At 65.4% G+C, this 55,772-nt stretch carries 55 protein-coding genes and 2 pseudogenes (1 of these 57 running past the window's edge); 33 read left to right on the forward strand and 24 right to left on the reverse strand.

Translation table 11 applies throughout. The features are described from left to right. Positions 1-121: 121 nt before the first annotated feature. Both JN302_RS02080 and paaZ read right to left on the reverse strand, forming a co-directional pair. The gene (locus tag JN302_RS02080) at positions 122-814 is read right to left on the reverse strand and encodes an LssY C-terminal domain-containing protein (RefSeq protein ID WP_202331447.1); all 693 of its coding nucleotides are present in this window, start codon (positions 812-814) and stop codon (positions 122-124) included. A 431-nt stretch (positions 815-1,245) separates the two neighbouring features. Further along, on the reverse strand, positions 1,246-3,267 hold the full coding sequence (gene paaZ, locus JN302_RS02085) for a phenylacetic acid degradation bifunctional protein PaaZ (RefSeq protein ID WP_202331448.1): 2,022 nt from the start codon (positions 3,265-3,267) through the stop codon (positions 1,246-1,248). A 136-nt stretch (positions 3,268-3,403) separates the two neighbouring features. Between paaZ and paaG the strand changes: the two genes are divergently transcribed. From paaG to paaK, 3 genes are read left to right on the forward strand one after another with little or no spacing between them, the layout of a single operon-like run. Continuing rightward, complete coding sequence (paaG, locus tag JN302_RS02090) at positions 3,404-4,192, forward strand: 2-(1,2-epoxy-1,2-dihydrophenyl)acetyl-CoA isomerase PaaG (RefSeq protein WP_202331449.1); 789 nt, start codon at positions 3,404-3,406, stop codon at positions 4,190-4,192. Beyond that, entirely contained in the window at positions 4,189-4,635 is a 447-nt protein-coding gene (gene paaI / locus JN302_RS02095; RefSeq protein ID WP_244846166.1) for a hydroxyphenylacetyl-CoA thioesterase PaaI, read from the forward strand. Before paaG ends, paaI begins: the two co-directional genes overlap by 4 nt. 37 nt (positions 4,636-4,672) lie before the next feature. Then, complete coding sequence (gene paaK / locus JN302_RS02100; protein WP_202331450.1) at positions 4,673-6,001, forward strand: phenylacetate--CoA ligase PaaK; 1,329 nt, start codon at positions 4,673-4,675, stop codon at positions 5,999-6,001. A gap of 108 nt (positions 6,002-6,109) precedes the next feature. Here paaK and paaE read toward each other — a convergent pair whose 3' ends face one another. The 7 genes from paaE to JN302_RS02135 all read right to left on the reverse strand — a co-directional run bounded on the left by paaE (position 6,110) and on the right by JN302_RS02135 (position 11,572). Further along, positions 6,110-7,231: a 1,2-phenylacetyl-CoA epoxidase subunit PaaE gene (gene paaE, locus JN302_RS02105; RefSeq protein WP_202331451.1), complete on the reverse strand. Its 1,122-nt coding sequence runs from the start codon at positions 7,229-7,231 to the stop codon at positions 6,110-6,112. 12 nt (positions 7,232-7,243) lie between these two features. Continuing rightward, positions 7,244-7,774: a 1,2-phenylacetyl-CoA epoxidase subunit PaaD gene (gene paaD / locus JN302_RS02110; RefSeq protein ID WP_202334153.1), complete on the reverse strand. Its 531-nt coding sequence runs from the start codon at positions 7,772-7,774 to the stop codon at positions 7,244-7,246. After that, the gene (gene paaC / locus JN302_RS02115) at positions 7,774-8,550 is read right to left on the reverse strand and encodes a 1,2-phenylacetyl-CoA epoxidase subunit PaaC (protein ID WP_202331453.1); all 777 of its coding nucleotides are present in this window, start codon (positions 8,548-8,550) and stop codon (positions 7,774-7,776) included. Before paaC ends, paaD begins: the two co-directional genes overlap by 1 nt. Before the next feature lie 56 nt (positions 8,551-8,606). After that, positions 8,607-8,894 (reverse strand): 1,2-phenylacetyl-CoA epoxidase subunit PaaB, encoded by a 288-nt coding sequence (paaB, locus tag JN302_RS02120; RefSeq protein WP_202331455.1) that lies wholly within the window; start codon positions 8,892-8,894, stop codon positions 8,607-8,609. Between the two features lie 19 nt (positions 8,895-8,913). Continuing rightward, complete coding sequence (paaA, locus tag JN302_RS02125) at positions 8,914-9,903, reverse strand: 1,2-phenylacetyl-CoA epoxidase subunit PaaA (protein WP_202331457.1); 990 nt, start codon at positions 9,901-9,903, stop codon at positions 8,914-8,916. Positions 9,904-10,013: 110 nt separating this feature from the next. Then, entirely contained in the window at positions 10,014-10,928 is a 915-nt protein-coding gene (gene paaX, locus JN302_RS02130; RefSeq protein ID WP_202331459.1) for a phenylacetic acid degradation operon negative regulatory protein PaaX, read from the reverse strand. Positions 10,929-10,930: 2 nt separating this feature from the next. Next, positions 10,931-11,572 carry a TetR/AcrR family transcriptional regulator gene (locus tag JN302_RS02135; RefSeq protein ID WP_202331461.1) on the reverse strand — a complete coding sequence of 214 codons (642 nt, stop codon included), beginning with the start codon at positions 11,570-11,572 and terminating at the stop codon, positions 10,931-10,933. 394 nt (positions 11,573-11,966) lie between these two features. Here JN302_RS02135 and JN302_RS02140 point away from each other — a divergent pair, with 394 nt between their 5' ends. After that, positions 11,967-12,854 (forward strand): alpha/beta hydrolase, encoded by an 888-nt coding sequence (locus JN302_RS02140; protein WP_202331463.1) that lies wholly within the window; start codon positions 11,967-11,969, stop codon positions 12,852-12,854. A gap of 4 nt (positions 12,855-12,858) precedes the next feature. On the opposite strand, the gene JN302_RS02145 is transcribed toward JN302_RS02140, so the two are convergent. After that, positions 12,859-14,739 carry an adenine deaminase gene (locus JN302_RS02145; protein WP_244846168.1) on the reverse strand — a complete coding sequence of 627 codons (1,881 nt, stop codon included), beginning with the start codon at positions 14,737-14,739 and terminating at the stop codon, positions 12,859-12,861. Between the two features lie 142 nt (positions 14,740-14,881). Further along, positions 14,882-15,553 carry a TetR/AcrR family transcriptional regulator gene (locus JN302_RS02150; protein ID WP_202331465.1) on the reverse strand — a complete coding sequence of 224 codons (672 nt, stop codon included), beginning with the start codon at positions 15,551-15,553 and terminating at the stop codon, positions 14,882-14,884. 155 nt (positions 15,554-15,708) lie between these two features. Between JN302_RS02150 and JN302_RS02155 the strand changes: the two genes are divergently transcribed. Both JN302_RS02155 and JN302_RS02160 read left to right on the forward strand, forming a co-directional pair. Next, a complete protein-coding gene (locus JN302_RS02155; protein ID WP_202331467.1) occupies positions 15,709-16,194 on the forward strand; it encodes a hypothetical protein in 486 nt (161 codons plus the stop codon). A 202-nt stretch (positions 16,195-16,396) separates the two neighbouring features. Beyond that, entirely contained in the window at positions 16,397-16,828 is a 432-nt protein-coding gene (locus tag JN302_RS02160) for a winged helix-turn-helix transcriptional regulator (RefSeq protein ID WP_202331469.1), read from the forward strand. A gap of 100 nt (positions 16,829-16,928) precedes the next feature. Here the strand turns inward: JN302_RS02160 and JN302_RS02165 are convergent, their stop codons facing one another. Beyond that, positions 16,929-17,849, reverse strand: coding sequence for an oxygenase MpaB family protein (locus JN302_RS02165; RefSeq protein WP_202331471.1), 921 nt, complete (start codon positions 17,847-17,849; stop codon positions 16,929-16,931). A gap of 126 nt (positions 17,850-17,975) precedes the next feature. Next, positions 17,976-18,632, reverse strand: coding sequence for a pentapeptide repeat-containing protein (locus JN302_RS02170; protein WP_446720737.1), 657 nt, complete (start codon positions 18,630-18,632; stop codon positions 17,976-17,978). Between the two features lie 332 nt (positions 18,633-18,964). Between JN302_RS02170 and JN302_RS02175 the strand changes: the two genes are divergently transcribed. The 3 genes from JN302_RS02175 to JN302_RS02185 are packed head-to-tail and all read left to right on the forward strand — an operon-like array spanning position 18,965 to position 21,658. Further along, positions 18,965-19,459, forward strand: a complete 495-nt coding sequence (locus JN302_RS02175; protein ID WP_202314465.1) for a winged helix-turn-helix transcriptional regulator — start codon at positions 18,965-18,967, stop codon at positions 19,457-19,459. A gap of 36 nt (positions 19,460-19,495) precedes the next feature. Continuing rightward, entirely contained in the window at positions 19,496-20,761 is a 1,266-nt protein-coding gene (gene fabF / locus JN302_RS02180) for a beta-ketoacyl-ACP synthase II (RefSeq protein WP_202331472.1), read from the forward strand. A 27-nt stretch (positions 20,762-20,788) separates the two neighbouring features. After that, a complete protein-coding gene (locus JN302_RS02185) occupies positions 20,789-21,658 on the forward strand; it encodes a phosphotransferase family protein (protein WP_202309891.1) in 870 nt (289 codons plus the stop codon). A gap of 17 nt (positions 21,659-21,675) precedes the next feature. On the opposite strand, the gene JN302_RS02190 is transcribed toward JN302_RS02185, so the two are convergent. Continuing rightward, complete coding sequence (locus JN302_RS02190; RefSeq protein ID WP_202331474.1) at positions 21,676-23,568, reverse strand: bifunctional sugar phosphate isomerase/epimerase/4-hydroxyphenylpyruvate dioxygenase family protein; 1,893 nt, start codon at positions 23,566-23,568, stop codon at positions 21,676-21,678. A 432-nt stretch (positions 23,569-24,000) separates the two neighbouring features. Beyond that, positions 24,001-25,440: pseudogene (locus tag JN302_RS02195) on the reverse strand (FAD-binding oxidoreductase). Between the two features lie 183 nt (positions 25,441-25,623). Here JN302_RS02195 and JN302_RS02200 point away from each other — a divergent pair. The 9 genes from JN302_RS02200 to JN302_RS02240 all read left to right on the forward strand — a co-directional run bounded on the left by JN302_RS02200 (position 25,624) and on the right by JN302_RS02240 (position 32,974). Continuing rightward, positions 25,624-25,917: a hypothetical protein gene (locus tag JN302_RS02200; protein WP_210382581.1), complete on the forward strand. Its 294-nt coding sequence runs from the start codon at positions 25,624-25,626 to the stop codon at positions 25,915-25,917. 173 nt (positions 25,918-26,090) lie between these two features. Further along, on the forward strand, positions 26,091-26,777 hold the full coding sequence (locus tag JN302_RS02205) for a TetR/AcrR family transcriptional regulator (RefSeq protein WP_202309895.1): 687 nt from the start codon (positions 26,091-26,093) through the stop codon (positions 26,775-26,777). Further along, positions 26,774-27,544, forward strand: coding sequence for an ABC transporter ATP-binding protein (locus JN302_RS02210; protein WP_202331476.1), 771 nt, complete (start codon positions 26,774-26,776; stop codon positions 27,542-27,544). Before JN302_RS02205 ends, JN302_RS02210 begins: the two co-directional genes overlap by 4 nt. Continuing rightward, positions 27,537-28,238, forward strand: coding sequence for an ABC transporter ATP-binding protein (locus JN302_RS02215; protein ID WP_202309897.1), 702 nt, complete (start codon positions 27,537-27,539; stop codon positions 28,236-28,238). Before JN302_RS02210 ends, JN302_RS02215 begins: the two co-directional genes overlap by 8 nt. A 20-nt stretch (positions 28,239-28,258) precedes the next feature. Continuing rightward, a complete protein-coding gene (locus JN302_RS02220; protein ID WP_244846169.1) occupies positions 28,259-29,458 on the forward strand; it encodes an ABC transporter substrate-binding protein in 1,200 nt (399 codons plus the stop codon). Positions 29,459-29,467: 9 nt separating this feature from the next. Then, complete coding sequence (locus JN302_RS02225; RefSeq protein WP_202331478.1) at positions 29,468-30,328, forward strand: branched-chain amino acid ABC transporter permease; 861 nt, start codon at positions 29,468-29,470, stop codon at positions 30,326-30,328. Between the two features lies 1 nt (position 30,329). After that, positions 30,330-31,253: a branched-chain amino acid ABC transporter permease gene (locus tag JN302_RS02230; protein ID WP_202331480.1), complete on the forward strand. Its 924-nt coding sequence runs from the start codon at positions 30,330-30,332 to the stop codon at positions 31,251-31,253. Next, positions 31,250-31,729, forward strand: a complete 480-nt coding sequence (locus tag JN302_RS02235) for a GAF domain-containing protein (RefSeq protein ID WP_202309900.1) — start codon at positions 31,250-31,252, stop codon at positions 31,727-31,729. The genes JN302_RS02230 and JN302_RS02235 overlap by 4 nt, the downstream gene beginning before the upstream one ends. Before the next feature lie 9 nt (positions 31,730-31,738). Further along, complete coding sequence (locus JN302_RS02240; RefSeq protein WP_202331482.1) at positions 31,739-32,974, forward strand: metal-dependent hydrolase family protein; 1,236 nt, start codon at positions 31,739-31,741, stop codon at positions 32,972-32,974. 17 nt (positions 32,975-32,991) lie between these two features. Here the strand turns inward: JN302_RS02240 and JN302_RS02245 are convergent. The 3 genes and pseudogenes from JN302_RS02245 to JN302_RS02255 all read right to left on the reverse strand — a co-directional run. After that, positions 32,992-33,135: pseudogene (locus JN302_RS02245) on the reverse strand (DUF3604 domain-containing protein); the annotation flags it as partial. A gap of 154 nt (positions 33,136-33,289) precedes the next feature. After that, the gene (locus JN302_RS02250) at positions 33,290-34,165 is read right to left on the reverse strand and encodes a LysR family transcriptional regulator (RefSeq protein ID WP_202309903.1); all 876 of its coding nucleotides are present in this window, start codon (positions 34,163-34,165) and stop codon (positions 33,290-33,292) included. Between the two features lie 130 nt (positions 34,166-34,295). Further along, complete coding sequence (locus JN302_RS02255; protein WP_202331484.1) at positions 34,296-34,652, reverse strand: nuclear transport factor 2 family protein; 357 nt, start codon at positions 34,650-34,652, stop codon at positions 34,296-34,298. Positions 34,653-34,898: 246 nt separating this feature from the next. Between JN302_RS02255 and JN302_RS02260 the strand changes: the two genes are divergently transcribed. Further along, on the forward strand, positions 34,899-35,189 hold the full coding sequence (locus JN302_RS02260; RefSeq protein ID WP_202309905.1) for a hypothetical protein: 291 nt from the start codon (positions 34,899-34,901) through the stop codon (positions 35,187-35,189). Between the two features lie 8 nt (positions 35,190-35,197). Here JN302_RS02260 and JN302_RS02265 read toward each other — a convergent pair whose 3' ends face one another. Beyond that, a complete protein-coding gene (locus JN302_RS02265; protein ID WP_202331486.1) occupies positions 35,198-36,685 on the reverse strand; it encodes an aldehyde dehydrogenase in 1,488 nt (495 codons plus the stop codon). A gap of 39 nt (positions 36,686-36,724) precedes the next feature. Further along, positions 36,725-38,173 (reverse strand): APC family permease, encoded by a 1,449-nt coding sequence (locus JN302_RS02270; protein ID WP_202331488.1) that lies wholly within the window; start codon positions 38,171-38,173, stop codon positions 36,725-36,727. A 260-nt stretch (positions 38,174-38,433) separates the two neighbouring features. Between JN302_RS02270 and JN302_RS02275 the strand changes: the two genes are divergently transcribed. The 5 genes from JN302_RS02275 to JN302_RS02295 all read left to right on the forward strand — a co-directional run bounded on the left by JN302_RS02275 (position 38,434) and on the right by JN302_RS02295 (position 43,336). Next, positions 38,434-39,204 carry an IclR family transcriptional regulator gene (locus JN302_RS02275; RefSeq protein WP_202309908.1) on the forward strand — a complete coding sequence of 257 codons (771 nt, stop codon included), beginning with the start codon at positions 38,434-38,436 and terminating at the stop codon, positions 39,202-39,204. Further along, the gene (locus JN302_RS02280) at positions 39,201-40,475 is read left to right on the forward strand and encodes a Tm-1-like ATP-binding domain-containing protein (RefSeq protein WP_202331490.1); all 1,275 of its coding nucleotides are present in this window, start codon (positions 39,201-39,203) and stop codon (positions 40,473-40,475) included. The genes JN302_RS02275 and JN302_RS02280 overlap by 4 nt, the downstream gene beginning before the upstream one ends. Beyond that, positions 40,472-41,161, forward strand: a complete 690-nt coding sequence (locus JN302_RS02285) for an HAD family hydrolase (RefSeq protein ID WP_202331492.1) — start codon at positions 40,472-40,474, stop codon at positions 41,159-41,161. The genes JN302_RS02280 and JN302_RS02285 overlap by 4 nt, the downstream gene beginning before the upstream one ends. Continuing rightward, the gene (locus JN302_RS02290) at positions 41,154-42,503 is read left to right on the forward strand and encodes an aspartate aminotransferase family protein (protein ID WP_202334157.1); all 1,350 of its coding nucleotides are present in this window, start codon (positions 41,154-41,156) and stop codon (positions 42,501-42,503) included. Before JN302_RS02285 ends, JN302_RS02290 begins: the two co-directional genes overlap by 8 nt. Positions 42,504-42,622: 119 nt before the next feature. Further along, positions 42,623-43,336, forward strand: coding sequence for a hypothetical protein (locus JN302_RS02295; RefSeq protein WP_202309911.1), 714 nt, complete (start codon positions 42,623-42,625; stop codon positions 43,334-43,336). A gap of 27 nt (positions 43,337-43,363) precedes the next feature. Here JN302_RS02295 and JN302_RS02300 read toward each other — a convergent pair whose 3' ends face one another. Continuing rightward, positions 43,364-44,392, reverse strand: coding sequence for a LysR substrate-binding domain-containing protein (locus JN302_RS02300; RefSeq protein WP_202309912.1), 1,029 nt, complete (start codon positions 44,390-44,392; stop codon positions 43,364-43,366). A gap of 220 nt (positions 44,393-44,612) precedes the next feature. On the opposite strand from JN302_RS02300, the gene chvE reads away from it, so the two are divergent. From chvE to JN302_RS02340, 8 genes are all read left to right on the forward strand, one after another. Further along, a complete protein-coding gene (gene chvE, locus JN302_RS02305; protein WP_202309913.1) occupies positions 44,613-45,680 on the forward strand; it encodes a multiple monosaccharide ABC transporter substrate-binding protein in 1,068 nt (355 codons plus the stop codon). Between the two features lie 95 nt (positions 45,681-45,775). Further along, positions 45,776-47,311 carry a multiple monosaccharide ABC transporter ATP-binding protein gene (gene mmsA, locus JN302_RS02310; protein WP_202331494.1) on the forward strand — a complete coding sequence of 512 codons (1,536 nt, stop codon included), beginning with the start codon at positions 45,776-45,778 and terminating at the stop codon, positions 47,309-47,311. Further along, on the forward strand, positions 47,308-48,522 hold the full coding sequence (gene mmsB, locus JN302_RS02315; RefSeq protein ID WP_202331496.1) for a multiple monosaccharide ABC transporter permease: 1,215 nt from the start codon (positions 47,308-47,310) through the stop codon (positions 48,520-48,522). The genes mmsA and mmsB overlap by 4 nt, the downstream gene beginning before the upstream one ends. A 49-nt stretch (positions 48,523-48,571) precedes the next feature. Continuing rightward, entirely contained in the window at positions 48,572-49,558 is a 987-nt protein-coding gene (gene araD1 / locus JN302_RS02320; RefSeq protein ID WP_202331498.1) for an AraD1 family protein, read from the forward strand. 11 nt (positions 49,559-49,569) lie between these two features. Beyond that, on the forward strand, positions 49,570-51,312 hold the full coding sequence (locus JN302_RS02325) for an IlvD/Edd family dehydratase (protein ID WP_202309917.1): 1,743 nt from the start codon (positions 49,570-49,572) through the stop codon (positions 51,310-51,312). Between the two features lie 529 nt (positions 51,313-51,841). Then, positions 51,842-52,156, forward strand: coding sequence for an ArsR/SmtB family transcription factor (locus tag JN302_RS02330; protein WP_202309919.1), 315 nt, complete (start codon positions 51,842-51,844; stop codon positions 52,154-52,156). A 2-nt stretch (positions 52,157-52,158) separates the two neighbouring features. Next, positions 52,159-52,623, forward strand: a complete 465-nt coding sequence (locus JN302_RS02335; RefSeq protein WP_202331500.1) for an SRPBCC family protein — start codon at positions 52,159-52,161, stop codon at positions 52,621-52,623. A 36-nt stretch (positions 52,624-52,659) separates the two neighbouring features. Next, positions 52,660-53,076 carry a GFA family protein gene (locus JN302_RS02340; RefSeq protein WP_202334158.1) on the forward strand — a complete coding sequence of 139 codons (417 nt, stop codon included), beginning with the start codon at positions 52,660-52,662 and terminating at the stop codon, positions 53,074-53,076. Between the two features lie 70 nt (positions 53,077-53,146). Here JN302_RS02340 and JN302_RS02345 read toward each other — a convergent pair whose 3' ends face one another. From JN302_RS02345 to JN302_RS02355, 3 genes are all read right to left on the reverse strand, one after another. Further along, positions 53,147-53,746 carry a VIT1/CCC1 transporter family protein gene (locus tag JN302_RS02345; RefSeq protein ID WP_202331502.1) on the reverse strand — a complete coding sequence of 200 codons (600 nt, stop codon included), beginning with the start codon at positions 53,744-53,746 and terminating at the stop codon, positions 53,147-53,149. Positions 53,747-53,908: 162 nt separating this feature from the next. After that, positions 53,909-54,346 (reverse strand): hypothetical protein, encoded by a 438-nt coding sequence (locus tag JN302_RS02350; protein WP_202309922.1) that lies wholly within the window; start codon positions 54,344-54,346, stop codon positions 53,909-53,911. 99 nt (positions 54,347-54,445) lie between these two features. Next, a complete protein-coding gene (locus JN302_RS02355) occupies positions 54,446-54,649 on the reverse strand; it encodes a hypothetical protein (RefSeq protein WP_202309923.1) in 204 nt (67 codons plus the stop codon). 320 nt (positions 54,650-54,969) lie between these two features. On the opposite strand from JN302_RS02355, the gene galE reads away from it, so the two are divergent. Continuing rightward, on the forward strand, positions 54,970-55,772 hold the 5' portion of the coding sequence (galE, locus tag JN302_RS02360) for a UDP-glucose 4-epimerase GalE (RefSeq protein ID WP_202309924.1). It continues 208 nt past the right edge of the window; 803 of the gene's 1,011 nt are visible here — the first part of the coding sequence; the start codon lies at positions 54,970-54,972; the stop codon falls past the right edge of the window.

The following is a 55,772-nucleotide window of genomic DNA, read 5'->3' on the forward strand; positions in this document are numbered from 1 at the left end:
GGTGAACCCCGGTAAATCTGGAGAATACCCCGCTTTCGATCTGTTGCGCGAGATGATCGGGCAGATAGGGGGCTGAACGAATTGGAACGCACGAAGCGCTTGTCGACCCAAAGGGCCGATGTTATTTCAACACCCCGACAAGAGCCTTGCCGTCCGTATAATACGGATCGCCACCGCCGTTGCGGCCGTCTCTGGTGGCGCCTATTCCGGGGATCTCGTAGCTGGAGGAAAGCTGTCCTGCCTTCATGAGGTCGCCGATGACGAGGTCTCGTTCAGCGTCCACATCGGGGCCGATGTGATGGGTGATTTGGCCGGTGTCATGGCTGAGCCCGACGCCACGGTCGAAGCTGGCCGAACCGAGCCAAATCGGACGACCGTCGCTACCGAGGTTCTTGGTTAGCCAGAAGCGGACATGATTGCGCTGGTCGGCGCTGTGTCCGACAGGCTTTTCGAAAGCAAGATCCTGCTTCCTCCCCTCGTAAAGCAGAGGGCTGACAGGCGCGTCCAGGTCGGGTCGATCGAGTACGACGCTGAGACCGATGTCGATGGAAGAGCGCAGCGTGATCTTGTCGGCCGGATCCCAGTCGGCTGCGGCGAATGCGCGAATGACCTGTTCCTTTGTCCCGACCAGCCCGACATTGATGGGATCGCCAGGGATGTCCTGCTCCGTATGCGTGACCATGTCGCCGAAGTCCGACACGCGCGATGCATCTCGAAACACCCAGATTTCCGGCACGATGAAATACGCGACGAGCAGATATGCAATCGCCAAACCAAGCACGATCCGCAGTCCGTTCCTGGTTCGACGCTTCATCCTATCCTCCGGGCCCCTGAACCGGGCTTCAATCTTGTCAACGCAGTGTCGTCTTCAGCGCGGGCGTCGTGCAAACGGTTTTCGAAATTCGACCAGCGCGCCGCCCCTCATCCGGCTGCCGCCACCTTCTCCCCGCAAGCGGGGAGAAGACCGATGTCTCCAACCGTTTCGCCAACCGTCGAGTATGCCGAACGCGTGCCGCGATCGCGGCAGGCAGTCTTCTCCCGTTCACGGGGAGAAGGTGGCGGCAGCCGGATGAGGGGCAGCGCGACGATCAGAGAGTGTCCCCCTGCATTAGAGTACTGCCAACAGCCGCCATCGCAGCTTCACAAGCTTCTACCGTGACTATGCTCCAATTCTACGCATCGGCCCGAAAATCATACGAGATTTTCGGGCCGATGCGTAGATTCAAATATCGGCCGCCCGGCAGTCTAAGCAGCCCGGCGCGCGCTCATGGTGAGCAGGTCGTAGCGGGCGACCGTCTCGTCGTTCTGGTTGAACACCTCGATGTCCCAGCGTACCTCACCATATTCGGGTGCGCGGGCGGCACGCTTCTCCTTGACGGTCAGCCGCACGCGGATCGCATCGCCGGGCGAGACAGGCTTCAGGAAGCGCAGATTGTCGAGCCCGTAATTGGCGAGCAGCGGTCCGGGCGCCGGATCGACGAAAAGGCCGGCGGCGAAGGAGAGGATGAGATAACCATGGGCCACGCGGCCGGGGAAGAACGGATTGGCGCGGGCCGCCGCCTCGTCCATATGGGCGTAGAACTTGTCGCCGGTGAAATCGGCGAAATGCTCGATGTCGGCCAGGGTGATCTCCCTCGCCGGCGTCTCGACCGTATCGCCGATGGCGAGCCCTTCAAAATTGCGCTTGAACGGATGTTCGGCCGTAGTGGGTGCGGCGGCGCCCTTGGTCCAGCGGCCGGTGAGTGTCGCCAGCCGCTGCGGCGAACCCTGCAGCGCGGTGCGCTGCATATAATGGAAGACAGAGCGCAGCCCGCCCAACTCCTCGCCGCCACCGGCCCGGCCCGGCCCGCCATGGACCAGCGCGGGAAGCGGCGAGCCGTGTCCCGTCGATTCCTTGGCGCAATCGCGGTCCACGATCAGCAGGCGCCCATGCCAGGGGGCGATGCCGAATATCAGTCGGTCGGCCACGGCGGGATCATAGGTGAAGACCGAAGCGACGAGGCTGCCCTCGCCCTTGGCGACCAGCGCGACCGCGTCGTCGAGTGTATCGTAGGGCATGACCGTCGCCACAGGACCGAAGGCCTCGACATGGTGGATCTTGTCGCCATCGAGCGGATTGGCCGCGACAAGCAGCACCGGCGCCAGGAAGGCGCCCGCGCCGTCGGGCGCATCGGCGCTGCCCAAAACGATCTCGGCCTCGGTCGCGAGTTCCCGCACCGCGTCGCAGACGGCAGCGCGTTGCGAGGTCGACGCAAGCGCACCCAGGCGGGTAGCCTCGTCGCGCGGATCGCCGGGGACGGCCGCGGCGAGCGCCGCCTTCAGACCGTCGACGACGGCGGCTTGCTGCTGGCGCGGAACGATGACGCGACGAATGGCCGTGCATTTCTGCCCGGCCTTGACGGTCATTTCGCGGGTCACTTCCTTGAGGAAAAGGTCGAATTCGGGCGTGCCGGGCACGGCATCCGGCCCAAGCACGGCTGCATTGAGCGAATCGCGCTCGGCGACGAAGCGCACCGCCTTCTCAGAGATCACCTTGTGGCTGCGCAGCCGGTCGGACGTCTCAGCCGAGCCGGTGAAGGTGACGACGTCCTGGCCGGTCAGATGGTCGAGCAGGTCGCCGGTCGACCCCGCCAGGAACTGCAGCGCGCCCGCCGGCAGGATCGCGGCCTCGACGATAAGGCGCACCACCGCCTCGGCGACATAGGCTGTCTGGGTGGCGGGCTTGGTGATGACGGGCACGCCGGCCAGGATCGCCGGTGCGAGCTTCTCCAGCATGCCCCAGGCGGGGAAATTGAAGGCGTTGATGTGTACCGCGACGCCGGCAAGCGGCGTCAGCACATGCAGGCCGACGAAGCTGCCGCCCTTCGACAGGCCTTCGGTGTCTCCGTCGATCACGAAACGCTCGCTCGGCAGTTCGCGCCGACCGCGCGACGCAAAAGCGAAAAGCGTGCCGATGCCACCGTCGATGTCGATCCAGTTGTCGCGCCGGGTCGCACCGGTGTCGGCGGCGATCTTGTAGAGCTCCTCCTTGTGCGCGGTGAGATGTTCGGCGATCGCCTTCAGCATCGCGGCCCGCTGATGGAAGGTCAGCGCCCGCAGCGCCGGTCCACCGACATTGCGGGCATGCGCGACCACCGCAGCGAAATCGATGCCCGACGTCGAGGTGCGCGCGACGACGTGGCCGTCTATCGCGCTCGCGATGTCCACGAGGCCGGCTTCCGGCGCGAACCAGCGGTCCTCGACATAACTCTTCAGGATCTCGGGCATGTGTCCATCTCCACCGCTGCGGGGCTCCTCCGACGCCTTTGCCGGTTGACAAAAGCGATGCATTGATCAATTATTGACCGAACGATCGGTTAATTCAAGTACCTTACGCGAAAATGCGTGCAATGGGAGGACAAAGGTGACGGAAACTCTATTGGTGGACCGCCGCCCCGGCTGGACGATCATAACGCTGAACCGACCCGATCGGTTGAATTCCTTCAACGAGGACCTGCACCGGGCACTCGCCACCGCGCTCGACGAGGCGGCAGCGGACGAGACATGCCGGGCCGTGCTGCTGACGGGAGCCGGACGCGGCTTCTGCGCCGGCCAGGACCTCTCCGACCGCGTCAAATCCGACGGCCCGCCCGATCTCGGCCATACGCTCGAAACCTTCTACAATCCACTCGTCCGCCGCATCCGCGCGCTGCGCAAGCCGGTGATCTGCGCCGTCAATGGCGTCGCGGCCGGCGCCGGCGCCAATATCGCGCTCGCCTGCGACATCGTGCTGGCGGCGCGCTCGGCCAGGTTCATCCAGGCCTTCTCCAAGATCGGGCTGGTGCCCGATTCCGGCGGCACCTTCTTCCTGCCGCGCCTCATCGGCGACGCCCGGGCACGCGCGCTGGTCATGCTGGCCGAGCCGCTGTCGGCCGAACAGGCGGCGGACTGGGGGCTGATCTGGAAGGTCGTGGACGACGAGGCGCTCATGGCCGAAGCCGAGGCGCTTGCCGCCCATCTGGCGACCCAGCCGACGCAGGGCCTCGCTCTCGCCAAGGAGGCGCTCAACGCCTCGGCGGCCAACGATCTCGACACCCAGCTCGACCTCGAACGCGATCTCCAGCGGCGTGCCGGCCGCACGCCGGATTATGCCGAAGGCGTACGCGCTTTCATGGAGAAGAGGCCGGCCGCATTCACGGGGAAACCCGAGTGAACCGCGAAGACCCCTCGCCCGAAGCCACGGCACGGCGCGCCGCCGACACAATGTGGGCGGCGGACCGCGCCAGCCAGGACCTCGGCATGGAAATCGTCGAGGTCGGACCCGGCCGCGCGACGCTGTCGATGCGCGTCGGCGAGGCGATGACCAACGGTCATGCGACGGCGCATGGCGGCTACATCTTCACCCTGGCCGACAGTGCTTTCGCCTTCGCCTGCAATTCTCATGGCCTAACGACGGTCGCCGCTCATTGCAGCATCACCTATATCCGGCCCGGCCGGCTCGGCGAGACACTGGTGGCCGAGGCACGCGAAGTGACGCGCTTCGGGCGCTCGGGCGTCTACGACGTCACCGTGCGGGCCGGCGGCGAGATCGTCGCCGAATTCCGCGGGCATTCCCGCACGGTCGGCGGCTCTTTCATCGACAAGGCCGAGGCCTGACCAGCCCCGGCTCGACGGACCAGGGAGGAGAACACCAATGGCGCTGCCGGCATTCAATCCCGAAGACATGAATCTCGGAAGTCTCGATCCGGTCGAGCGCGCCTCGCGCGACGAGGTGCAGTCCCTGCAGCGCGAAAGGCTCGCCTGGTCGCTGCGCCACGCCTATGAGAATGTGCCCTTCTACCGGCAGAAATTCGACGCCGCGGGTGTCCACCCCTCTGATTTCCGCGACCTGTCCGACATCGCCAAGTTCCCCTTCACGGTGAAGCAGGATCTGCGCGACAACTATCCCTACGGCCTATTCGCCGTGCCGCGCGAGAAGCTTGTCCGGATCCACGGCTCGTCCGGCACGACCGGAAAGCCCATCGTGGTCGGCTACACCAAGGCCGACATCGACATGTGGGCGAACGTGATGGCGCGCTCGATCCGCGCCGCCGGTGGGCGGCCCGGCATGATGGTCCATGTCGCTTATGGCTACGGCCTGTTCACGGGCGGCCTCGGCGCCCATTACGGCGCCGAGCGGCTGGGTTGCACCGTGGTGCCGATGTCGGGCGGCATGACGGAGAGGCAGGTCCAGCTGATCGTCGACTTCCGTCCTGACGTGATCATGGTCACGCCGAGCTATATGCTCGCCATCCTGGACGGATTCCGCAAGGCCGGCATCGATCCGCGCTCCACGTCGCTCAAATTCGGCATCTTCGGTGCGGAACCCTGGACGAATGCCATGCGCCAAGAGATCGAACGGTCCTTCGACATGCAGGCGACCGACATCTACGGCCTGTCGGAGGTGATCGGCCCCGGCGTCGCGCAGGAATGCGTGGAGACCAAGGACGGGCTGCACGTCTGGGAAGACCACTTCCTGCCCGAAATCATCAACCCCGAGACGGGCGAGCCCGCCGCCGACGGAGAGTCGGGCGAACTGGTATTCACCTCGCTCACCAAGGAAGCTTTCCCGATCATCCGCTACCGCACCCGCGATCTCACGCGGCTCTTGCCCGGTACTGCGCGCCCCGGCATGCGACGGATGGAGAAGATCACCGGCCGCTCCGACGACATGATCATCCTGCGCGGCGTCAACGTCTTCCCGAGCCAGATCGAGGAGGCGCTGCTGGCGACCGAGTGGTGCTCGGGCCACTTCCAGATCGAGCTCACCCGCGAAGGCCGCATGGATCATATGACCGTGCTCGCCGAAGCACGCGCCGAACATTGGGACGGCGAAGGTCTCACCGAACACGCGCAGCGCTTTGTCGAGACGATCAAGAACACGATCGGCATCAGCACCGCCGTGGTCATCCGCGAGCCCGAAGGGGTGGAACGCTCGGCCGGAAAGGCGCGGCGCGTGGTGGACAAGAGGCCGAAAGAATAGCGAATAGCGAATAGCGAATAGCGAAATAAACCAATGGCTTGCCACGCGAGTAGCAAGCCATTTCTCTTTTCCCTATTCGCTATTCGCTACTCGCTATTCGCTCCCTTCTCACATCTGATCAAAATCCACCGCCACGCGCGGCGTCTTCGGATGCGACTGGCAGGTGAGGACGAAGCCGGCCTCGATCTCCCAGGGCTCCAGCGAATAGTTCACGTCCATCTCCACCGCGCCGTCCAGAACCTTGGCCCGGCAGGTCGAGCACATGCCGCCCTTGCAGGCGAAGGGCAGGTCCATGCCGGCACGCAGCGCGGCGTCGAGGATCGTCTCGCCCTCGGCAACCGGCACGTCGCGGCGCTTGCCGTCGACGGTGAGCGCCGCGACATGCGCTGCCGGCGCCTCGGCCGCGACCTTCGGCCTCACCTGCGGGCGCCCGCCATGGACCGAGACGAAACGCTCGACATGGATCTTCTCCGGCGCGAGGCCGACATCCTTCAGCGCCGCCTCGATATCTTCGATCATCGTGGCGGGCCCGCAGACGAAGGCATGGTCGACCGCCGCGGCCGGCAGTTGGGCGCTAAGCAGGATGCGGACCTTCTCGCCGTCCAGCCGGCCGTTGAGGATGGGCAGATCCTGCTCTTCCTGGCTGAGCACATGGAAGACCGAGAGGCGGCCGAGGAAACGATCCTTCAGTTCCTCCAGTTCGGTCCGGAACAGCATGTCCCGGGTCGAGCGGTTGCCGTAGTAGAGAAAGAAACGGCTGTTGGGCTCCGCCGCAAGCACGCCGCGCAGAATGGACAGGATCGGCGTGATGCCGGAGCCCGCGGCGAAAGCGACATGGATGCGGCCGTCACCGGCCGCGTCGCCGAGGCCGAAGCGGCCGGTCGGCGTCATCACGTCGATCTCGTCGCCGGCCTTGAGATTGTCGTTGATCCAGCCGGAGAACACGCCGTCCTCCACGCGCTTGACGGCGACACGCAGTTCGCCCTCGTCGGGGCCCGAACAGATCGAATAGGAGCGGCGCAAATCCTCGCCGTCGACCGTTGCACGCAGCGTCAGATATTGGCCGGAATGGAACCGATAGGCGCCGGCCAGTTCGCGCGGAACGGTAAAGGCGATCGACACGGCATCCTCGGTCTCGCGCCTCACATCGGCGATCGCGAGCCGATGGAAATGCGGCGACGGACCGATGGAACGGGACGGATCGAGGTTCTGGTCGACGGCGACGGACATGATCTCAGGAACCTAGTGGCATTTGAAATAATCGAAGGGCTCGCGGCAGGCCTCGCAGCGCCAGAGCGCCTTGCAGGAGGTCGAGCCGAATTCGGCAAGCAGCGAGGTCGAAGTCGAGCCGCAGCGCGGGCAGGCGACCTCGTCCCTGCCGAACAAGGCGCGCCGGCCGGCGGCTCGCGACGGCGGCGCAATGCCGTAGTCGCGCAGCTTTGCCCTGCCTTCCTCGCTCATCCAGTCCGTGGTCCAGGCAGGCGACAGCACGGTGACCACCTTGACGTGATCGAAACCGGCCTTGGCCAGCGCCAACTCGATTTCGAGCGCGATCATGTTCATGGCCGGACAGCCGGAATAGGTCGGGGTGATGACGATCTCGATGTGGCCGTCGCTATACCGCACGTCACGCAGCACGCCGAGATCCTCGATCGACAGCACCGGAATCTCGGGGTCGCAGACCGCGCCCGCGATGCGCCTCACTTCGGCGAGATCAGGCAGGCCGCGGGCCGCAGCCAGCGCCGAAGGCTCCGGATGCGGGATGGCGGCCATCACCAGACCGCTCCCGGCACGGCGCGCTGCACATATTGCAGCTCGGTGAGCAGATGGCCGAGATGCTCGCTGTGGCGACCTGAACGGCCACCCTTCTGCATCCAGCCGTCGGCGGGCACGGCGAGGCCCGCTTCCTCGAAGACCGGCCGGATCGCCTCCCGCCAGGCAACCCGCAGTTCTTCCGGGTCGACGCCGATGCCGGCCTCGATGACGGCGCGATCCGCCTCGTCGACTTCGAACAGCTCGCCGGTGAAGGGCCAGAGCAGTTCGAGCGCATCAAGAATCCGCCGACGGCTTTCGTCCGTGCCGTCGCCCAGCCGGATCACCCATTCGGCCGTATGGCGCACATGATAGGCCATTTCCTTCTCGGCCTTGGCGGCAACCGCGGAGAGCGTGGCGTCCTTCGACGCCATCATCGCACGCCAATAGAGGTCGGCGAAGGCCGCGTAGAGGAACTGCCTGAGGATGGTCCGGGCGAAATCGCCGTTGGGCTGTTCGACCAGGAGCAGGTTGCGGTAGTCGTGCTCGTCGCGGCGATAGGCGAAGGCGTCCTCGTCATGGCCGGCGGCCTCGATCTCGCCCGCATGGGCATAGAGCGAGCGCGCCTGGCCAATCAGGTCGAGGGCCATGTTGGCGAGGGCCATGTCCTCTTCCATCATCGGTGCATGGCCGCACCATTCGGACAGGCGATGGCCGAGCACCAGCGCATCGTCGGCGCGGCGCAGCACGTAGAGGACGTGCGGCGTCTCTTCCACCGTTATGGACCCCGAAGCCATGACTTCCTCCTGATCGACCGATCTTGCTGCCCTGCCCCACTACGGGGGCGGGGATGTCACATGTGACCGATGTCTTCCGGCACTTCGTAGAAGGTCGGATGGCGGTAGATCTTCGAGGCGGTCGGCTCGAACATCATGCCCTTGTCGGCGGGGTCGGAAGCGACGATCGCCGCCGACGGCACGACCCAGATCGAAAGACCCTCGCCGCGCCTTGTATAGATGTCGCGCGCCGCCTGCAGCGCCAGAGTCGCGTCGCTGGCATGCAGCGAGCCGACATGCTTGTGGCTCAGGCCGTTGCGGGAGCGGATGAAGACTTCCCAAAGCGGAAAAGCGGTGGTTGCCATCTCGGCGTCCTTTCAATCTCTAGGCCGCCTTCGCGGCCTGCCGGCGCTTCTTTGCGGCATAGGCCAGGGCCGCGTCGCGCACCCATGCACCGTCGTCATGCGCCTTGCGGCGCGCCGCCAGCCGGTCGCGATTGCAGGGACCATTGCCCAAAATCACCTGGCGGAATTCTTCCCAGTCAATCTCGCCATATTCCCAATGGCCGGTCTTCTCGTTGAATTTCAGCGCGGGATCGGGGATCGACAGACCGAGATATTCAGCCTGGGGCACCGTGGCGTCGACGAATTTCTGCCGGAGTTCGTCATTGGAGAAGCGCTTGATCTTCCAGCGGGTCGAGGCATCCGAATGCTGGCTCTGCGCATCGGGCGGACCGAACATCATCAGGCAGGGCCACCACCAGCGGTTCAGCGCGTCCTGCGCCATGGCGCGCTGGGCCTCGTTGCCGCGCGAAAGCGTCAGCATGATCTCGTAGCCCTGGCGCTGGTGGAAGGACTCCTCCTTGCAGACGCGGATCATGGCGCGCGCATAGGGGCCGTAGGAGCACCGGCAGAGCGGAATCTGGTTCATGATCGCCGCGCCGTCGACCAGCCAGCCGATCGCGCCGATGTCGGCCCAGGTCAGCGTCGGATAGTTGAAGATGGAGGAATATTTCGCCTTGCCCGACAGCATCTGGTCGACGAGCTCCTCGCGCGAGGTCCCGAGCGTCTCGGCGGCGGCATAGAGGTAGAGGCCGTGACCGCATTCGTCCTGCACCTTGGCGAGCAGGGCGGCCTTGCGGCGGAGCGACGGCGCGCGCGTGATCCAGTTGCCCTCCGGCAGCATGCCGACGATCTCGGAATGGGCATGCTGGGAGATCTGCCTGGTCAGCGTCTTGCGATAGGCGGCCGGCATCCAGTCGTTCGGCTCGATACGCTCCTCGGCATCGACACGCTCCTGGAACCGCTCGAGCAATGCGGCGTCCTCGACCTGACCGCCGGCTTCTGGATTTGCGTTGAGAGCCTGCGTGTACATGGCATCCTCCTCAGATTAGAAACATTCTATGTTACAAGAATTCTGAATGCAACAATTTTCTGTAACATATTGCGATATGGCAGGGTGGACGGCCACAGATGCGTGCTGCATCAGGCCGCGAAGCGCTTGTTGATGTCGGACGCCGGTTTGAGCGGCTCGCCATCCTCGCCCAACGCATGGGCGTCGAGCCAGCGTTCAGAGGGCTGCAGCAGCGCGCGGTAGAGCTCGCCACACAGCAGGCGGGCCTCCTCGGCCGGCCAATGCTCCGGCAGGATCGCCGCCGGCAGGAGCGGATCGCGCAAGACAACGCGCCGATATTCGTGGATGAGCAGCACGCGGGCGACCAGAGCGTCGAGGTCGGTCGGCACGGCGCCGCCGGCGAGCGCCGTGCGCATCGGCGCGAAGGCTGCGACAAAACGCCGATAGGCCTCGCCGATCGCCTGGAGCGGCCAGCTTCGCGCCGCCAGAGCGCTCAACTCGGCAGTATCGCCGCTGGCCTTCAGCTTGAGCTCGTTGGCTGCCGCAGCCGGGATCTCCTCGCCGGGCGGTCCGACCCAGAGGCCGGGCGCCGGGCTGCCGAAGCCCGCCGACTGCAGCGCGCCGCGCACGGCCTCACGATCGGTACTTCCCGCGGTGACGATGAGGTCGAGCCGGCCGTCCCACAACGAGGGGCGTGGGAAATAGATGTGCTGCGTGGCATGGGCGAAGGTCGCACTGCCTTTTTCCGCCAGCCGATAGAAACTGTTGCGCCCGGACTTGCTGCGTTCGAGCCACCCGTCGCTGGCGAGCCGCGACATCGCCGTGCGAACCACGCCCTCCGCGACATCCATCGCTCTGAAGAAGGAGAGCAGTGTGCCGAGCCATACCGAACCGCCGCGCGGCACGATCGCGTCGCCATAGATGGTGATGATGATCGACCATGTGCGCGAGGGCTGTTCGCGCAAGCCGGCGAGCGTCGCGTCGAGAACCTCGTGGAAGCGGCGCGGATCGCCGGCGCGAACAGCGGGCGCCGGAGCCTCGTTCATGGTCATGCCCCGCGGCGCCGGGCCGGCTCACTCTGGACAGCGGATACTGCAGCGGCCGCTTCGTCGGCGCCCTTCAGGATCAGTTCCGAAGCGAAACGCGCATAGTCGTCACGCGACATTCCGCCCCCCTTGCGAAACCAGAGATAGTGCCAGTTGAGCATGCCGAACATCGACATTGTGAGCGGCTTGAGGGATGTGCTCCGTCCGATGTCGGGCAACGCCTCCGCGAGCGCATCCGACAGGAGCTTGACGAGCACCCGTTCCAGAGCCCGCAACTGTTCCTGGCGGGGCTCCGGAAGCAGCTTGAGATTGGCGATCTGGATCTGATGCTCGGCATCGGCGTCGCGATAGGCTTCGAGCAGCGCCTGGGCGATGGCATGGACACGGGCTCGCGGCTCGGACGTCGTGGCGGCAGCCCTCTCCACGACCTCGACAAGTTCCTCCAGATGCGCCGACAATATGTCGAAGAGCAACGCCTCCTTGTCGGGATAATAGTGGTAAAGCAGGGCCTTGGAGACGCCGCAGGCCTCGGCGATCATGGTGATCGAGGTGCCGGAGTAGCCGAACTGGGCGAAGAGCTGGGCGGTGCGCTGCAAGATGGCGAGGCGCTTCGCGTCATAATCCTGGGCGCGCGTGCGTGCCATGTCGGTCCTTTTCGCCTTCCCGGTCCTTTTTCGCCTTCAAGGCCGAGCCGAGCCGTTCTCCCACACGGCAGCTCGATAAAATTATCCGAACGCTCTATCAATTTTCACCATGCGCGTAAACCCGGCGCCAGCGCGGGACGGCGGAGGAAGCTGACATTCGGTGCGTCCTTCGAGGCTCGCTTCGCGAGCACCTCAGGATGAGGGAGGCCGGCGCCAGGCGCCCAAGCTGGGGGACGTCGGCACTACGCATTTCTGGACAAAGGAGCCTTGGCACTGCGTTCCTCATCCTGAGGTGCGAGCGCAGCGAGCCTCGAAGGATTGGATGTGGCGGCGCCATTTTCCATGATAGGTTACGGGCGATCGACCGACGAGCGTCACAGCAGGGGTGGGTTCGATGAGCGGCAGGGAAATTGAGGGCGTCAGGACGCTGCTGGCGTCGCTTCCACGACCGACGAGCCTCACCGAGCGGCGCGAACGGCTCGATACGGTCGCATCGGTGGACGGCGTCGCCGCCGACATCAGTTTCGAGCCGGAGACCGTCGGCCACTGCGAGGCGGAATGGTCGCTGGCGCCCGGCAGCGACGCCTCCCGCGTGCTGCTCTTCTTCCATGGAGGCGGCTATTGTTCCGGCTCCATCCGCAGCCACCGCCGCATGGTCTCCGAGGCGGGGCGGGCGGCAGGCATCCGCACTTTGGCGGTGGCCTATCGGCTGGCGCCGGAAAATCCGTTCCCGGCCGCACTCGAGGATGCGTTGGCGGCCTTCGAGTACCTGCTCGGACGCGGCATCGGCGCAGGCCACATCGCCATCTCGGGCGACAGCGCCGGCGGGGGCCTCTCCCTGGCGGCCATGACCCGCCTTCGCGACCTTGGCAAGCCCTTGCCCGGCTGCGCCTGGCTCGTCTCTCCCTGGGTCGACCTGGAGATGAGCGGGGCCAGCATGGACACCAAGGACGCGGTCGACCCGCTGATCCACCGCGAGTATCTGCAGGAACTGGCCTCGTCCTATCTTGGCCGGGCAAATCCGCTCAGCCCGCTCGCCTCGCCGCTTTATGCTGATCTCTCGCGGCTGCCCCCCACCCTTGTCCAGGTCGGATCGGCGGAGACGCTGCTCGACGATGCCGTCCGCATCGTCGGACGGCTGGGTGCGGCCGACGTGGCGGCGAGCCTGGAGGTGTGGCCGCATATGATCCATGCCTGGCATCTATGGTCGCCCCGCCTGAGAGCGGGCCGCCAGGCGACCGCTTCAGCCGGCGCCTTCATCAAGCGGCATCTGGCGCGGTGACCGGCTACCACACCACCGGGTGGGTTGCTCCGGTCTGCACATTGACGAAGCCTTCCGGCGCCTTCGGTCCGGGCGCGACCAACACCCAGCGCCAAGGCGCGCAGGTGAGCGTCGCAAAGGCGAGCCGCTCGGGAAAACCGGGGCCCCAGCGCGGGTGGAAGCTCGGCTCGTAGAGCCAGTCGATCCTGGCTCCCTCGGCATAGAGCTTCTCCATCTCCTCATGCAGTTCTTGTGCCGAACGGCATGACATCAGGCCGCCCACCTCATATCGCACCGTGGCGACCAATTCGCCCTCGCGCACCAGCGCCCAGCCGCCCTTGTTGCGGGCGAGCGCATTGACCGCGGCGGCCATGGCCTCGTCGGACGAGCCGACCACCCAGACATTGTGCTTGTCATGGGCGACGGAGCAGGCGAGCGCCGTATCAGGGGTGCGCGGGCCGCAGCCGAGCCAGAACATGCGCGACACGCCCGCCTCGCCGGAGAAACGATCGACCACGGCGAATTTCGTGACATTGGCGTCGGCATCGCGCGCGACCTGGCCGTCGACGACCGGAAGCTCGCGGGTGATGAAATCGTCGGTCCAGTGGAAAGGCCGCAGCAGGGCGGCGTTCATGGTGGTGCGCCCGGGCTGCGCGGGGATCACGAAATCCTCCGCCGTGAGATCCCGCCCGATGCGGATCGTATCCGTCGCCCAGCCGGGCCAGGCGATATCGGGAACGGGTGCGAGATAGTCCGTGCCGTGCGACACCTGCCGGCCGTCCGCCCAGACCTTGGCGATCTCGAAGCGCGCGAGGTCGGACAGGAGTACGATATCGGCATAGCGGCCGGGCGCGATGCTGCCGACCCAGGGCGTCAGCCGCATATGCCGGGCCGGGTTGATCGTGACGGCCTGGATCGCGATCTCGGGCGGCAGCCCGGCCTCGATGGCGAGGCGCACATTGTAGTCCGTCGCGCCGAGGCGCAGCGTGTCGGAAGCGCTGCGGTCGTCGGTGGCGAAGGCCACCTGCGACCAGTCGGCCAGTCCCTTGTCCAGCAGCCCGCGGATCACCTCGGGAAGGCTGTGCACGCGCAGTTCCATGAACAGGCCGCGCGACAGCTTTTCCCAGAACTCCTCGACGGTCCAGGCCTCGTGATCCGAAGCCAGGCCGGCCGCGGCGAAGGCATTGATCGAAGGGATATCGCGCAGCCCCGCCGCGTGCCCTTCGACGACACCGCGCTGTTCGAAAGTGGCGCGGATCATGCCCCACAAGCGGTCATAGGAAGGATTGTCGGGGTTCCACACGGCCGGCCAGTCCATGACCTCGTCGAGGCCCGCGACCATCAGGCTCTGCGACAGGAACGCCTTCTGCTCGCCGTAGCCGAACCAGCCGCCGCCATGCTCATAGGCGGTCGGCGGCACCGCCGAACCCGGAAGGGGAAAGATCTTCATCGGCGACCCGCGCCGGCGCGCCTCGAGCCAGAAGGCAAGGTTGTTTGCGCCGTCGACATTCGAGAATTCGTGGCTTGCCTCGCAGGTCCAGGTGTTGCCGCGCGGCACGACGAGGGCTGCTTCCCATTCAGGCGTGATATGGGAGCTCTCTATGTGCTTGTGGACTTCGCCCAATCCGGGGACCGCCATCAGATCGGGCTCGTGCGCGCGTTCGGCCACACTGCCCTGATATGCGCCTGCCGGACCGACCCAGGCGATGCGCCTGCCCTTGATGACGATCTCCTGGTCGTTGCGCCAGGTGCGGGTGTGGACGTCGAGCAGCCTGCCCACCCGCAGGGCCCGGTCGGCGGGCCGCCGCCCCAGCGCCACCAGCGCCAGATCCTGGCGGATGCGGATCTCGGCATCGGCGGCGATCTCGAGATCGTCGGGCAAGGGATCGGCGGGACACATCGTCATGACTTGGATCTCTTTCCTGCAGGCACGTGCGGGGGGCTGGCGCCGAGCAGCGCGTCGCGTGATGGTTTAGGCCGCGGCGGCGCCCGGGGGCAATGGGTGAAACGCGACATACCCGGCTCGAAGGGGCAGGAACGGAACGGCTCTACCGCTCCGGCGCCGGCCCGCTTGGCGGCGAACCTGTGATGCCGGGGATGCTGCCCGCACCGGTCCGACGCCCGGCTGCAAGGGCGGCCGGTCTCAGGAAGAAGGCGCAGGACGCCTCGGGCAAGCCTCCCGTGAGCAACCGGGCGAAGAGCGCATCGATCTCGGCCGCGCTCATGTCCGGATGATGCTCCAGCCACCAACGCAAGGTCGCATTGACGGTCGACACGATGTGGAGAACGACGAGCTCGCGCGGCAGGGAGCCGGCCACCTCTCTCGGCATCGCCGCACGGAAGACGCCCGCCAGCACGCGGTCGACCGCGTCGCGCAGGATCGGGCCGCCCCGGCCCCCCGACAGCGCGAAGCGCACATCGGCGAATTCGGCGATATGCTCGAAGAGAACCCGGCTCGGGCTCCACGAGCGGTCCCAGGGAAACGGCGCGGTTTCGCCGTAGCCCTGTGCGGCCAGGAGAAGATCGCGAAGCCTGTCGAGGCTGCGCTCGAGCAGGTCGTCCTTGGAGGTGAAATGGGCATAGAAGGTCGCGCGGCCGACATCGGCCTCGCGCAGGATGTCCTCGACCGTGATCTCCTCATACGGTTTGCGGCGAATGAGCGCGACGAGCGCGTCGTAAAGGGCCCTCCGCGTACGGGCCACGCGGCGATCGATCGCCATGTTGTCTTGCCTCCGGTCTCCACGGCATTTCCGGACACGGAACGAGCCGAAGTCCGTTTCCGCACTTTCGCGGCGCTGTTGTCCGGAAATTTCCGAACATCATGTTCGATATCTTGCTAGGCCGGACCAGTCCGATCAAGTCCAGAGAAAGCACAATGAACGGCCTGACAATGAGCCTTCGGCCCACCAATGCCTATTTCAGGGCCGGCACTGCCGCGATCCTCACGCTGGTCCTGACATCCGTCCATCACGCCTATGGCGCGATGATCTACGAGACCCCATGGCGCTTGCACATCCTTCACGTCGCCGTGCCGACGGCCGTCGCGATCGCGCTTTTGCTTTGCATCGGCTTCACCCGCCGCGGCAAACCCGGCGGGCGCCTCGCCACCTGGGCCGCGATCGCCATCATCATGGCTTTCCCTGTCGCCGCGATCGGCGTCTTCGAGGGCGGCTACAATCACGTCCTGAAGAACCTCGTCTATTTCGGCTTCGGCGCGGAAAGCGCCAAAGAGCTGTTCCCGCCGCCCACCTATGAAATGCCCAACGATATTGTCTTCGAGCTTACTGGAATCGCCCAGTTTCCGCTCTGCGTCCTCGCCGCGGTCTTCGCTCTGCGCCTGTTGCGCATGAAAGCTGGCTGAGGCAAGGCCGAAATTGCGAAGCACCAGGAGCCCCCGCCCCTGCCTCCTTCTTCAAAGGGCCTCGCGCACGCCGCCAAGTGGAGGGGGTCGCAGCATGGCAAGCCCCCGATCGGGCGATACGGAACGGCACACTCCTACAAGTTGCTGACTTTCTCCGAAGGAGCCTCCGATGTACGAAACGGAACAAACCCCGTGAGATCGAATGCAAAGCGAAACCAGAAAGCCCGCGACCGTCGCAGACGAAAGCGGAGCGGGCCGACCGGCGGCAACGGTCGAAGACGGTGTTCGGGCACAGGCCAAGAAACGGAACCCGACGCTGCTGAGGCTCCTGGCGGGGCGCTGGAAATGCGAGATCATGCTTCTGCTGGCTGAGAGAACGAGTCGCTTCGGAGAGTTGCGCCGCAACCTGCCGGGCGTCACCCAGCAAATGCTGGCCACCCAGTTGCGGGCCCTCGAAGCAAACGGGCTCATCGAACGCACAGTCCATGCCGAAACTCGGCCGCGGGTCGAATACTGCCTCACCCCGGCCGGCTATGCGCTTCAGCCGATCTTCGATGAGATCGACCGCTGGTGCGACGCACATTGGGACGCCGTTGCCGCGAAGGATGGCGACGAAGGCGGGACGCCAGGCTGACGACCTTTCGCTGGTGCAGGTTTCGTCACGTCAACGCTACAAGAAGACGGCCGATGCCGCTCGACAGCCAGGTGGTGAATTTCTATCGACGGCCGCGAACTCAATGCCGACGATAGAGAAAGTCGTCGGCGAGCCCGAGCCGCCGGCAGGATTGGACCGCCGGAGACGACGGCAGCACGATGCGTTCGCAGATGCCGGCCATCGAGGCGACCACGGCGCGCGCCTGCGGCCTCAGGTTCCAGCGGTCGCCGAGCCCCAGCCGTTCACGCACCCATAGGGGAAGGATGTCGATGGCGGCCTTCAGGAGCGGCAGTTGCAACGACCGGACCGAGGCTGGCAAGGCGGGGACCTTCGCCATGATGTCGAGAAACTCGAGCACGATCGGCGACGCGGCGAGCCGGTGCCGGCGCGCCTCGAACAGGGTGTAGAGATCTGCCTGCGATCCGGGCGCGCCCGCAGCGCCGTAGAGAAGCGCGATCGGGCGGCATTCGGCCAGCGAAGTGTCGCGCTCCTCCGCTCGAAGCGGGCGTGCAAAACAATGATAGGCCTGCATGAAGCCGAAACCCGCCGTGGCCTGCACCCAGTCCAGGAGTTCGGGATCATTGGCGTCATAGGCCTCGCCCTCGCTGGTGCGGCCGTGGATGCGGCCATGCATCCTCACCACGCCGGCGATCATGGCCTCGGCCTGGCTGCGCGGGCCGTAAACGGTGACCATGGCTGCCGCCCCGGTGCGCCGGAGGCGCGACAGCGCGTCGGTGCGGAAACCGCTGTGCTGCCACACGGCGTCGCGGACCCGCGGCTCGGCCAGTTCGAGCAGCACGGCTGCGACCCCGCCGATGAAGACCGTCACCGGGTTCTTGAAAATGCGCCAGGAGAGCGAAGCCGGTGGAAGCAGGGCCGGCTCCCCGGCGGGACGCAGGAAATCGACGTGGTATCCGGGCGGCTGGCGCATCAGCGTTCGGGCAAAATCATCCACGCGGCGCCCCAGCGCCGAAGGAAGCGGAATGACGCCCGATGTCATCCTTCCAGCCTCGTTTCAGCCTCCGGCCGTCTTGTCCCCGCGGCCACCGGGCCAGCCCTGGCGGCTGGAATCTCAATCTAGAAGCGGCCCCGGTCGGAAAGCTATTCCGATCTTCGACTGATCAAGCTAGTCAAAGGTGCAGGGCCAGTTCGCCGGCTTCGACAGGCCGGCGGGCAGCTTCGTATCGGCGTTGCCGCAGGCTAAATCGATCTGCTCCTGCCGCAGGCCGATGGCGGCCGAAAGATCGAGCCCCTCGATCCTGGTCAGGTACATGAAGGCCTTGCCGAATTCGATCGACCCCTCGAAGACGGCGCCGCCGAGATCAGCCCGCGCGAGATTTGCCAGCGAGAACCGGGTGCCGGTGATCACGGCCTTGTCGAAATTGGCTCGCCCGAGTTCGGCCTTCTCGAAATCCGCGCCGGTCAGGCGCGCGCCGCTGAAATCGGAACGCTGCAGTTCGGCCCCGGCGAATGAAGCCCCCTCGGCAGAGAGATGCGCGAAGCTACTCCGGTAGGCCTGGACCTTGGCGAAATTCGCCTTCGTGGCATTCGCTCCGGCAAGCGCCGTCCGCACCAGCGTCGCGCGCTCGAGGTTGGCCGAAGCCAGCCTGGCGCCTCTCAGATCGGAGGCGCTGAAATCGGTCCCCACGAGGTCGGCGCCTTCGAGATTGCCGTCCTGGAGCACGATGTTGCTCTTGTCGCAGCCGCGCCAATCCAGACCCGGAGCGGGCGCGGTCTGGCAATCCGGCGCGGCGGCCGCGTTTTGGGCGAGCAGCAGGCACATACCGGCGAGCGCAGCCATCCGCGTGACCGCGCCCGAGCCGACCCGGGCGAGCAGCCTCGCCTCAGTTCCGTCGCCGTGGCCGGCATCGTGCTGGATATCCATCGCGCTGCTCCGAGATCCCCGCCGCGTCCGCTCCCGCAAGGGGCGGCATACGGCACCCTTATGCGGGAGATCGCGGCTTCCTTCAAGCATGACCGGAATTGCTGCTTCCCCATCAACGTCGAAGCCATATGGCCGATCCATCACGAAGCCGTTCCCGGCCGGTCTGCCTCGCCGAGACCGTCATGAACAAGACTTGCATGATGAAAGTCACTGCGATAGGACTGGCGGCCATGCAACGGACGAGCTTTCTCGCCTTCGAATGCCCCGCGGCCCGCGCTCTCGAAAGCGTCGGCGACTGGTGGAGCATCCTGATCCTGCGGGATGCGCTTCAGGGGCTGACCCGCTTCGACGAATTCCAGCAGAGCCTGGGTGTCGCCCCGAACATCCTGTCCCGCCGGCTGAAGCACCTCGCCCATGAGGGCCTGTTCGAGCGCCGCCTCTATGCGAGCCGTCCACCGCGCTACGACTATGTGCTGACCGACAAGGGCCGGGATTTCTATCCGGTGGCGGTCGCGCTCTTTGCCTGGGGCAATCGGCACCTGGCGCCGGACCAGATCGCCATGCGCCTCGGCGACCGGACGACCGGTCGGGAAAGGCGTGCGATCGTGGTGGACGCGGAGACGGGCGAACCGATCACATCAGACAACACCATGCTGCTCCCGGGCCCGGCCGCGACCGGGAAAACGTTGGAGCGCATCCGCCTCGTCGGCGCGCGGCGCGACTGAAACAACATGGTTGAGACCAACGGAAAGGGTGCTGACATGCGTCGGATCGTCGTCACGGGCATGGGACTGGTATCGCCGCTGGGCTGCGGCGTCGAGACTGCCTGGGCCAGGCTGACCGCGGGCAAGAGCGGCGTTCGCGCCTTGCCCGCCGAAGTGGCCGGCGACCTGCCGGCGAAGATCGCCGGCCTCGTCCCCGACCGCGCAGTCGATCCCGAAGCGGGCTTCGATCCGGACCAGGCCGCGCCGCCCAAGGACCAGCGCAAGATGGACCGTTTCATCCTGTTCGCCCTGATGGCGGCCGACGAGGCCCTGGCGATGGCGCAGTGGCGACCGACAGGCACCGTCGAGTGCGAGCGCACGGCGACCGTGATCGCATCGGGCATCGGCGGCTTCCCGGCGATCGCCGACGCGGTCCGGACGACCGAGACGCGTGGCGCGCGGCGGCTTTCGCCTTTCACCGTGCCTTCCTTCCTGGCCAATCTCGCGGCCGGCCATGTGACCATCAGGCACGGTTTCACGGGGCCGATCGGCACCCCGGTGACGGCCTGCGCGGCGAGCGTCCAGGCGCTCGGCGACGCGGCGCGGCTGATCGCGACCGATGAGGCCGACATTGCGGTGTGCGGCGGCGCGGAAGCCTGTATCGACAAGGTGAGCCTCGGGGCCTTCGCCGCGGCCCGCGCCCTTTCGACCGGCTTCAACGAGACCCCCCAAAAGGCGTCGCGGCCCTTCGATGCGGCCCGCGACGGCTTCGTCATGGGCGAAGGGGCAGGCGTGCTCGTGATCGAGGCGCTGGACCATGCGCTGGCGCGCGGCGCCACGCCGATCGCCGAACTCGTCGGCTACGGCACGACGGCCGACGCCTATCACATGACGGCGGGGCCGGAAGACGGTCGGGGCGCGGCCCGCGCCATGGCATTGGCGCTGAAGCGTGCCGCCCTTGCGCCGACCGATATCCAGCATCTCAACGCCCACTCCACGTCGACGCCGGTGGGCGACAAGGGCGAGATCGAAGCGATCAAGACGGTGTTCGGCCGCCGGGGCGGCATCGCCGTCAGCGCCACGAAATCCGCCACCGGGCATCTGCTCGGCGCGGCCGGCGGGCTGGAGGCGATCTTCACCGTGCTGGCGCTGCGCGATCAGATCGCTCCGGCCACACTCAACCTCGACGACCCCGATCCGGCTTGCGACGGCGTCGACCTGGTGCGCGGCGAAGCGCGGCGCATGGCGATGGAGTACGCCATCTCCAACGGCTTCGGCTTCGGCGGCGTCAACGCCAGTGTCGTCTTCCGGCGCTGGAGCTGACCAGGCGACTCGGACGCTAGCGATCGCATGACCCGGGAAATCGACCTGCCCGAGTTGCGGACGACAATCCTTCGCGACTTCCCCGAACTGGCGAAAGCCGAATTCAAACCACTGACCGCAGGCTGGCATTCGGTCGCCGTGGATGTCGGCGACAGGCTGATCTTCAAGTTCCCGCGCCACGAAACGGCGCAGCGCGCGCTCATCAAGGAGGCGAGCCTGCTCGCGCTGGTGCGTCCCGCCGTGACGATGTCCGTGCCCGACCTCACTCTCCATGAGGGGCCGCCGATGTATTCGCGGCACCGCAAGCTCAGGGGCGACCATCTCGTCGCCGCGCAGTATGACCGGCTCCCCGAGCCGGCGCGGGATGCGCTCGGCCGGCGGTTGGGCGAATTCTATGCCCAACTCCACAGGCTGGACCATGACGCCGTGAGGGCGGCCGGAGCCGGTCCGGTCGAGGCCTGGCTCAGCGCCGAGGAGATCCTCGCCAGGGCCGTACCGGCGCTTCCGGTCGAACTGCGCGGCTTCGCCGAGGAAACCGTAGCGGAATGGCGGGATATGCCGCCCGACCCCTATGGCACGACTTACGGCTTCTTCGACGGCCATGGCTGGAACATGGCTTTCGACCATGGTGGCGGCACGCTCTGTGGCATCTACGATTTCGCCGATTCCGGCTTCGGCCCGCTGCACCAGGAATTCATCTACTCGAACTTCATCTCGCCCGATCTGACGAGGCGCATCGCCGACAACTACGAGGCTCTGTCCGGACGCCAGCTCGACCACAGGCGCATCGACGTGCTGACCGGTATGCACCGGCTCTCCGAACTGGCTGCGTTCGCGGACGATCCGGCCCGCCGCCCCGACATGATCCGCCATGTGGCGGATTGGGCAAGGCCCTGAGCTTCATCCTGCATGCGCTACCCTCTCGGCATTCCTTTCGGCCGCAGATATCTGCGCTGCGCGGCGATGCGGAACGGCGCATTGGGTGCGCCATAACCTTTGTAGCCGCCGCGCCGCTCGACGATCTCGAAAATGAAGCCCTCGCCCCAGGTCGGAGCGTAGAGCTGGAAATATTCGCCGTCGCCGTCGCGGTCGTAGAGGATGTTCCCGGCCCTCAGCCGATCGGCCAGATCGGGCTCCAGGCCGAAGCGGGCCTCGACATCGTCATAATAGTTGGGAGAGATCGGCAGCGCCTCGAAACCGTTCGCGCTCAGCGCTTCGGCGGTCGCGAAAATATCGCCGGTGGCGAAGGCCAGGTGCTGGACGCTCGATCCGAAGCTCTCGGCGATGAAATGTCCGGCCAGGGTCCTGCGGTTTTCGGCACCGTTCAATGTAAGCCTCAGCTTACCATCTTCACTCTCAATCGCCTGGCTTCGCACCACGCCGCCCGGGTCGATCACGTCGACCATCGGGGTCTTCCGGGTGCGGAAGATCGCGGTGTAGAAGAGCAGCCAGGTGAGCATCTCCTCGTAGTTCATGGTCTGGCCGACGTGGTCGATACGGCTGAGCCCGACCTCGTGCGATGACTGCGGATCGGCAGTCGGCGTGAATTCCACGTCCCAGACCTTCGCCAGTTCCGACTTGCCGTCGACGAAATAGACGACCCCGCCGCCGACGCCACGGATGGCCGGGATGGTGAGTTCACCAGGCCCCGCAGCCTGTTCGAACGGCTCGGCGCCGAGCGCCCGGGCGCGTTGAACGGTCGCGGCCGCATCTTCGACCCTCAGCCCGATCGCATAGACGGAGGTGCCGTGGACGAGATAGGAGGAATGCGCGAAGCCCTCGCCTTCGGTGTTGACGACGAGATTGATGTCGCCCTGTCGGAACAGGGTCACATCCTTCGAGACATGGCGTCCGACCTTGCGGAAGCCCATGGCGTGGAACAGTGCGGCGAGCGTCTCGGCGCCATCCTGGTCGGCCGCGAACTCGACGAACTCGACACCTTCGACCGCGATGCGATCGGGCATGTCGGGCACGGCCACCGCGATACCGGGCTCCTCGCGCCTGACCTGGTCCATGAGATGGACGAGCGAACGGCGGCCGTCGACGGCGATGGAGCGCGGCGAGCCGGCGCGGAACTGGTCGTTGAAGATCTCCAGCGAGAAATAGCCGTCATAGCCGGTGGCGGCCACGGCGCGGGCGAAGTCCTTGACGGGCAGGTCGCCTTCGCCGGGCATGTTGCGGAAGTGTCGGCTCCAGTAAAGCAGGTCCATGTCGATCAGCGGTGCGTCGGCGAGCTGGACGATGAAGATCCTGTCACCGGGAATGGCGCGGATCGAATCGACGTCTATCCTCCGCGCCAGCGTATGGAAGGAATCGAGGATCAGCCCGACCTTGGGATGGTCGGCGCGGCGCACCACTTCCCAGGCGTCACGGTGGTCGCTGACATGGCGACCCCAGGCAAGCGCCTCATAGCCGACGCGCAGGCCGCGCCTGGCCGCACGCTCGCCAAGCTCACGGAAATCCGCCGCCGCCCTGTCGATGCCGCCCAGCGACACCGGCGAGACGCTGGAGCAGACCAGCATGAGGTCGGTGCCGAGTTCCTGCATCACGTCGAACTTGCGCTCGGCGCGGTCGAAGGCGCGGCCGCGCTGCGGCTCGGGCAGGCCCTCGAAGTCGCGGAACGGCTGGAACAGGCTTATTTCCAGGCCGGCATCACGCACCATGCGACCGACATCGCGCGGCGAGCCGTCGAAGGCGAGGAAGTCGTTCTCGAAAATCTCCAAGCCGTCATAGCCGGCTGCCGCGATGGCCGCGAGCTTCTCGGAAAACTCGCCGCTGATCGACACGGTGGCGATTGACGTCTTCATGGCTGAAGCCTCCCGCGGACGGCCGCACCGCGGCACAACCGGCCTGCCCGTCCGTTGCGCCTCGGATGTCCCGACACCGGACACGCTCCGGCCCAAGGGTCCGCGCACGGCCGAGCCCTGCATCGGATGCGGGCGACTATGGAGCCGGAAGCCGGATAACTGCAAATACCAAGACGGCTGGGTTGAATAACATCATGTTAAGCATGTCTCCCGAAAGTGGGTACCGGTTTCGGGACAAAGACATGCGTCAAATCGAAGACCTTCGGCGTGTTGTCCGTTTTCACGCAACACGCTTCAGGCTTGCGCCCGATGTGGCCGCAACGAGTGCCCGGGGATACCTTCGAACGCTGGAATCGACGAGGAAGACGTTGCCGGCAGCGGCATGCCGCGTTTCCGGGCATGCCGCTGCCGCCCCGTCCGGCCCTTCCCGCTTCACGCAGCGCGCAAGCCCGCGACGGGCCGGATATTCTGGTTCATTCGGAACAGGTTCGACGGGTCGTATTTGCGCTTTATCTCGACCAGCCGCTGATAGTTGCCGCCATAGGCCGTCTCGACGCGGTCGAGTTCGTCCTCGGGCATGAAGTTCACGTAGGCCGTCCCGGCGGCGTATAGCCTTGTCGCGTCGAACAGGCCGCGCGCCCAGCCGATGCAGGCCTCGTCCATGGCCGGCTCGCGCCAGCGCGCATGGACATTCATGACGAAATGCGAGTTGCGTTGCGGGAAGGCCGTGGCGTCGGCTGCGACACGTCCGGCAGCGCCGCCGACATGGCCGATGAAAACCTCGCATTCGGGACCAGGAAGCTTGGCGATCCCGTCGAGCAGGATGGCGATCGCGCCGTCGGAAAGCGACGAGAAGTCGTGGCTCTTCCAATAGTTGCGGGCGCCGGGCGCCAGCAGCGGATCGAAGGCCGCCTGCCAGGCCGTGAAGGGCATGGGACCGAAGGTGTCAGCAATCGGCTGACCGATCGAGCGCAGCGGCGCGGCAGCCTTCTCGCCCATGGCGGGATCGCCGCACCAGCACATGGCCAGCACCAGCACTTCCTTGCCGTGCCATTCGGCCGGCACGAAGGGAAGCGGCGGCGCCTGCCGCATCACCACCCAGCAGGTGAGTTCGTCGGGGGCGGTTTCCAGGGCTCGCCGATAGGCCTTGAGAACGCTCTCGCCCGCCGCGAAGGGATGGAAGACAAGGCCCGACAGAATCTGCGGCCCCATGGCATGGAGCTGGAATTCGAAAGCGGTGACGATGCCGAAATTGCCGCCGCCGCCGCGGATCGCCCAGAAGAGGTCCGGATGCTTGCCGAGGCTCGCGCGCACCACCTGCCCCGCTGCGGTGACGACATCGGCCGCGACGAGATTGTCGAGCGTCAGCCCGAACTTGCGTGTCGTCTAGCCGAAACCGCCGCCGAGGGTCAGCCCGGCTATGCCCGTCGTGGAGTTGATGCCGCTGGGAACGACCAGCCCGAAGGCCTGGGTTTCCTGGTCGACATCGGCCAGCAGCGCGCCCGGCTCCACCCAGGCACGCTTTGCCGAGGTATCGATCCGCACCGACTTCATGAGCGAGAGGTCGATCATCATCCCGCCGTCGCAGACGGAGTTGCCGGCGATGTGGTGACCCCCGCCACGGACGGCGACGAGCAATCCGTGGTCACGGGCGAAACGCACCGCACCGACCACGTCGGCCGCGCCGCGGCAGCAAACGATGAGGCCGGGCCTGCGATCGATCATCCCGTTCCAGACGGCACGCGTCGCATCATAGGAGGGATCGGTCGGAAGCAGCACGGTTCCGCGCAGTTGCGCGGCAAAGGCTTCGACGGCAGGCGCCGCGACCTTCGTCTGCCCTCCATCCAATGTGGAGAGGCTGAGATCGTTCATCGGGATGCTCCTTCGCTCCTGCCCGCAAGCCGCAAACCGCCCCGGCGGGCCAGCCCCGGACGCCTCGGGCAGTCTAGGCCGGGCCGGAAAAGGCGGGAAATGCCGAAAATTCATCGCATCGATGCAGGGCGTGCATCGGCGGCCGGCATGTCCTGAATGGACACTCAGAGGCGCGGTGATCCTATGCCCGGCCGGTTGCTTGGCCGCGGTTCGCCCGCTACGCCATCCGTCTGGCGGATGATCCCCGACGCCCGCCGGCTACGGCTGGAGCGATCGGCGGGCGCGAAATGGGACGAGCGGTCGCGCCAGAGCGAAGGCTGCTGCGTGCCGCGCGCCAATCTGCGCGACTGGACACCTGAGGCGCCGTGGCGGGCCTGCATCCAGTTGTGGGAGGCGGAAGCGGCATTTCGCAATCACAACAGCGAGTTTGTCGATGCCCATCTGGCGTCAGAGCCAGGATCGCGTGCCGGCGCCTAACCTGGGTCGGGCTGCTCAATCCCTTCCTCTGTGTCAGATTCGCCCTCCAGATAAAATACCGACTAGTTTGTTTTTTTGTTGCGTTGCGGATCGGCCCTGCCTATCGTGGAGCTGGCGTGGCCGGTCTCGAGACTGCGAGCCGTGGCTGGAAGTTGCTCCGATAGACTAGCACGGTGGACCGCAAGGCTCTTGAATTGACGAAGCAAGCAGACAATCCGAATGTCGCTCGTCCAGGCGAGCGGGTTTCACGTCAGGCGCAGAAGTCGGAAGCGACCGTCGCCGCACTTCTTCTTGCCACGCAAGATCTTCTGCTTGAGATTGGCTACGCAAGGTTGACAACGGCGGCGGTTGCGGAACGCGCAGGCGTTTCTCGCGGCGCGCTGACCCACCATTTCCGTTCAAAGGAACACCTGATCACAACTGCGATCGACAGCCATCTGCGGGCCGTCATCGAAGGTTTGTCAGCTTTCGCTGAGACCATCGATCCGGAAACCGCAGATACGGACACGATAGTCGAATATCTTTGGCAGATGATGTCGAATGGCCTTTTTCAACTGACAATGGAATACCTGCCCGAAGCCCGCGTCAATGAAGATTTTCGTGAGGAGATCACTCCGGTTGTCAAGCGCTTCCATGCCGAGCTTGAGCGCATCTGGGCGATCGTGGCGCAGCGCTACCACCTGCCTTCGGATGAAGCGCCTGTTCTGATCAACCTGACGATGTGCCTGATCAGAGGCATGGTCGCCCAATCGATCGTCCGCAAAGACCAACCCTATTTCGACCGGATGTTGATCGAGTGGAAGTTGCTGCTCAAGACGCACATCCGCAATGTCGCGCAGAACAGGGGCGCCGCCGGATGAGCCTTCTCAAGGTCAGCGATCTTCGACACGCCTTCTATGGATCCCGGGTCCTGAACGGCGTCGACTTCAGCGTCGAGCAGGGCCAGTTCGCCGGCTTGGTCGGCCCGAATGGCGCCGGCAAGTCGACGCTCTACAACGCGATTTCAGGGCTGTTCATCCCCGATTCCGGAACTGTCGAATTCGCCGGCCGCGACATTACCCGCATGCCGGCGCATGAGCGCGTTGCGCTCGGTCTTGTGCGCACCTTCCAGCTTGCGCGCGGCTTCCCGAAGCTGACCGTGTTTCAGAACCTGATGCTTTATGCGCAGGACAATCTCGGCGAGGGTTTCCTGAGTTCGCTGTTTGGCACCCGCGCCGGGCGCGAGTCGGAGGAAGCGGCATCGGAGGAGGCCCTGTCGATCGCGCGCCGCCTGAACATTCATGGCGTGATCGACAATCCTGTCTCTGCGCTCTCGGGCGGGCAGAAGAAGCTGGTCGAAATCGGGCGCGCACTCATGAGCCGGCCGAAGATGATCCTGTTCGACGAGCCCATGGCCGGGGTCAATCCGACCCTCACCCGCCAGATCGCCGAACATCTCTTCGCGCTGAACCGGGACGGCATCACGGTATGCCTGATCGAGCACGACATGCCGCTGATCGGCGAGCTCTGCAATCCCGTCACGGTGCTGGCCGAAGGGAGGCATTTGATGAAAGGCACGTTCGAGGAAGTCGTCAACAACCTCGAAGTGCAAGAGGCTTATCTTGGAGCGCGCAAAGTCGATGCTTGAGGCCCGGGACATCATCGCTGGCTACGGGGCGGCCGAGCAAATCCTCAAGGGCGCATCGCTGCATGTCGAGGCGGGCGAACTTGTCACCATTATCGGTCCGAATGGTGCCGGCAAGTCGACTTTCCTCAAGACCATTGCCGGTCTTGTTCCCCCCAAAGGGGGCACAATCCTTCTGGAAGGAAGGGATGTGACAAGGATGTCGGCGCTGGACCGGGCCAAGTCAGGCTTCGCCTTCGTCATGCAGGAACGAAACGTCTTCGGCGCACTCTCGGTCAAGGACAATCTCGAACTCGCCTATGCCGGGCCGCGCAGCGGCTTTGCCGGGGTCAAGGACGAGATCATCGCCCGCTATCCCGTGCTCGGCGAACGCCGCGGCCAACTCGCGCGAACGCTTTCAGGCGGTCAAAGGCAAATCCTCGCAATGGCGATGGCGTTGCTTACCAAGCCGAAAATCATGTTGCTCGACGAGCCGACAGCAGGACTTGCGCCGAAGGCCACAAACGAACTCTTCGACGCGATTCTCGCCCTTCAGGCCACCGGCATGCCAATCCTGATGGTCGAACAACATGCGCTGGAAGCGCTCAGGATCTCCACCCGCGGCTATGTGCTGGTCTCGGGCAGGGACGCCGCAACGGGTGCGGGGCCGCAACTGGCCGAAGACCCGGAAATACGTCGCCTGTTCCTGGGCGGCTGACAACCAGATGGAGAACTGCAGTGAACATTAGTCGCCGCCAATTCGTTGCGTCATCCGCGATTCTCGCGCTTTCCGGTACTGCCCCGATCCGCGCCCTCGCCCAGGACAGCGGTTCGATCCACATCGCGACCCTCACCCCGCTGACAGGCGCTGGCGGCCCCTACGGTCCGGTCATGGCCCAGGCGGTGAAGGCGGTCGTTGACCAGGCCAATGCCTCAGGAGGCATTCTCGGACGGCAGATCCAACTCGTCTCCGAAGATGATCAGACGAACCCCGAAGCAGCAGTGCGCGCCGCCCGCAAGCTGATCGATGTCGACAAGGTGCAAGCGATCGTCGGTACCTGGGCATCAGCGGTCACAACCGCCGTGGCGCCACTATGCTGGGAATCAAAGGTCGTGCTGGCAACCGTCTCGGGCGCTGACCCGATCACCCGCCTGCCGCACCAGGGCTATCTCTTCCGTACGCAGCCGAACACCGTGCTGCAAGGTGAGAAGTTCGGCCAGTTCTGTGTCGACGAAGGCGCAAAGCGCGTCTTCTTCCTTTGCCCGCAAACGCCATTCGTCGACACCCAGTATGCCGGCATCAAGGCGAAAGTCGAAGGCGTGGGCGGAGAGACCAAGCTGCTGGTCTACGACGACAAGAAATCGTCCTACCGTTCGGAGGTCGACGACATGCTGGCGTTCAAGCCGGACATGGTCGTTCTGGGCGGCTACATGCCAGACACCACGATCCTTCTCAAGGACATCTTCCGCTCCGGCTACGAAGGCAAGAAGGTGGCCTTCGCGTATTCGGTCAACGCCAAGCTGATCGAGGGGCTGCCAAAGGAAGTCGTTGAAGGCATCTACACGATCGCCCCCGCCCCGGCCGAGGGCTCGAACGGCTACACCAACCTGACCAAGCTGATTGGTATCGCCCAGCCTGACACCTACACCTGCCAGGTCTACGACCAGATCAATCTGATCCTGCTCGCGATCGCCGCCTCCGGCCAGGCCACCGGCACGGACGTGAAGACCGCGCTGCGCACCGTCAGCCAGGGCAAGGATGGCGTGAAGGTGTCGAGCCTTGCCGAGGGTCTTGCAGCGCTCAAGGACGGCAAGACGATCGACTATGTCGGCGCTTCCGGCCCGTGTGACTTCAACGACATCGGCGACATCTTCGACTGCCAGTTCCGTTACGAGCAGGTGGCCGATGGCGCATTGAAGCTGATCAAGACGGCCTGAGGCTGACGAATGACCGCTTTGCTTCAGGCGATCCTGAACGGCATCATGGCGGGGGCGCTGCTGGCGATCCCCGCCGTCGGGCTCACCGCCATGTTTTCCGTCCTTCGCTATCCCAATTTCTGCGTTGGGCCGCTGGCGACGGTCGGAGCGTTCACGGCCTGGGTCCTCAACGTTCACCATGGCGTTGGCGTATTGCCGGCGGTCGTCGTCGCATTTGCGGTCTCGGCGGTGACTGGCGTCGCCATCGAGCAATTGGCGCTGGCGCGGTTGCGGCCGTCCGGCGCGCTCACCGTCGCGATCGGCTCGATCGCGGCGATGATCGTGCTCGAAAACCTTGTGCGCTTCTTCTTCGGCAACGACCTGCGGTCCTTTGATACGCCGTTGGTGCGCGACTGGTTCTTCTGGGGGCTGCGCGTCGGTCCTCAACAGTTGCAGACCGCCGTGATCGCTGTCGTCATCATGTCGGCCCTGTCCGCCTTTTTTCTCTTCAGCCGCTATGGCAAAGCGATGCGCGCCGTGGCGGACAATCCTGACCTGTCCCGCATCTACCGGATCGACCCGACAAGGATAGCCATTGCCGTAGTCGCGCTTGGCTCCGGACTTGCCGGTATTGGCGGCGTGCTGCTTGGCCTCGATTCCGCGATCGAACCAATGACCGGTTCGCGCCTGCTGCTGCCGATTTTCGCCGCCGCCGTCCTCGGCGGTCTGGGGTCGATTCCCGGCGCGTTGTTTGGCGCGCTGCTGATCGGACTGGGCGAAGAGCTGTCTCTCCTGGCCATCCCGCCCACCTATCGCTCGGCCATCGGCTTCGTCGTCATCCTGCTGGTGCTTTCGATCCGCCCGCAAGGCCTGTTTGGGGAGCGCCGCTGAGATGACCAGCTACCTGATCTTCATTATCACCACCGCCGGCATCTACGGCTTGCTGACGCTGAGCCTCAACCTGATCTGGGGTTCCGCCGGCATGGTCAACCTGGGCCTTGTCGGCTTCTTTGCAGTAGGCGCGTATGCCTCGGCCCTTTTGACAACCATGGGCGGCCTGCCGATCTGGGCAGGCCTGCTTGGCTCGATCGTCATCGGCGCCGCAGTCGGCGTTCTGGCGACGTCGGCGACGCTGCGGCTCAGGGGCGACTACCTTGCCATCACAACGCTTGGCTTCGCCGAGGTCGTGCGCCTCGTAGCGCTGAACGAACGGTGGCTGACGAACGGTTCAGACGGCGTTCCGGGCATTCCGCGCCCGTTCTTTGCCGAACTCGGGTCGCAGAATTTCCCGATCTTCTACTTGTTGCTCGTGCTGGCGATCCTCGCCGTCACATTCTTGGGGATGCGCCGGCTCGACACTGCGCCGTTCGGCCGCGTGCTGAAGGCCATTCGCGAGGACGAGGAACTGGCCGGCTTTGCCGGCAAGCGGGTCGTGCGCTTCAAGATGATCGCCTTTGCGATCTCCGCCGCCTTGGCGGGACTTGCCGGCGGCCTTTATGGCCATTTCCAGAGCTACATTTCGCCTGACCACTTCCAGCCGCTCTTGACCATCTACATCTTCCTCGCTGTGACCGCAGGCGGCGTAGGCCGGCCGTTTGGCGGCGTTGCGGGCGCGTTTGTCGTGATCGCTTTCCTCGAGGGAACGCGCTTCCTCGCCGAACTCATTCCGGGCATCTCGCTCGCGCAGGCGGCGTCGGTGCGCGAAATGATGGTCGGCCTGGCATTGGTCCTGGTGCTCCAGTTCCGCCCGCAGGGCATCCTCCCCGAAAAGCGCATGACCGCACCGCACATCAAGACTGCCGAGGTGAAGACATGATCGAGCAACTTCTTCCAATTCTGGCTGCACCCGGCCAGCCAGAAACTACCTTCCATGCGGCCGAAGAGGCCAGCCGCAAGGCAATCGGACAACAGTTGTTCACGCTGCTGTTTGTCGATGGCGACGAAGTGGCGCGCATATATTCGTCCGATCCGGAGGCCTACCCGGTCTCGGGCCGCAAGAAGATGGGACCGACGCCCTGGGGTGATCACGTTCTGCGCGACAAGAAGCCCCTGCTGCTGCCGGATCGCGCCGGCATCAAGTGGGCGTTCTTCGATCACGAACTGATCTATTCGCTCGGCCTCGGCTCCTGCATCAACATCCCATCGATCTACAACGGCAAGGTGATCGGCACGATCAATCTGCTGGCGCCGGAAGGCGTATTGACCAACGAAGATCTCGAAATCGCCAATCAGCTCGGACCGGTGCTCGTGCCAGCATTCCTCGCCGCGCGCTTCGAGAACAATGCACGATAAGGAGCAGCCATGACCGTCACACTCTTCAAGAATGCAGCCATTGTCGACGGCACGGCAGACCGCCCGCTTGATCCGGTCGATGTGCTGGTTGCCGATGGGCTGATCCAGTCGGTTGGGACGAACGTCAAGACGCCGTCCGATGCGCGCGTCATCGACGTTTCGGGCAAGACCCTGATGCCTGGCCTGATCGACGCCCACGTCCACGTCGTCGCCGTAGAAGCGGATCTGAAGCTCAATGCACGACTGCCCGACGCCGTCGTCATCGTCCGCTCGATCAACCTGATGAACGAGATGCTGCTGCGCGGCTTCACCACCGTGCGCGATCTTGGTGGCGCAACCGGCGTTGTTCGCGAGGCCGTGCGCTACTCGCCCATCCCGGTCCCACGCCTGAATCTTCCCGGCAACGCCATCTCGCAAAGCGGTGGTCATACCGACCAGCGTGGGCCGTTCGATGTCACCCCCATGCCCTCGACCTACATTCCGCTTGGCTCGCTTGGTCGCGTGGTCGACGGCGTGGCGGACGTTCGCCGCGCTTGCCGCGAGGAAATCAAGGGCGGCGCCGACTTCATCAAGATCATGGCCAATGGCGGCGTCTCCTCGCCGACCGATCCGATCCACTTCCTCGGCTTCGCTCGGGAAGAAATTCTCGCCGCAGTCGAGGAAGCCGACAATGCGGGCACATATGTTGCGGCGCACCTCTACACCGACAAGGGGATCCGCCGCGCGGTAGAACTCGGTGTGCACTCGCTCGAGCACTGCAACCTGATCGAAGCCGAGACTGCGCGCTTTGCCGCCGAAAGGGGCTGCATCGCGGTCCCAACGCTGATCACCTACGACAAGCTGTCGAGCGAGGGCGCTTCGGTCGGCCTGCCGCCGGCCTCGGTCGCCAAGGTGGATGATGTCCGTCTCAAGGGGCTTGAATCGCTGAGGATCATGTATGAGGCCGGTCTGCCGATGGCCTATGGCTCGGACCTGCTCGGCGCGATGCACCGCCATCAATCGGGGGAATTCGCGCTGCGCGGTTCGGTTCTGCCAGCCCAGGCCGTCATCGACTCGACCACCCGGATCGCAGCGCGTCTGTTGCGCATGGAAGGCAAGATCGGTTGCGTCCAGCCCGGCGCATTCGGCGATCTGATCGTCGTTCACGGTAATCCACTCGCCGACTTGTCGCTGCTTGCGGGTCAAGGCGAGCATATTCCGATCATCATGAAGGGGGGAGCGGTCATCAAGGGTCAGCGCGCCTAGCCCTGTCGAACAACGCTCGACAAGTTGACCGGCTGGCCGCTGAGGCCGTGATCTCCTCGCCGCGCGAAGCGGTATGCGTCTCGCGGTGTCAGCCGCGCGCCGAAGGCGCCGCCGTCGAAGGAGGCCCCTGTGTGCAGGTGCGTGACGCCGAACGGCGGCCGGCCCCTGCTAATGACGGCCAACAGGAAGCCGCCCTCTGTGGTCGACACCGAACGTCCGGTAGGATCGGGCCATCGCCCTGAGCCCTATTGGAGTCCAGTACCTCCGCTTCGGACCGGGCCGGATTCTCCCGCCAGGGACCATCCGCATGTACCATCAGCCCCAATCATGCTCGCGCAACGCCTCCCCCAGAAGCGGCACGACGGGCGAATGCGCACGGCCGGCGACCGACACGAGCGACACCTGGCGCACGATCTCGGGATCGGCGACGGGCCGGTGGCAGACACCCGGCCGGCGCGCCGGGAACTCGGCCATGAAGCAGATCCCCATGCCGGCCGCGACCATCGCCAGGATCCAGTCCTCGCGGTCGCTCCGATAGGCGCTTTCGATCTCGATGCCGCGGCTGCGGCAAAGCCATTCGATATGGCCGGCATATTCGCAATTGGCGCGGTCGAGATAGGTCTCGCCCCTTATATCGGAAAGGTGCAGCGTGTTGCGCATCCCGAACCGATGCCCCTCGGCAAAGGCGAGCCCGAAGCGTTCCGAATAAATCGGCTCGACGCGCAGCCTGGTGTCGAAAGGCTGCGGCCTGGCAAGCAGGGCGGCGTCCACACGACCGGCCATGACGAGATCGGTGATCCGGTTCGCCACGCCTTCCACCATGCTGATGCGGATGCCGGGATGACGGCGCCGGAAGGCATCGAGGAAGGCGACGAAGCGCTGGGGGCCGATGGTGCACATGACGCCCAGTGTCAGTGGCCGCGCTTCGAGCCTCAGGAAACTCCGCGCCGCGCGTTTGGCGTCCTCGGAGCGGCGCAGGATCTCGTCGAGCTCCGTTCGCATCAGGCATCCGAAGTCGGTGAGCCTCACGTGGCCGGCATCGCGGTGGAACAGATCGCCGCCGAGATCGGCCTCCAGCTTCTGGATCGCCCGGGTCATCGCAGGCTGTGTCACATGGACGAGTTCGGCCGCCCTGTGGAAGTTGAGCGTCTGGCATGCCGCCAGAAAATACCGGATTTCGTGCATCTCCATGATGCGCTCCCACCGATACCGGCTTGACCACCGCATGTTATATTATCATACTATTTGCTCTTGCTCGGTCCAGTAAACTTCGCCCTATGGGTGAGGCGGCGCCTCCCAGGCGCCGCCTTTTGTCGCGTCCTTACGCCGGCACCCGGTGCAGGAAGCCGATGATGCGGGCAAAGCGGCCGTCTTCGATCACGCCGACGTCGGCGCCCTGGATTGGCGCCTCGCCGCCCTCCGGCCCGAGTTCCCATGAAAAGCGGATATGCTTGCCATAGCCATTGGCCCCCGGCAGCAAGGTGAAACGAAAACCCGGGAACTTCTGGTGGACACCCGAGATGAGGGCATCCACGCCGTCATGGCCGTCGCCTGCCATCACGGGGTCGACGTAGCTGACCGCGCCGCTGAAGGTCTTTTCCACCAAAGTGCGCCGACGCGCCGGATCGGTCTCGTTCCAGGCGGCGACATAGGCAGCAGCGAGGGTTTCGGCGTTCATCTTGAAGCTCCTTGAGTGCGAGTGAACGCGGATTTTTTCGTCGTTTTCCCGCCGGGGGTCGATTACGCCGCAGGTAATGGAAGAGGCTCCATGCAGGCATGGTGTGGAAGCAGGCCCGGAGCCCGCCTCGCGCGCCAACGCGCCGCGGGTTCATTCGAACGCGCAAGATACGCGCTTTGGCCAGGCGGCAGGGCGGGTTGACTTCGCCCCCAGGGTTGCCAAGTTTCGCCACTGAAGGGAGTTCGCATGACCGACTGGATGACGATGCTGAAGGAGCAGCGCGCGCTCGGCGACCAGATGGCGAATGAGATTCCGCGCACGCTGACGGCTCCCGAGCTGACGCTGGACCAGGCGACGAAGCTCTATCAGGCGCTGGAGAAACAGGCCGCCTTCATGGAGCGCTTCGTGCGCCAGCTCGAAGACAACAGCTTCGACCCGGATGTGATCCTCGCCGCGGAACGGCTTGAGGACCTTTTCGCCGAACTCGCCGCGGATGCCGCCGAAAAGACCCGGGAGCTCCGCTCGTTCAGCGCCTGAGGCCCCCGCTACAATGCTATCCAGGCGGTCTTCAGCTCCGTAAACTTCTCCAGGGCATGCAGCGACTTGTCACGACCGAAGCCGGACTGCTTGACCCCGCCCAGCGGCACGGTGATGTCGGCCCCGCCATAGGTGTTGACGTGGACCACGCCGGCCTTGATTGCCCGCACCATGCGATGCGCGGTTGAGAGGTTCGCGGTCCAGACGGCCGCCGCGAGCCCGTAGTCGGTCGAATTGGCGAGGCGGATGGCTTCTTCCTCGGTGTCGAAGCGCATGACGGCGAGAACCGGTCCGAACACTTCCTCACACGCCAGCCGCATGGTCGGCGCGACATCCTCGAAGATCGTCGGCGCCATGTAGCTGCCGCCGGTCTCGGCGAGAATGCGCGTGCCGCCGGTGAGCCGGCGTGCGCCCTCCGCTTCGGCGCCAGCGACATGGCCGAGACTCTTCTCCAGTTGCTCCTCGCTCGCCACGGCGCCGACATCGCTCCCCAGATCGAGCGGATCGCCGACCTTGAGCGCCTCGGTGGCGCGCAGCAGTTCCTCCATGAAACGATCATAGGCGCTGGCCTGCACGAGTAGCCGGGATCCGGCGACGCAAACCTGCCCCGAATTGCGGAAAATGGCATTCGCGGAAACCTTCGCCGCCTGCTTCAGATCGGGCGCATCGGCGAAGACGATGTTGGGCGACTTGCCGCCGAGCTCCAGATGGACCCGCTTCAGATTGGAGCGGGCTGCGTATTCGAGCAGCCGCCGGCCGACCGGTCCCGATCCGGTGAAGGCGATGGCGTCGACGTCCATATGCAGGCCGAGCGCTTCGCCCGCGGTCGCGCCGCGACCGGTGACGACGTTGAGCACGCCCGCCGGAACCCCCGCCTCGGCGGCGAGTTCGGCCAGGCGCAACAAGGTGAGCGAGGCGATCTCGGGCGGCTTGACCACGACCGAATTGCCGGCCGCCAGCGCCGGGGCGATCTTCCAGGCACCGATCATCATCGGGAAGTTCCAGGGCACGATGACCCCGACGACGCCCAGCGGCTCCTTGTGGACGAGGCCGAGCACCGCCTCGGCGGTCGGCGCGACCTCGCCGAACACCTTGTCGACCGCCTCGGCATAATAGCGGAATGTGCCGGCGGCGGAGAGCGGCTCGGCCCTGTAGGCCATGGCGATTTCGGTGCCGTTGTCGCGCACGCCGAGCACGGCGAGCTCGTCGGCATGGCCCTCGATCAGTTCGCCGAGCCTGAGCAGCACCTTCTTGCGCCGGGCGGGAGCCGCGCGCGACCACGAGCCCTTGTCGAAGGCGCTCCGGGCCGCCCGAACCGCACGGTCGATATCGGCCGCACCGCCATCGGGAATGGCCGCGAATTCGCGTCCGTCGATCGGCGAGACGACAGGCAGGACCGCGCCGCTCTCGGCATCGGCATGCCCCCCGTCGATGAACAATTTGCGCGGCCCGATCTCGGCGGCACGCAGGCGGGCGATGGCTTCCTGGCTGATCATTGGCGCGCTCCAAAACGAAGACGAAGGACGTCGGCGCTCTCAGCCCTTCATCGGCTGACCCAGCCTGGCGAAGGCGGCCGGATTCCTGCCGCGGAGCGAGCCGGCGAGCATGAAGCCGACGACGGCCGCGATCAGGACCAGGCTCGGCAGGAAGACGCCGAGGAAGCCGGAGGCGCCGGACAGATTGCCGAAGTTCACCACGATCAGGCAGATGACGATGGCAAAGGCGACGAAGGCCAGACCGGGCAGGAGCGTAGTCTTGAAAGCGCTTTCGTCCGTGTCCGGATTGGCGCGGAAGAACATCACCACTGCGAGCGAAGCAGCCGCCATCAGCGTGATGACGCCGAGCGTGCCGACATTGGTGAGCCAGGAGAACAGCGCCAGCACCGGATCGAGCCCGAGCACCGCGAAGAGGCCGACGACGAGCGCGGCGAGAACGGTCTGGACGACCGATCCCATATGCGGACTCTGATGCACGGCATGGGTGACGCCGAGCGTCTCCGGAAGCAGCTTCTCGCGGCCGGCGACGTAGATGTAGCGGGCGACCGCGTTGTGGAAGGCCAGCACGCCGGCGTACAGGCTGGAAACGAACAATATTCCCATGGCCTGCGACAACAGCGTTCCGGCGTAACGGTCGGACAGGCCGAACAGGAAGGTGGTCGGGTCCTGCAGCCCCTGCAGGGTGGGCAGCAGCTTGTCGACACCGGCGCCGACCGCCATCAGCCAGGCGGTGGCAGTGTAGAAGACGCCGATAAGCAGAACGGAGAGATAGGTTGCCCGGGGCACCGTGACCTTCGGGTCGCGCGCCTCTTCCGCATAGATGGTCGTCGCCTCGAAGCCGATGAAAGCGGCAAAGCAGAATAGGATGGCGATGGCAGGCGCGCCGCCGGTGATCTGGCTCCAGGAGAACGGCGCCATCCTCAGCCCTCCGTCGCCGCCGGTGCCAAGTATGGCGAGGTCGAGGATGATGACCACGGCGTATTCGGCGAGCACCAGCACCGTGAGGATCTTCGCCGACAGATCGACCTGCCGATAGCCCAGCACGGCCACCGCGGCGATCGCCGCGAAGGACCAGACCCACCAGGGCAGATCGATGCCCCAGCCGGCGAAAAGCCCTGACGTGGCGGCGCCGAGAAGCCCCATCACGCCGATCTGCATGGCATTGTAGGAGAGGATGGCGACGAGCGCGGCGCCGCCGCCCGCCAGGCCGCCCAGACCGCGCGCGGCATAGGAATAGAATGCTCCGGCATTGCCCACATAGCGAGCCATGGTTACGTAGCCGACCGCGAAGAGCAGAAGCAGCAGCGTGACGATCAGGTAGGTGCCGGCGAAACCGGCGCCGTTGCCCATCAGCATGCCGAGCGGCGTGCCCCCGGCGACGGCCGTGAGCGGCGCGGCGGCCGAGATCACCATGAAAGTGATCGCGCCGACGCCGAGGCTGTTGCTGCGCAAGCGGTTCGCCGGCGCATGTTCGGTGATGGCTGCCATGAAAGTCCCTCCTCCAGAGTCCGCATCGCGATTTCAGCAGGGCACGATGCGTCGATTCACAGAGCCGGAGTCCCGTGCACGCCGAATGGCCGCGCAGCGCTCCAGCCGTTCCAACCCCAGGGCCCTCTCGGGTCCCGCATCTCATGTGAATTACTGGTTCTTTATTTGAACCGCTATTTTGAATATAGACTTGCAAACGACTCCGGTTCCTGTCAAGTTAATTCACGCGTTAACTGAATAGCTCAGCGTGGGAGGCGTTATTGGGCACGGTCGGCAAAGCGATCACGCTGCTGGAATTGTTCACGACGGAGACGCCCGAACTCGGGCTCTCCGACCTCGCCCGGCGCGCCGGCTTCGACAAGGCGACGACACGCCGTTTGCTGGTCTCGCTCGCCGCACACGGCTTCGTCGAGCAGGACATCGAATCCCGCCTCTACCGGCTCGGGGCCGGTCTCTCGCGGCTGGCGCGAATCCGCGAGGCACGCTTTCCGCTGCTGCAGACCGCAACGCCCTTCATCCGCGAGCTTGCGGCAGCGACCGCGGAAACCGTGCACCTTTCCGAGCCCGGGCTGGACGGGCTGGTGACGGTGCATGTCGAGCACCCGGCGCGGGCGAACCGCGTCTTCGTCGACATCGGCCAACCGCTGCCGCTGCATTCGACCGCCTCCGGCATCGCTTTTCTGGCGGCGGCGCGCCCCGACGTCGTGAAGGCCCGGCTGACCAGGCCGCTGACGGCCTTCACCCCACACACGCTGACCGATCCCGCAGCGGTCGCCCGAGCGATCGATGCCGCCAGGGAACGCGGCTATTCGATCGGCGACCAGGGTTTCGAGGAGGGCGTGATCAGCGTCGCGGCCGCCATCCTCGGCACCGACGGCTTCGCCATCGGCACCATCGCGATCGCCGCCCCGCTGGCGCGCACGCCGGCCGACGCCGTGAAGGAGCGGGGTCTGGCCGCGGCCGAGGCGGCCCGCGCGATCTCGGCGCGCCTCAACGGCGAGAACCTGAACACATTGAGGCGTCAGGCATGACGGCCGGCGCAACCACAAGGCCGCGGATCCTGGTCATCGGCACGGGAGACACGAAGGCCGCCGAACTGCTGTTCATGCGCGCCACGATCGAGGCATCCGGCGGCGAAGCCGTGCTGGTGGACGTCAGCGTGCTCGGCAACCCGCCTTTCCGGCCGGACCACGACAAGCACGCGGTCGCGGCGGCAGCGGACACGACGATCGAAGCCGTGGCGACGAGCGGCGACGAGAACTCCGCCATGGCGTTGATGGCGCTTGGAGCCTCGCGCCTCGCCAGGGCGCTCCACGACCGCGGCGACATCGACGGCTTCATCGCGCTCGGCGGTTCGATGGGCACCGATCTCGCGCTCGACGTCGCGCTGGCCCTGCCGCTCGGCGTGCCGAAGCTGGTCGTATCGACCATCGCCTATTCACATCTGGTGCCACCCGAACGCATCGCCCCCGACCTGATGATGATCCTGTGGGCCGGCGGGCTTCACGGCCTGAGCGGCATCTGCAAATCCGTGCTGTCGCAGGCCTGCGGCGCGGCGGTCGGTGCCGCGAGGGCAGTGCAGAAGCCGTCAGGGCCGCGACCGGCCATCGGCATGACCTCGCTCGGTTCGAGCTGCCTCAGCTATATGGGTCGGCTGCGGCCGGCGCTGGAACGACGTGGCTATGACGTCGCCGTCTTTCATACGACCGGCATGGGCGGCCGGGCCTTCGAGCAGGTCGCGGCGCAGGGCGGCTTCGCGGCCGTGTTCGACCTCAGCCTGCAGGAGGTCACCAACCATATCAACGGTGTCGTCACCACATCGGGAGCCGACCGGCTCGAGAATGCCGGACGGCGCGGCATCCCACAGATCGTCGCCCCGGGTGCGACCGACATGATCGACTTCGCCGCGTGGCAGGACGCGCCGGCCGCCTTCGCAGATCGTCCTTACCACGCGCATAACCGGCTCATCGCCTCGGCGACGACTGGTGTGGAGGGTCGACGCGCGACGGCCCGCGCCATTGCCCGCAAGCTTGGCGCGGCCAAGGGGCCGGTCGCCTTCATCCTGCCGGCCGACGGCATTCAGCAGTGGGACCAGCAAGGCGAGCCGCTGCACGAGCCCGAAGCGCTGGCGGCCTTCGTCGACGAGATGCGGGCGTGCGTGCCGGCCGGTGTCGAGCTTCACGAGATCGCCGCCCATATCAACAGCGACGCCTTCGCGGCGAAGGCGTTGGAGATCTTCGACCGCTGGGTGATTGAGGGCATCGTCGAGCCGGGCGTCGCCACGGAAGGCGCCGGGGCATGACGCCTCCTCCTGCGCAGGTCCTGGTGCTCGACTTCGGCGGCGTGGTGACCCGCACGCTCTTCGAGACGCATGCGCTGACGGAACAGGCGCTGGGCCTGGCGCGAGGCACGCTCGCCTGGCGCGGGCCGTTCGACCCGTCGGGCGACCCGCTGTGGCAAGCCATGCAGGCCGGCGCGATCAGCGAGCGCGACTACTGGCTCCAGCGAACCCGCGAGGCGGGCCGCCTGGTCGGCGAGGATTGGGATGCGATGGAGACCTTCGTTCGCCGGGCGCGCGGCGCCGATCCCGAAGCGGTGGTAAGGCCCGAGGCCGACATGGCGATCCGGCTGGCGCATCACAACGGCGTGCGGCTGGCGATCCTCTCCAACGAGCTGGATCTCTTCTACGGCGCGGACTTCCGTGGCCGGCTGCCGCTGCTCGATCTTTTCGAAGCCATCGTCGACGCCACCTACACCGGCATATTGAAGCCCGATCCGCGCTCCTATGGGGCCGTGACCGCCGCGCTCGGCGTGCCGGCCGGCGCCTGCGTCTTCGTCGACGACCAGAAGCGCAATATCGAGGGGGCCGTCCGGTCCGGCATGCGCACGGTGCATTTCGACGTACGCCAACCCGCCGACGGCTATCGGCAAGCGCTCGCGCTGCTCGGCATCGAACCCCCAGCGGAGGGACGCCATGATGTTGCATGACAACAATTTCCTCAAGGAGAACAACGCGCGCCACATGTGGCATCCGATGGCGCATCCGGCGGAGATGCGCGCCAATCCGCCGAAGGTCATCACCGCGGCCGAGGGCGTGACGCTGACCGATGTCGACGGCCACAAGTCGCTCGACGCTGTCGGCGGATTGTGGAACGTCAATCTCGGCTATTCCTGCGATCCGATCAAACAGGCGATTTCCCGCCAGCTCGACCAACTCGCCTATTATTCGGCCTTCCGCGGCACCGCGACCGGGCCGGCGGTCGAACTGTCCTATGCGCTCGCCGAGTGGTTCCGGCCGGACGGGCTGGTGCGCTCCTTCTTCACCTCGGGCGGCTCCGACAGCGTCGAGACGGCGCTCCGGCTGGCCCGCCAGTACCACAAGATCCGCGGCGAGCGGGACCGCACGAAATTCCTCAGCCTGAAGAAGGGCTATCACGGCACGCATTTCGGCGGCGCCTCGGTGAACGGCAACAGCAATTTCCGGCGCAACTACGAGCCGCTTCTGCCCGGCTGCTTCCAGACAACGGCGCCCTATCTCTACCGCAACCCCTTCGGCGAAACCGATCCGGCGCGGCTCGCCCAGCTCTGCGCAGCCGCACTCGAGGATGAAATCGCCTTCCAGGGCGCCGACACGATCGCAGCCTTCATCATGGAACCGGTGCTCGGCGCCGGCGGCGTCATCCCGCCGCATGAGAGCTTCATGCCGCTGGTGCGCGAAATCTGCGACCGCCACGGCATATTGCTGATCGCCGACGAGGTGATCACCGCTTTCGGACGCACCGGCGCCTGGACGGGCTCGCGGCTCTGGGGCGTCAAGCCCGATCTGATGTGCACCGCCAAGGCGATCACCAACGGCTATTTTCCCTTCGGCGCCGTGATGATCGGCGAGAAGGTCACGGAAGCCTTCGAGACCAACAATGACTCCTTCGGCGCCATCGGCCATGGCTACACCTATTCGGCCCATCCGGTCGGCGCGGCGGCCGCGCTCGCCTGCCTGCCCGAGATGGAGAAGGCGGGGCTTGCCGCGAATGCCGCGGCGCGTGGCGCGGAGCTGATCGCGGGCTGCGCGGCGCTGATGGAGCGGCACGAGAGCGTCGGCGACGTGCGCGGCAAGGGGCTGATGGTCGCCATCGAACTCGTCGGTGACCGCAAGACCAAGAAGCCGATCGACAAGAAGCTGATCGGCAAGGTCTTCGAGACGACTTATCGGCAGGGCGTGATGGTCCGGGTTTCCGGCAACACCATCATCCTGTCGCCGCCGCTGATCGTCACGGCCGCCGACGTCGGGACGATCGTCTCGGCGATCGACGCAGGGCTCTCGGCCATCTGAGATCCGTGCGACCGTCAAGATGACAGCGCCGCACGGGACCTTTCCGTGTTCCGGCGGATTCATCATGGCTTAACGAAAAGCGTGGTAGGGTCCGGCGAGTCATTGGAGGGTGGGGTCCGATGGGTTTGCCGTCGCCGGAACAGCTTGCGGAACTCAGCGGCAAGATCGAGGAGCAGGGCCGACTGTGTCACGGCGTCTGGGGCAAGTTCTCCAGCGTGATGAAGTCGCTGATGCTGAAGCTCGGGCCGATGGCCGCCCAGACCGGCGTGACGAAGGCGGTTTCGGCGGTCGGCGTGACGAGCGGGCTGCAGATCGCGAGCGTCGGCGGGGTGGGGCTGACCCTGGCGCCGATCGGCGCCGCACTCTCACCCTGGATCGGTGCGGCGATGGTGGCGACCCAGGCGGGAAAGATCTTCGATCTCTACGATCTGCGCGACGATGCGCTGAAAAGCGCCAAGAGTCCTGTCCTTTACGGCTGCCATTGCGGCAAATGCGCCAAGAACATCCAATACATCATCGACAAGAAGGAACGGAACGTCGCGCTTGTGGCCGTCGGCGTCGGCACGCTCGGAGTCTCGGCCATCCTCAAGGGGTTCCATTCGCTCGGGAAGAAGGTCTATTCCGCAGCCAAGGGTGAAACCCGCCCCAAGGAGCAGGTCAGCCGCGACCTCGTGGATTCGGCGCGCGGCGGCTGCACGGCAGCCATGGGCGTCGTCTTCCTGCTTTCGGGCTCCTGGAGCCTGACCGGTCCCCGCGACGCCGAGACCATGGCCACGGCCGTGGCGATCATGACCTCGTCGGACGGCTGGGAGAAGCTGAAGAGCAACTGGTAGCGTTGTCCGCGGCAACTGGCGCGCGCCCTATCCGGGCATGTTCGCGCGCCTGACGATGAAATCGTGCAATATCTGGGCGGCCGGCGAGAGCGCCCGGTTGCGAAGCATGATCAGGCTGTAGGGCTGCACCTCGATATCGACGTCGACGGGCAGGATCTCGATCGCGCCGGCCAGGCCCTGCTCGGCGCGGATGAAGTCGGCCACTTCCGTGGCCACGGGCGCGATCGCGTCGGATTGCGCGACCATGACGAGCGTGAGCAGCAGCGAACTCGTATTGAGGACTTGATCGGGCAACGGCACATTGGCGGCGATGAGCAGCGCCTCGATCGTGCGCCGCAGCAGCGAGCCGCCCGGCTGGAAGACCCAGTCATAGGCAGTCAGCCGTTCGAGGGGTACCGGCGCACCCCCGCCGAGCAACGGGTGGCCGCGACGCACGATCAGGCAGGCTTTCTCGATGCCGATCACCCGGCTCTCGAACAGCCGCGGATTGAGGTCGTCGGGGATGCGCCCGATGATGAAATCGTGCCGCGACGCAAGCAGTTCCCGCGCCAGGACATTGCTGGTCTCGACCTGAATGTTGATCTCGATGCGCGGGTAGAGACTGCGCACGTCACGGATCGCCGGAACCGCCAGATCGATCGCCGGAGCAGTGACGGCGCCGACGAACACCGCACCGCCCCTGCCGCTCTTGAGATCGGCGATCTCGCGGTCGGCCTCGCGCATCTCGAGCAGGATTGCCCGGGCCCGCCGCGCCAACGCCTTGCCATAGGAGGTCAACGCGACGCCGCGCGGCAGGCGATCGCAGAGCTTGACGTCGAGGATCGCCTCCATCTCGGCGATCATGCGTGAAGCCGCCGGCTGCGAGATGTTGAGCACATGCGCCGCCGCACTGACCCTTCCGTGGTCGTCGAGCGCCACGATCATGCGCATGTGGCTGAACTTCAATCCGCTGCGCAGCAGGCTTTCGCCGTCTTCCTGGGAGCTGGACGCGGGGCTCGGTTGTCTTTTCGGAATGGAGGCCTCCCCATGCGCCCGCCCGGCGGCGGCGAGACGCATGACATATCAGATCCGGTATGCGAAGCATCATAGATTGCATTTGACAGTTATATCAATCGCATCCAACGTCTCACCGTCATGGACCTCGGCGGTCATCGGCGGGATTGGTCGCGTGCCGGGGCCGTCCATGACACGGGAGGACTATTCGGACGGGCCGGGAATTTTGTCGGAAGCGTTTCGCGCCAGGGCCGCCGCGCACGATCAACCAGGGAGAGAGACATTGAAATCACTCACATCATTCATCGCCGCGCTGGCGGTCGGCTTCGCGGCGATCGCCCTGCCGGCGAGCGCGCAGGACAAGGGCACCGTCGGCATCGCCATGCCGACCAAATCCTCGCTGCGCTGGATCAGCGACGGCAACGAACTGGTCAAGGCACTGGAGGCGAAGGGTTACGCTGCCGACTTGCAATATGCCGAGGACGACATCCCCAACCAGCTCGCCCAGATCGAGAACATGGTGACCAAGGACGTCAAGGTGCTGGTCATCGCCTCGATCGACGGCACAACGCTCTCGGCCGTGCTGCAGCAGGCCGCCGACAAGGGCGTCAAGGTCGTGGCCTATGACCGCCTGATCCGCGACAGCCCGAATGTCGATTTCTACACCACCTTCGACAATTTCAAGGTCGGCGTGCTGCAGGCGGACTCGCTGCTGAAGGGCCTCGGCTACCCGGAGAAGCAGGGGCCGTTCAACATCGAGCTGTTCGGCGGTTCGCCCGACGACAACAACGCCTTCTTCTTCTACGACGGCGCCATGTCGGTGCTGCAGCCGCTCATCGACAAGGGCGTGCTGGTCGTGAAGTCGGGCCAGATGGGCATGGAGAAGGTCGGCACGCTGCGCTGGGACGGCGCGGTCGCACAGGCCCGCATGGACAACATCCTGTCGGCAAACTACTCCGACGGCAGCCGCGTCGACGGCGTGCTCGCCCCTTATGACGGTCTCTCCCGCGGCATCATCTCCTCGCTGCGCGGCGTCGGCTACGGCACCGCCGACCAGCCCTGGCCGATCGTGACCGGCCAGGACGCGGAGGTTCCGTCGGTCAAGGCGATCATCGCCGGCGAGCAGTATTCGACCGTGTTCAAGGACACCCGCGAACTGGCCAAGGTGACCGCAAATCTCGTCGACGCCGTGCTCTCGGGCAAGGAGCCTGAGATCAACGACACCAAGACCTACGAAAACGGGGTCAAGGTGGTTCCTTCCTACCTGCTCGTTCCCGTCTCGGTCGACAAGGCGAACTACGAGCCGATCGTCGTCGGCTCCGGCTACATCAAGGCCGACGAGCTGAAGTGACATCTGTCTGGGCCGGAGGGTGCCTGCCCTTCGGCCCGCTTCCCTGGAAATCGGCGGCCTCGATGCCGCCTGTCCGAATTGGACAAGTACTGCGAATGAGCCAGACCATCCTGGAAATGCGGGGCATCACCAAGACCTTCCCCGGCGTGAAGGCGCTCCAGGACGTGAACCTCACCGTGCGCGCCGCCGAGATCCACGCCATTGTCGGCGAGAACGGCGCCGGCAAGTCGACGCTGATGAAGGTGCTGAGCGGGGTCTATCCCTCCGGCTCCTATGCCGGCGAGATCACGTTCATGGGCGAGCAATGCCGGTTCCACGGCATCCACGACAGCGAGCGGCGCGGCATCGTCATCATCCATCAGGAACTGGCGCTGGTGCCGCTGCTTTCGATCGCCGAGAACATCTTCCTCGGCAACGAACAAGCGCGCTTCGGCATCGTCGACTGGCACGCTGTGCGCGCCAGGGCCGCGGCGCTGCTGCGCAAGGTCGGGCTCGGCGAAGACCCCGATACGCTGGTCACCAATATCGGCGTCGGCAAGCAGCAGCTCGTCGAGATCGCCAAGGCGCTGTCGAAGGAGGTGAAGCTGCTCATCCTCGACGAGCCGACGGCGAGCCTGAGCGAGAAGGACAGCGAGGCGCTGCTCAAGCTGCTGATCGAGTTCAAGGGCCATGGCATCGCCTCGATCCTGATCTCCCACAAGCTCAACGAGGTGGGCAAGGTCGCCGACCGGATCACCATCCTGCGCGACGGACGCACGATCGAGACGCTGGACGGGGGGCAGATCGACGAGGATCGCATCATCACCTCCATGGTCGGCCGGCCGCTGGAGGACCGCTACCCCAGACGTGTGCCGAAGATCGGCGAGACCATCTTCGAGGTAAGGAACTGGGTCGTGCATCACCCGCTCCATCCGGAGCGGCGGGTGATCAAGGGCGTGGACATCAGCGTCGGCAAGGGCGAGGTGGTCGGCATCGCCGGGCTGATGGGTGCCGGGCGCACCGAATTCGCCATGAGCATCTTCGGCAGGAGCTACGGCACCGATATCAGCGGGGACGTCCTGCTGCACGGCCGGAAGGTCGACGTTTCCAGCGTCGGCAAGGCCGTCGCACACGGCATCGCCTATGCCACCGAGGACCGCAAGACCTATGGCCTCAACCTCATCGACCACATCAAGCACAACGTCACGATCGCCAATCTGAAGGGCGTCTCGAATGCCGGCGTGATCGACGACATACGCGAGCTGAACGCCGCCAACGACTACCGCCGGAAGACCAATATCCGTTCCTCCAGCGTCTATCAGGTGACCGGCAATCTGTCGGGCGGCAACCAGCAGAAGGTCGTGCTGTCGAAGTGGCTGTTCGCCAATCCCGAGGTGCTGATCCTCGACGAGCCGACGCGGGGCATCGATGTCGGCGCGAAATACGAGATCTACGGGATCATCAACCGGCTGGCCGAGGAAGGCAAAGGCATCCTGGTGATCTCGTCGGAGATGCCGGAACTGCTCGGCATCTGCGACCGCATCTATGTCATGAACGAGGGCCGCATCGTGGGCGAAATGGCCGCCGGCGACGCCTCGCAGGAGAAGATCATGCGCGCCATCGTCCGCGCTGAGGGAAGAGCAGCATCATGAGCACCGAAACGGCAGGAACCACGGTCAATCCGGCCAGGGCGACGGCCCAGGCCGCACTCAAGGACAACCTCCGCGACTACGGCCTGGTGCTGGCCCTCATCGCCATCATGGTGTTCTTCCAGTTCACCACCAACGGCACGCTGTTCAAGCCGGTGAACCTCACCAACCTGGTGCTGCAGAACTCCTACATCATCATCATGGCGCTCGGCATGCTGCTGGTGATCGTAGCCGGTCATATCGATCTCTCGGTCGGTTCCGTTGCGGGCTTCATCGGCGCGGTGGCCGCGGTGCTGATGGTGGAATACGGCGTCAATCCGATCCTGGCGGGGCTGATCTGCCTGATCGTCGGCGGCATCATCGGCGCCTCGCAAGGCTACTGGATCGCCTATATGAAGATCCCGTCCTTCATCGTCACGCTGGCCGGCATGCTCGTCTTCAAGGGCCTGTCGCTCGCTTTGCTCGGCGGCAGGTCGGTCGGCCCCTTCCCGCGCGAATTCCAGCTGCTCAGCGCCGGCTTCATCCCCGACGTCATCGGACCGGTCACGATCGGCGCCACCACCTTGCATTCGACCACGCTCGTCATCGGCATCGCGATCGTCGCGGCTATGCTCTATTTCAGCCTGAAGAGCCGCCGCAACCGGGAGAGACACGGCTACGAAGCCGAACCCTTCGCGCTTTTCGTGATCAAGAACGTGTTCATCTCCGCGATCGTCCTGTTCCTGGTCTACATGATGGCTTCCTACAAGGGCCTGCCAAACGTGCTGATCGTGATGGGCGTGCTGATCTCGCTCTTCGTCTTCATCACCAAGCGGATGACCTTCGGCCGCCGCATCTATGCGATGGGCGGCAACGTCAAGGCGGCCGCCCTTTCCGGCATCAAGACCGAGCGGCTGACCTTCTCCATCTTCGTCATCATGGGTATGTTGGCGGCGCTGGCCGGCCTCATCTTCGCGGCCCGGCTCAACACGGCCACACCCAAGGCCGGCCTCGGCTTCGAGCTCGATGTGATCGCGGCCGTCTTCATCGGCGGCGCGTCGGCCATGGGCGGCGTCGGGCAGGTCGCCGGGGCCGTGATCGGCGCCTTCATCATGGGCGTCATGAACAACGGCATGTCGATCATGGGCGTCAACATCGACTGGCAACAGGTGATCAAGGGGCTGGTGCTGCTCGGTGCCGTGGTCTTCGACGTCTACAACAAGAACAAGGCCTGAGGAGCCCGGGCGGCCGGCCGACGCAGGCTGCCAAATGCCAGGAGACACCATGCTAGTTTCACAGATTCTGGACGCCGGCGGCACGCTCCGCGTGGTCGTGCGGCGCGACGGCGTAGCGAGGATCGTCCGCGATGCGGCCAGCGTCCATGCGCTGGCGCTCGAGGCGGGACGCAGCGGCGGGAAGCTCGCCGCGCTGGTCGAGCGCAAGGGGCTCGGCGACAAGGTCGATCTCGAAGCGGCCTATGCCGAGGGTCGGCTCGTTTCACCGATCAGCCATGCCGACCCTGCGCATCTCCATCTCACCGGCACCGGCCTCACCCATCTCGGCTCGGCCGCGACGCGCGACGCCATGCACAAGAAGCTCGCCGGCGAGGAACAGCTCACCGATTCCATGAAGATGTTCCGCATGGGGCTCGAAGGCGGCAAGCCGCCAACAGGCGAGACCGGCGTCCAGCCGGAATGGTTCTACAAGGGCAACGGCGTCACCGCGGTGGCGCCCGGCGCGCCGCTGGTCTCGCCCGATTTCGCCAGGGACGGCGGCGAGGAACCCGAGATCGCCGGCATCTATGTCATCGGCGACGACGGCACGCCCCTCCGCGTCGGTTTCGCGCTCGCCAACGAGTTCTCCGACCACGTGACCGAGCGGATGAACTATCTCTATCTGGCGCATTCGAAGCTGCGCAACGCCTCCTTCGGGCCGGAGATCCTGGTCGGCGACCTGCCGGCCGACATACGCGGCACGTCGCGCATCCTGCGCCGAGGCAAGACGCTGTGGGAGAAGCCGTTCCTCTCCGGTGAGGCGAACATGTCGCATACGATCGCCAACCTCGAGCACCACCACTTCAAATATCCGCTTTTCCGCCAGCCCGGCGACGTCCACGTCCATATGTTCGGCACGGCCACGCTGTCCTTCGCCGACGGCATCAGGGCGGAACCGGGCGACGTGTTCGAGATCTCCGCGCCGAATTTCGGCCTTCCGTTGCGGAACGTGCTTGATGTCGCGCCGGCAGCCGCGGCGCCGGTCACGGCACTTTGAGGAGCGATGCGATGACGTCCTGGAAGAAGGCGCCCTGGCCGCGCAAGCTGCGCTCGCAGGATTGGTTCGGCGGAACCGGCAAGAACGCGATCATGCATCGCTCCTGGATGAAGAACCAGGGCCTGCCGGCCGATACGTTCGACGGGCGGCCGATCATCGGCATCTGCAACACCTGGTCGGAGCTGACGCCCTGCAATGCACATCTGCGTGATATCGCCGAGCGGGTGAAACGCGGCGTCTACGAGGCCGGCGGCTTCCCCGTCGAGTTCCCGGTGTTCTCCTGCGGCGAGAGCACGCTTCGCCCGACGGCGATGATGTTCCGCAACCTCGCGGCCATGGATGCCGAGGAGGCGATCCGCGCCAACCCTATCGACGGCGTGGTGCTGCTGACAGGTTGCGACAAGACGACGCCATCGCTGATGATGGGGGCAGCGAGCGTCGACATCCCGGCGATCGTGGTCTCGGGCGGGCCGATGCTCAACGGCAAATGGCGCGGCCGGGATGTCGGATCGGGCACGGCGATCTGGCAGTTCTCCGAAATGGTCAAGGCCGGCGAGATGACGCTGGAGGAGTTCATGGATGCCGAGCAGGGCATGGCCCGCTCGGCCGGCAGCTGCATGACCATGGGCACCGCCTCGACCATGGCCTCCATGGCCGAGGCGCTCGGCATGACGCTGCCGGGCAATGCGGCGATCCCGGCGGTGGATGCGCGCCGCCGCGTGCTTGCCCAGCTGTCCGGCCGGCGGATCGTCGACATGGTCAAGGACGACCTGAAGCCGTCAGACGTGCTGACCCGCGAGGCCTTCGAGAATGCTATCCGCGTCAACGGCGCCATCGGCGGATCGACCAATGCGGTGCTTCACCTACTGGCGCTCGCCGGGCGCGTCGGCGTGAAGCTCGAGCTCGACGACTGGGACCGGCTCGGCCGCGACGTGCCGACCATCGTCAACCTGCAGCCTTCAGGTAGATATCTGATGGAGGAATTCTATTATGCCGGCGGACTGCCGGCGGTGATGCGCGCGGTGGGCGAGCTCGGCCTGCTCAACCGCGATGCGCTTGCCGTGTCGGGCGAGACGATCTGGGACGGCGTGAAGAACGCACCCAACCACGATGCGGCGGTGATCCTGCCGCCGGAAAAGGCACTGACGCGCTCCGGCGGTATCGCCGTGCTGACCGGCAATCTGGCGCCCGCCGGCGCCGTGCTGAAACCATCAGCGGCATCGGAGCACCTGCTCAGGCATCGCGGCCGCGCGGTCGTGTTCGACAGCATCGAGGACTATCATACCCGCATCAAGGACGAAGCGCTCGACGTCGACGAGTCGTCGATCCTGGTGCTCAAATACTGCGGGCCCAAGGGTTATCCGGGGATGGCCGAGGTCGGCAATATGGGGCTGCCGCCCAAGCTGCTGAAGCGGGGCGTGCGCGACATGATCCGCATCTCCGACGCCAGAATGTCAGGCACGGCTTACGGAACCGTGATCCTGCATGCCGCGCCCGAGGCCGCGGCGGGCGGCCCGCTGGCGATCGTGCGCGACGGCGACATCATCGAGGTCGACGTGCCCAACCGGCGGCTGCATCTCGACCTGCCGATGGCCGAGATCGACGCTCGGCTTGCCGCCTGGACGCCGCCCCAGATGCCTTCGACAGGCTATGCCGGGCTGTATGTCGAGCGCGTCACGCAGGCCGACAAGGGCGCGGACTTCGACTTCCTCGTCGGGTCCCGCGGCTCTGAAGTGAAACGCGACTCGCACTGATGCCAACGGCATCTGAAGCATGTCCCCCAAAGGTGCGCGCGCATTCTTGCAGGTTGGATAAAGCGGTCGCGGCCGCTTGTCTTCTCCTCCACGGTCCGTCAGAGTTACCCTCCCGACCGACGCCAAGCTGATGAACCGCGCCCGCGAGCGGCCGGTCAAGCCGACCAGGGAGCACGGAGTCGTGCCGCGCCAGCCCTATGCCGGTCCGGCAGATCGCGCTGATCAACCTGCGGCGCCATGCCCACGCCAGGCAGTTCGAGCCAGCTTGAGCGCCTGCGCACATGCTGGGCGCCGTGATCCGCGGCATCACCCGCAAGCGTGCCGGGCGACCGAAGCTGGTCCAGGCCCTCGCCCCGCCTCTGCCGCTCGCCCGCCGCGTCCGGTAGGCCCGTCACAACGTCTTCAGAATTCCAGCACCCTCACTCCACAGGCATGATGCCGACTTGGCTGCCGTTTACATGCAGGTAAATACCTGCGCTTGACATGCAGGTGATTACCTGCATATTGTCATGGCATGTGAGTGAGACCGATGGACGCTGACAAGGTTTTCAAGGCGCTGGCTGACCCGACACGCAGAAAGCTGCTTGACCTTCTTTACGAGAGCAACGGGCAGCCTCTCGGCCAGCTTTGCGAGAACCTGCAAATGGCCCGGCAATCCGCCACGCAGCATCTCGGGATATTGGAGGAGGCCAATCTGGTGAGCACCGTCAGGCGGGGCCGGGAGAAGCTGCACTTCATCAATCCCGTGCCGCTCCACGAGGTCTACGAGCGGTGGGTGCGGAAGTTCGAGCGTGAGCGGCTCAGCCTGCTGCACGATCTGAAGAAGGAACTCGAAGGAGAGTGATCATGACCAAAGAGACGACCAGCTTTCTTTATGTGACCTATATCCTCTCGACGCCGGAAAAGGTGTTCGAGGCCATAACGAAACCGGACCTCGCAAGACGCTACTGGGGGCATGAGAACGTCTCCGACTGGAGACCCGGATCGAAATGGGAACATATTCGTGCCGATGACAAACGGACGGTCGAGCTCGTCGGCAAGGTCGTCGAGGTCTCGCCGCCGACCCGCCTGGTCATCACCTGGGCGAACGCTTCGCAGGCGTCCGACCCGGCAAGCTACAGCCGGGTGACATTCGAGATCGAAGAATACGAGAACATGGTCCGGCTGACCGTCGCCCATGACGAGCTCGAAGCCGGCAGCGGGATGGCGAACGGCATCAAGAAAGGTTGGCCGGTGGTTCTCTCCAGCCTGAAATCCTTCCTGGAGACCGGCCGTGGGCTCGACGTCTTCGCCAAGCCAAAGGCGGCCTGATCAGTGCGGCGTCAGAACACCCAAGGGAGCATGATCATGGCCAAGTCCTATTCAGGCGGATGCGCGTGTGGCGCGATCCGCTATGAAACGAGCAGCGAACCCATCTTCGAGAACCACTGCCAATGCAGGGATTGCCAGAAACGAAGCGGTACCGGGCACGGGTCCTATCTGACCTTCCCGCAGCAAGCCGACGTGAGAATTGCCGGCAAAGCGTCACTGTGGAGGGTGGCCGGGGATAGCGGGAATGACAAGATCCATGCCTTCTGCCCGACATGCGGAACACCGGTCTACCTGACATTCGCTGCAATGCCGGAACTGATAGCGGTCCACGCGGCCAGCCTCGACGACCCAGGCCAATTCAACCCGCAAGCGCTCACCTACAGCATCCGCGGCCATGCATGGGACCCGATCGATCCCTCGTTGCAGAAATTCGAACGCATGGCGCCCAGCTGAATTCGGCTACAGCGCGTCGCGTGAGAAAGGATATACGCGACGCGCTGTAGGGCGATATCAGGCATTCCTGTCAGCCGCCCAGCGCAATGGTCAGGGTGACCAGCAAGCCGCCGAGCAGCACCATGGAACCACCGGTCAGCCAGCGCCGATAACCGGCGAGGTGGCCGAATGCGTAGCCGCAGGCGAACATCATGGCCATCGCGATCGCATTCGACAGGCGCAGCGCCACCGTCGCCTCGTCGAGTAGCATGAACGGCACCACCACGGGGATGGTGGATGCGAACACAAGCAGGAACACCCCGGCGGCGCCCAGCCAATCCTCCCCGACGAGCCGAGCCCGGTTTGCGGGCAGTCTTGTCCGGGTGAGTTCGTCGCGGATTCGTTCGACGTCGGCAGGCGTGAGGACCCGGCCGATGACCGGCGGCACGGCCTGGAGGATGACGTCCTGCGCCTCTTCCATCGTTGTCGCTCGTTGCACGGCCGCCAGGGTGCGCAAGCCGGCCGCACGCTCGGACAGGCATCCCATGAGATACATGATGGCATCGATAAGCCCCCAGGCCAGATTGCAGCCCAGCGCGCCGATCAGCATCGTCCGTACTTCGGATCGCCCCGCCTCCGCCGCGCTCAGCGATCCGGTGAAGGTCAGGACCATGATCAGACCGAACAGCACTTCCGATATCCGGTCGATCGGCTCCAGAACACGTTTGCGGGTGGTCGTCGCTGCAATCATGGGTCGGAGTTCCGGCGACAGAAACCAGCGACGCCGTCGATCCCGCTGCCCATGTCAGGTCGTTCCCGAGACAGGCACCCGCTTTCTGAACCGACGCATCGGCTAGCTGAACCGGGCGACCGCGTCCATCTTGTCGCCACGCTGGCAGATGTTGAAGGCCGTGATCCTGCGGCCGCTGTCCGATGCGATGGCCCAGGAGAGCCGCTTCACCAGTTCCGCCGCCCGCTCCAGGCGCATTCCGAAAAGCGGCTTGTCCATGCCGCCCGGGACGATGTCCATGAAGCGTATCGCGGCGCGTCCCCTATGGTCGAGCGCCCGCAACGCAAGGCGCAGGCCTTCGATCAAGTCGCTCTCGGAAAGCTCGCCGACGGCGAAGTCGCTGACGACGATCGTGTCACCGCCTTCGCGTTCGACCCGGACCCAGAAGCGACGGTCCGCATCGGCGGTCACCTTGGCGGCATATTCGTCTTCGATGAGCCGAAGCCTTGCTGGGGGGTGATTCGGGATTGCACCCGGAAAACGCAGGATTCGGGCGGACATCGAGGCGGCGCGTTGGTTGCTGATTTGCTAACCATACAATGCCCGACTCCCGTGTCTCAAGAGGGTTCATCGCATATTGCGGCTCAGCCTTAAGGAGGGTCAGTCGTCCGCGAGCGCCCGGCGGGCCCGATCCTTTCGATTGAAGCAGTCCAGCAACGAAGGATCGTCGAGCGAGCGCAGCGCCCGTACGGTTTCGATGACGCAGTCGATATCGATATCGCGCAGGGCAACCAGCTCGCCGGCCCGTTCGGCTCTGCCCTCGTCCGAGACCTTGCGTTCGCGGAACCGTGTGATCGTGCCCATGCGACATTCCCGAAAAACCACTCCGTAATCTCGCCCGGCAGTGGTTAATCCAGCCTTACGGATCGCCACATGCCGGACGCGCTGCGGATCGTCCGGTCAATTTCGGTTGCCGACTTGCATCACGAATTGAACAGGTTGCCCGCTCCCGAAAAGCCGCCCGGCGGTGGCGTGGCCCGGGCAGGTGTCTCCTATGGGAAAACCCGCGGCGGAAGAGTCCAAGCAGGCGAAGCCACCCAAGCCTGCCTGGCGGCGCATTGAAAGACACCGGCGCCTGATATAGCCAGTTCATGACATTCACATCGGAAGCGGATCGGATCAGCATGTCAATTCTCGTCACCGGCGGGGCCGGCTACATCGGTTCCCATACGGCCGTCGAGCTCATCGGCGCCGGCCACGACATCGTCGTCGTCGACAATTTCGACAACAGCCATCCAGAGGCACTCAACCGCATCGCGGCGATCACCGGCCGCAAGCCGGCGAGCGAGGCGGGCGACATTCGCGACCGGGCGTTCCTGGAACGCGTCCTCAAGCAGCACGGCTGCACGGCCGTCGTCCATTTCGCGGGCCTCAAGGCGGTCGGCGAATCCGGCCAGAAGCCGCTGACCTATTACGACTGTAACGTGAACGGCACGCTGCGGCTGCTCGAGGCGATGAACGCGACCGGCGTCAAGCGGCTGGTCTTCTCCTCCTCGGCCACCGTCTATGGCGATCCGCAGCGGCTGCCGCTCCAGGAGGACCACCCGCTCTCGGCGACCAACCCCTATGGCCGGACGAAACTGGTGGTCGAGGAGATGCTGCGCGACCTTCATGCCTCGGATCCGAGCTGGAGCATCGCGATCCTGCGCTATTTCAACCCCGTCGGCGCCCATGAGAGCGGCCTGATCGGCGAGGACCCGAAGGGCATCCCGAACAATCTGATGCCGCTCATCGCGCAGGTCGCTTCCGGCCGGCGCGAGAAACTCAGCGTCTGGGGCAACGACTATCCGACGCCTGATGGGACCGGCGTGCGCGACTACATCCATGTCGTCGACCTCGCCAGGGGCCACCTGAAGGCGCTCGACCGGCTGGGCGAGCAGGGCTGCTTCGCCGTCAATCTCGGCACCGGCCAGGGCTACAGCGTGCT

Source organism: Mesorhizobium sp. L-8-3, assembly GCF_016756615.1.
GTDB lineage: Bacteria > Pseudomonadota > Alphaproteobacteria > Rhizobiales > Rhizobiaceae.

Bases quoted from the DNA above. Each gene is read 5' to 3' on its own strand.
- JN302_RS02080 (WP_202331447.1), bottom strand. From the start codon at position 814: ATGAAGCGTCGAACCAGGAACGGACTGCGGATCGTGCTTGGTTTGGCG.
- paaZ (WP_202331448.1), bottom strand. From the start codon at position 3,267: ATGCCCGAGATCCTGAAGAGTTATGTCGAGGACCGCTGGTTCGCGCCG.
- paaK (WP_202331450.1), top strand. From the start codon at position 4,673: ATGGCGCTGCCGGCATTCAATCCCGAAGACATGAATCTCGGAAGTCTC.
- paaE (WP_202331451.1), bottom strand. From the start codon at position 7,231: ATGTCCGTCGCCGTCGACCAGAACCTCGATCCGTCCCGTTCCATCGGT.
- paaD (WP_202334153.1), bottom strand. From the start codon at position 7,774: ATGGCCGCCATCCCGCATCCGGAGCCTTCGGCGCTGGCTGCGGCCCGC.
- paaC (WP_202331453.1), bottom strand. From the start codon at position 8,550: ATGGCTTCGGGGTCCATAACGGTGGAAGAGACGCCGCACGTCCTCTAC.
- paaB (WP_202331455.1), bottom strand. From the start codon at position 8,894: ATGGCAACCACCGCTTTTCCGCTTTGGGAAGTCTTCATCCGCTCCCGC.
- paaA (WP_202331457.1), bottom strand. From the start codon at position 9,903: ATGTACACGCAGGCTCTCAACGCAAATCCAGAAGCCGGCGGTCAGGTC.
- paaX (WP_202331459.1), bottom strand. From the start codon at position 10,928: ATGAACGAGGCTCCGGCGCCCGCTGTTCGCGCCGGCGATCCGCGCCGC.
- JN302_RS02135 (WP_202331461.1), bottom strand. From the start codon at position 11,572: ATGGCACGCACGCGCGCCCAGGATTATGACGCGAAGCGCCTCGCCATC.
- JN302_RS02140 (WP_202331463.1), top strand. From the start codon at position 11,967: ATGAGCGGCAGGGAAATTGAGGGCGTCAGGACGCTGCTGGCGTCGCTT.
- JN302_RS02145 (WP_244846168.1), bottom strand. From the start codon at position 14,739: ATGACGATGTGTCCCGCCGATCCCTTGCCCGACGATCTCGAGATCGCC.
- JN302_RS02150 (WP_202331465.1), bottom strand. From the start codon at position 15,553: ATGGCGATCGATCGCCGCGTGGCCCGTACGCGGAGGGCCCTTTACGAC.
- JN302_RS02155 (WP_202331467.1), top strand. From the start codon at position 15,709: ATGAACGGCCTGACAATGAGCCTTCGGCCCACCAATGCCTATTTCAGG.
- JN302_RS02160 (WP_202331469.1), top strand. From the start codon at position 16,397: ATGCAAAGCGAAACCAGAAAGCCCGCGACCGTCGCAGACGAAAGCGGA.
- JN302_RS02165 (WP_202331471.1), bottom strand. From the start codon at position 17,849: ATGACATCGGGCGTCATTCCGCTTCCTTCGGCGCTGGGGCGCCGCGTG.
- JN302_RS02170 (WP_446720737.1), bottom strand. From the start codon at position 18,632: ATGTGCCTGCTGCTCGCCCAAAACGCGGCCGCCGCGCCGGATTGCCAG.
- JN302_RS02175 (WP_202314465.1), top strand. From the start codon at position 18,965: ATGCAACGGACGAGCTTTCTCGCCTTCGAATGCCCCGCGGCCCGCGCT.
- fabF (WP_202331472.1), top strand. From the start codon at position 19,496: ATGCGTCGGATCGTCGTCACGGGCATGGGACTGGTATCGCCGCTGGGC.
- JN302_RS02185 (WP_202309891.1), top strand. From the start codon at position 20,789: ATGACCCGGGAAATCGACCTGCCCGAGTTGCGGACGACAATCCTTCGC.
- JN302_RS02190 (WP_202331474.1), bottom strand. From the start codon at position 23,568: ATGAAGACGTCAATCGCCACCGTGTCGATCAGCGGCGAGTTTTCCGAG.
- JN302_RS02200 (WP_210382581.1), top strand. From the start codon at position 25,624: ATGCCCGGCCGGTTGCTTGGCCGCGGTTCGCCCGCTACGCCATCCGTC.
- JN302_RS02210 (WP_202331476.1), top strand. From the start codon at position 26,774: ATGAGCCTTCTCAAGGTCAGCGATCTTCGACACGCCTTCTATGGATCC.
- JN302_RS02215 (WP_202309897.1), top strand. From the start codon at position 27,537: ATGCTTGAGGCCCGGGACATCATCGCTGGCTACGGGGCGGCCGAGCAA.
- JN302_RS02225 (WP_202331478.1), top strand. From the start codon at position 29,468: ATGACCGCTTTGCTTCAGGCGATCCTGAACGGCATCATGGCGGGGGCG.
- JN302_RS02230 (WP_202331480.1), top strand. From the start codon at position 30,330: ATGACCAGCTACCTGATCTTCATTATCACCACCGCCGGCATCTACGGC.
- JN302_RS02235 (WP_202309900.1), top strand. From the start codon at position 31,250: ATGATCGAGCAACTTCTTCCAATTCTGGCTGCACCCGGCCAGCCAGAA.
- JN302_RS02240 (WP_202331482.1), top strand. From the start codon at position 31,739: ATGACCGTCACACTCTTCAAGAATGCAGCCATTGTCGACGGCACGGCA.
- JN302_RS02250 (WP_202309903.1), bottom strand. From the start codon at position 34,165: ATGGAGATGCACGAAATCCGGTATTTTCTGGCGGCATGCCAGACGCTC.
- JN302_RS02255 (WP_202331484.1), bottom strand. From the start codon at position 34,652: ATGAACGCCGAAACCCTCGCTGCTGCCTATGTCGCCGCCTGGAACGAG.
- JN302_RS02260 (WP_202309905.1), top strand. From the start codon at position 34,899: ATGACCGACTGGATGACGATGCTGAAGGAGCAGCGCGCGCTCGGCGAC.
- JN302_RS02265 (WP_202331486.1), bottom strand. From the start codon at position 36,685: ATGATCAGCCAGGAAGCCATCGCCCGCCTGCGTGCCGCCGAGATCGGG.
- JN302_RS02270 (WP_202331488.1), bottom strand. From the start codon at position 38,173: ATGGCAGCCATCACCGAACATGCGCCGGCGAACCGCTTGCGCAGCAAC.
- JN302_RS02280 (WP_202331490.1), top strand. From the start codon at position 39,201: ATGACGGCCGGCGCAACCACAAGGCCGCGGATCCTGGTCATCGGCACG.
- JN302_RS02285 (WP_202331492.1), top strand. From the start codon at position 40,472: ATGACGCCTCCTCCTGCGCAGGTCCTGGTGCTCGACTTCGGCGGCGTG.
- JN302_RS02295 (WP_202309911.1), top strand. From the start codon at position 42,623: ATGGGTTTGCCGTCGCCGGAACAGCTTGCGGAACTCAGCGGCAAGATC.
- JN302_RS02300 (WP_202309912.1), bottom strand. From the start codon at position 44,392: ATGCGTCTCGCCGCCGCCGGGCGGGCGCATGGGGAGGCCTCCATTCCG.
- mmsA (WP_202331494.1), top strand. From the start codon at position 45,776: ATGAGCCAGACCATCCTGGAAATGCGGGGCATCACCAAGACCTTCCCC.
- mmsB (WP_202331496.1), top strand. From the start codon at position 47,308: ATGAGCACCGAAACGGCAGGAACCACGGTCAATCCGGCCAGGGCGACG.
- araD1 (WP_202331498.1), top strand. From the start codon at position 48,572: ATGCTAGTTTCACAGATTCTGGACGCCGGCGGCACGCTCCGCGTGGTC.
- JN302_RS02325 (WP_202309917.1), top strand. From the start codon at position 49,570: ATGACGTCCTGGAAGAAGGCGCCCTGGCCGCGCAAGCTGCGCTCGCAG.
- JN302_RS02330 (WP_202309919.1), top strand. From the start codon at position 51,842: ATGGACGCTGACAAGGTTTTCAAGGCGCTGGCTGACCCGACACGCAGA.
- JN302_RS02335 (WP_202331500.1), top strand. From the start codon at position 52,159: ATGACCAAAGAGACGACCAGCTTTCTTTATGTGACCTATATCCTCTCG.
- JN302_RS02340 (WP_202334158.1), top strand. From the start codon at position 52,660: ATGGCCAAGTCCTATTCAGGCGGATGCGCGTGTGGCGCGATCCGCTAT.
- JN302_RS02350 (WP_202309922.1), bottom strand. From the start codon at position 54,346: ATGTCCGCCCGAATCCTGCGTTTTCCGGGTGCAATCCCGAATCACCCC.
- JN302_RS02355 (WP_202309923.1), bottom strand. From the start codon at position 54,649: ATGGGCACGATCACACGGTTCCGCGAACGCAAGGTCTCGGACGAGGGC.